53 protein-coding genes (2 of these 53 cut by a window edge) are annotated in these 56135 nt (G+C 74.2%); 27 read left to right on the top strand and 26 right to left on the bottom strand.

What is annotated here, in order from left to right; all coding sequences use genetic code 11:
- From RQM47_RS10095 to RQM47_RS10080, 4 genes are all read right to left on the bottom strand, one after another.
- Positions 1-540: the 5' portion of a TlpA disulfide reductase family protein gene (locus RQM47_RS10095; RefSeq protein WP_311664487.1), read on the bottom strand. The gene continues 27 nt to the left of window position 1, outside the view; the window shows 540 of its 567 coding nt (coding positions 1-540); the start codon lies at positions 538-540; the stop codon falls past the left edge of the window.
- A gap of 174 nt (positions 541-714) precedes the next feature.
- Entirely contained in the window at positions 715-2367 is a 1653-nt protein-coding gene (locus RQM47_RS10090; RefSeq protein ID WP_314008820.1) for a M14 family metallopeptidase, read from the bottom strand.
- 33 nt (positions 2368-2400) lie between these two features.
- Positions 2401-3918 (bottom strand): sodium-dependent transporter, encoded by a 1518-nt coding sequence (locus RQM47_RS10085; RefSeq protein WP_314008817.1) that lies wholly within the window; start codon positions 3916-3918, stop codon positions 2401-2403.
- Positions 3919-4034: 116 nt separating this feature from the next.
- Positions 4035-5096, bottom strand: a complete 1062-nt coding sequence (locus RQM47_RS10080; protein ID WP_314008815.1) for a ParA family protein — start codon at positions 5094-5096, stop codon at positions 4035-4037.
- Between the two features lie 454 nt (positions 5097-5550).
- Here RQM47_RS10080 and RQM47_RS10075 point away from each other — a divergent pair, with 454 nt between their 5' ends.
- The gene (locus RQM47_RS10075) at positions 5551-7149 is read left to right on the top strand and encodes an apolipoprotein N-acyltransferase (RefSeq protein WP_314008811.1); all 1599 of its coding nucleotides are present in this window, start codon (positions 5551-5553) and stop codon (positions 7147-7149) included.
- A gap of 101 nt (positions 7150-7250) precedes the next feature.
- Here RQM47_RS10075 and RQM47_RS10070 read toward each other — a convergent pair whose 3' ends face one another.
- On the bottom strand, positions 7251-7718 hold the full coding sequence (locus RQM47_RS10070) for a GNAT family N-acetyltransferase (RefSeq protein ID WP_311664476.1): 468 nt from the start codon (positions 7716-7718) through the stop codon (positions 7251-7253).
- Positions 7715-8791 carry an aspartate-semialdehyde dehydrogenase gene (gene asd / locus RQM47_RS10065; RefSeq protein WP_311664474.1) on the bottom strand — a complete coding sequence of 359 codons (1077 nt, stop codon included), beginning with the start codon at positions 8789-8791 and terminating at the stop codon, positions 7715-7717. The genes RQM47_RS10070 and asd overlap by 4 nt, the downstream gene beginning before the upstream one ends.
- A 522-nt stretch (positions 8792-9313) precedes the next feature.
- Here asd and folD point away from each other — a divergent pair.
- The 4 genes from folD to RQM47_RS10045 all read left to right on the top strand — a co-directional run bounded on the left by folD (position 9314) and on the right by RQM47_RS10045 (position 13936).
- Positions 9314-10192: a bifunctional methylenetetrahydrofolate dehydrogenase/methenyltetrahydrofolate cyclohydrolase FolD gene (folD, locus tag RQM47_RS10060; RefSeq protein ID WP_311664472.1), complete on the top strand. Its 879-nt coding sequence runs from the start codon at positions 9314-9316 to the stop codon at positions 10190-10192.
- A 4-nt stretch (positions 10193-10196) separates the two neighbouring features.
- Positions 10197-11351 carry a mechanosensitive ion channel family protein gene (locus tag RQM47_RS10055; RefSeq protein ID WP_311664470.1) on the top strand — a complete coding sequence of 385 codons (1155 nt, stop codon included), beginning with the start codon at positions 10197-10199 and terminating at the stop codon, positions 11349-11351.
- Between the two features lie 78 nt (positions 11352-11429).
- Positions 11430-12305 (top strand): SDR family oxidoreductase, encoded by an 876-nt coding sequence (locus RQM47_RS10050; protein WP_311664468.1) that lies wholly within the window; start codon positions 11430-11432, stop codon positions 12303-12305.
- 77 nt (positions 12306-12382) lie between these two features.
- On the top strand, positions 12383-13936 hold the full coding sequence (locus RQM47_RS10045; RefSeq protein ID WP_314008808.1) for a GMC family oxidoreductase: 1554 nt from the start codon (positions 12383-12385) through the stop codon (positions 13934-13936).
- A gap of 104 nt (positions 13937-14040) precedes the next feature.
- On the opposite strand, the gene RQM47_RS10040 is transcribed toward RQM47_RS10045, so the two are convergent.
- The 6 genes from RQM47_RS10040 to RQM47_RS10020 all read right to left on the bottom strand — a co-directional run bounded on the left by RQM47_RS10040 (position 14041) and on the right by RQM47_RS10020 (position 17614).
- The gene (locus tag RQM47_RS10040; RefSeq protein ID WP_314008805.1) at positions 14041-14394 is read right to left on the bottom strand and encodes a DUF5615 family PIN-like protein; all 354 of its coding nucleotides are present in this window, start codon (positions 14392-14394) and stop codon (positions 14041-14043) included.
- Complete coding sequence (locus RQM47_RS17440; RefSeq protein ID WP_409945774.1) at positions 14391-14618, bottom strand: DUF433 domain-containing protein; 228 nt, start codon at positions 14616-14618, stop codon at positions 14391-14393. Before RQM47_RS17440 ends, RQM47_RS10040 begins: the two co-directional genes overlap by 4 nt.
- Positions 14619-14841: 223 nt before the next feature.
- On the bottom strand, positions 14842-15627 hold the full coding sequence (locus tag RQM47_RS10035; RefSeq protein WP_314008803.1) for a TIR domain-containing protein: 786 nt from the start codon (positions 15625-15627) through the stop codon (positions 14842-14844).
- Between the two features lie 174 nt (positions 15628-15801).
- Positions 15802-16791, bottom strand: coding sequence for an MDR family oxidoreductase (locus RQM47_RS10030; protein WP_314008801.1), 990 nt, complete (start codon positions 16789-16791; stop codon positions 15802-15804).
- Between the two features lie 83 nt (positions 16792-16874).
- Complete coding sequence (locus RQM47_RS10025; RefSeq protein ID WP_314008798.1) at positions 16875-17024, bottom strand: DUF1328 family protein; 150 nt, start codon at positions 17022-17024, stop codon at positions 16875-16877.
- Positions 17025-17107: 83 nt separating this feature from the next.
- Positions 17108-17614: a hypothetical protein gene (locus tag RQM47_RS10020; protein ID WP_314008795.1), complete on the bottom strand. Its 507-nt coding sequence runs from the start codon at positions 17612-17614 to the stop codon at positions 17108-17110.
- Positions 17615-17687: 73 nt separating this feature from the next.
- Between RQM47_RS10020 and RQM47_RS10015 the strand changes: the two genes are divergently transcribed.
- From RQM47_RS10015 to RQM47_RS09980, 8 genes are all read left to right on the top strand, one after another.
- Positions 17688-18239: an inorganic diphosphatase gene (locus RQM47_RS10015; protein ID WP_314008792.1), complete on the top strand. Its 552-nt coding sequence runs from the start codon at positions 17688-17690 to the stop codon at positions 18237-18239.
- 64 nt (positions 18240-18303) lie between these two features.
- The gene (gene gcvT, locus RQM47_RS10010) at positions 18304-19431 is read left to right on the top strand and encodes a glycine cleavage system aminomethyltransferase GcvT (protein WP_314008789.1); all 1128 of its coding nucleotides are present in this window, start codon (positions 18304-18306) and stop codon (positions 19429-19431) included.
- On the top strand, positions 19428-20171 hold the full coding sequence (locus tag RQM47_RS10005) for a 2-phosphosulfolactate phosphatase (RefSeq protein WP_314008786.1): 744 nt from the start codon (positions 19428-19430) through the stop codon (positions 20169-20171). Before gcvT ends, RQM47_RS10005 begins: the two co-directional genes overlap by 4 nt.
- Before the next feature lie 695 nt (positions 20172-20866).
- On the top strand, positions 20867-23479 hold the full coding sequence (locus RQM47_RS10000) for an FtsK/SpoIIIE family DNA translocase (protein WP_314008784.1): 2613 nt from the start codon (positions 20867-20869) through the stop codon (positions 23477-23479).
- Positions 23480-24202: 723 nt separating this feature from the next.
- On the top strand, positions 24203-24868 hold the full coding sequence (gene hisH / locus RQM47_RS09995; protein ID WP_311664886.1) for an imidazole glycerol phosphate synthase subunit HisH: 666 nt from the start codon (positions 24203-24205) through the stop codon (positions 24866-24868).
- Positions 24869-24892: 24 nt separating this feature from the next.
- Positions 24893-25687, top strand: a complete 795-nt coding sequence (gene hisA / locus RQM47_RS09990; protein ID WP_311664888.1) for a 1-(5-phosphoribosyl)-5-[(5-phosphoribosylamino)methylideneamino]imidazole-4-carboxamide isomerase — start codon at positions 24893-24895, stop codon at positions 25685-25687.
- Positions 25688-25755: 68 nt separating this feature from the next.
- Complete coding sequence (hisF, locus tag RQM47_RS09985; RefSeq protein ID WP_311664890.1) at positions 25756-26577, top strand: imidazole glycerol phosphate synthase subunit HisF; 822 nt, start codon at positions 25756-25758, stop codon at positions 26575-26577.
- Positions 26574-26897: a hypothetical protein gene (locus tag RQM47_RS09980; protein WP_311664892.1), complete on the top strand. Its 324-nt coding sequence runs from the start codon at positions 26574-26576 to the stop codon at positions 26895-26897. The genes hisF and RQM47_RS09980 overlap by 4 nt, the downstream gene beginning before the upstream one ends.
- 24 nt (positions 26898-26921) lie before the next feature.
- On the opposite strand, the gene RQM47_RS09975 is transcribed toward RQM47_RS09980, so the two are convergent.
- Entirely contained in the window at positions 26922-27446 is a 525-nt protein-coding gene (locus RQM47_RS09975) for a putative molybdenum carrier protein (RefSeq protein ID WP_311664894.1), read from the bottom strand.
- A gap of 157 nt (positions 27447-27603) precedes the next feature.
- Here RQM47_RS09975 and RQM47_RS09970 point away from each other — a divergent pair, with 157 nt between their 5' ends.
- The 4 genes from RQM47_RS09970 (at position 27604) to RQM47_RS09955 (ending at position 30198) form a co-directional block, all read left to right on the top strand.
- Entirely contained in the window at positions 27604-28239 is a 636-nt protein-coding gene (locus RQM47_RS09970; protein ID WP_311664896.1) for an outer membrane lipoprotein carrier protein LolA, read from the top strand.
- Positions 28240-28385: 146 nt separating this feature from the next.
- Positions 28386-29414 (top strand): lysylphosphatidylglycerol synthase transmembrane domain-containing protein, encoded by a 1029-nt coding sequence (locus RQM47_RS09965; RefSeq protein WP_311664899.1) that lies wholly within the window; start codon positions 28386-28388, stop codon positions 29412-29414.
- Complete coding sequence (locus RQM47_RS09960) at positions 29411-29800, top strand: hypothetical protein (RefSeq protein ID WP_314008779.1); 390 nt, start codon at positions 29411-29413, stop codon at positions 29798-29800. Before RQM47_RS09965 ends, RQM47_RS09960 begins: the two co-directional genes overlap by 4 nt.
- A gap of 149 nt (positions 29801-29949) precedes the next feature.
- Complete coding sequence (locus RQM47_RS09955; protein ID WP_311664905.1) at positions 29950-30198, top strand: hypothetical protein; 249 nt, start codon at positions 29950-29952, stop codon at positions 30196-30198.
- Positions 30199-30512: 314 nt separating this feature from the next.
- Here the strand turns inward: RQM47_RS09955 and rlmB are convergent, their stop codons facing one another.
- The 8 genes from rlmB to RQM47_RS09915 form a co-directional block, all read right to left on the bottom strand.
- Positions 30513-31319, bottom strand: a complete 807-nt coding sequence (gene rlmB / locus RQM47_RS09950; RefSeq protein WP_311664907.1) for a 23S rRNA (guanosine(2251)-2'-O)-methyltransferase RlmB — start codon at positions 31317-31319, stop codon at positions 30513-30515.
- Positions 31320-31390: 71 nt separating this feature from the next.
- Positions 31391-32875 carry a pyridoxal phosphate-dependent decarboxylase family protein gene (locus RQM47_RS09945; RefSeq protein ID WP_314008776.1) on the bottom strand — a complete coding sequence of 495 codons (1485 nt, stop codon included), beginning with the start codon at positions 32873-32875 and terminating at the stop codon, positions 31391-31393.
- Complete coding sequence (locus RQM47_RS09940; RefSeq protein WP_311664911.1) at positions 32872-33837, bottom strand: prolipoprotein diacylglyceryl transferase; 966 nt, start codon at positions 33835-33837, stop codon at positions 32872-32874. Before RQM47_RS09940 ends, RQM47_RS09945 begins: the two co-directional genes overlap by 4 nt.
- 338 nt (positions 33838-34175) lie before the next feature.
- Positions 34176-35468 carry a histidine--tRNA ligase gene (hisS, locus tag RQM47_RS09935; RefSeq protein WP_311664913.1) on the bottom strand — a complete coding sequence of 431 codons (1293 nt, stop codon included), beginning with the start codon at positions 35466-35468 and terminating at the stop codon, positions 34176-34178.
- A 237-nt stretch (positions 35469-35705) separates the two neighbouring features.
- Positions 35706-36464 (bottom strand): thiamine phosphate synthase, encoded by a 759-nt coding sequence (locus tag RQM47_RS09930; RefSeq protein ID WP_314008773.1) that lies wholly within the window; start codon positions 36462-36464, stop codon positions 35706-35708.
- Positions 36465-37334, bottom strand: a complete 870-nt coding sequence (locus RQM47_RS09925; RefSeq protein ID WP_314008770.1) for a thiazole synthase — start codon at positions 37332-37334, stop codon at positions 36465-36467.
- 20 nt (positions 37335-37354) lie between these two features.
- On the bottom strand, positions 37355-37564 hold the full coding sequence (gene thiS, locus RQM47_RS09920; RefSeq protein ID WP_314008767.1) for a sulfur carrier protein ThiS: 210 nt from the start codon (positions 37562-37564) through the stop codon (positions 37355-37357).
- Between the two features lie 106 nt (positions 37565-37670).
- Positions 37671-38870 carry an FAD-dependent oxidoreductase gene (locus RQM47_RS09915; RefSeq protein WP_314008765.1) on the bottom strand — a complete coding sequence of 400 codons (1200 nt, stop codon included), beginning with the start codon at positions 38868-38870 and terminating at the stop codon, positions 37671-37673.
- Between the two features lie 209 nt (positions 38871-39079).
- Between RQM47_RS09915 and RQM47_RS09910 the strand changes: the two genes are divergently transcribed.
- Positions 39080-40267, top strand: a complete 1188-nt coding sequence (locus RQM47_RS09910; protein ID WP_311664923.1) for an FAD-binding oxidoreductase — start codon at positions 39080-39082, stop codon at positions 40265-40267.
- Positions 40268-40337: 70 nt separating this feature from the next.
- Entirely contained in the window at positions 40338-41414 is a 1077-nt protein-coding gene (locus tag RQM47_RS09905) for a class I fructose-bisphosphate aldolase (RefSeq protein WP_311664925.1), read from the top strand.
- Positions 41415-41593: 179 nt separating this feature from the next.
- Here RQM47_RS09905 and RQM47_RS09900 read toward each other — a convergent pair whose 3' ends face one another.
- Both RQM47_RS09900 and RQM47_RS09895 read right to left on the bottom strand, forming a co-directional pair.
- The gene (locus RQM47_RS09900) at positions 41594-42412 is read right to left on the bottom strand and encodes a class I SAM-dependent methyltransferase (protein ID WP_314008763.1); all 819 of its coding nucleotides are present in this window, start codon (positions 42410-42412) and stop codon (positions 41594-41596) included.
- A gap of 122 nt (positions 42413-42534) precedes the next feature.
- Positions 42535-43464 carry a TerC family protein gene (locus RQM47_RS09895; RefSeq protein ID WP_314008761.1) on the bottom strand — a complete coding sequence of 310 codons (930 nt, stop codon included), beginning with the start codon at positions 43462-43464 and terminating at the stop codon, positions 42535-42537.
- Positions 43465-43833: 369 nt separating this feature from the next.
- Between RQM47_RS09895 and RQM47_RS09890 the strand changes: the two genes are divergently transcribed.
- The gene (locus RQM47_RS09890) at positions 43834-45654 is read left to right on the top strand and encodes an ATP-binding protein (protein WP_314008759.1); all 1821 of its coding nucleotides are present in this window, start codon (positions 43834-43836) and stop codon (positions 45652-45654) included.
- Between the two features lie 12 nt (positions 45655-45666).
- Here RQM47_RS09890 and RQM47_RS09885 read toward each other — a convergent pair whose 3' ends face one another.
- Positions 45667-45861, bottom strand: coding sequence for a type II toxin-antitoxin system Phd/YefM family antitoxin (locus RQM47_RS09885; RefSeq protein ID WP_311664933.1), 195 nt, complete (start codon positions 45859-45861; stop codon positions 45667-45669).
- Between the two features lie 103 nt (positions 45862-45964).
- Here RQM47_RS09885 and RQM47_RS09880 point away from each other — a divergent pair, with 103 nt between their 5' ends.
- The 3 genes from RQM47_RS09880 to RQM47_RS09870 all read left to right on the top strand — a co-directional run bounded on the left by RQM47_RS09880 (position 45965) and on the right by RQM47_RS09870 (position 48746).
- The gene (locus RQM47_RS09880) at positions 45965-46258 is read left to right on the top strand and encodes a EutN/CcmL family microcompartment protein (protein ID WP_311664935.1); all 294 of its coding nucleotides are present in this window, start codon (positions 45965-45967) and stop codon (positions 46256-46258) included.
- A gap of 286 nt (positions 46259-46544) precedes the next feature.
- A complete protein-coding gene (gene lpdA / locus RQM47_RS09875) occupies positions 46545-47999 on the top strand; it encodes a dihydrolipoyl dehydrogenase (protein ID WP_314008757.1) in 1455 nt (484 codons plus the stop codon).
- Positions 48000-48227: 228 nt separating this feature from the next.
- Positions 48228-48746: a pyridoxamine 5'-phosphate oxidase family protein gene (locus RQM47_RS09870; RefSeq protein WP_314008755.1), complete on the top strand. Its 519-nt coding sequence runs from the start codon at positions 48228-48230 to the stop codon at positions 48744-48746.
- Positions 48747-48854: 108 nt separating this feature from the next.
- Here RQM47_RS09870 and metG read toward each other — a convergent pair whose 3' ends face one another.
- Positions 48855-51056 carry a methionine--tRNA ligase gene (gene metG, locus RQM47_RS09865; RefSeq protein WP_314008752.1) on the bottom strand — a complete coding sequence of 734 codons (2202 nt, stop codon included), beginning with the start codon at positions 51054-51056 and terminating at the stop codon, positions 48855-48857.
- Between the two features lie 495 nt (positions 51057-51551).
- Here metG and RQM47_RS09860 point away from each other — a divergent pair, with 495 nt between their 5' ends.
- Complete coding sequence (locus RQM47_RS09860; RefSeq protein WP_311664943.1) at positions 51552-52007, top strand: TerB family tellurite resistance protein; 456 nt, start codon at positions 51552-51554, stop codon at positions 52005-52007.
- A gap of 53 nt (positions 52008-52060) precedes the next feature.
- On the opposite strand, the gene RQM47_RS09855 is transcribed toward RQM47_RS09860, so the two are convergent.
- Positions 52061-52978, bottom strand: a complete 918-nt coding sequence (locus tag RQM47_RS09855; protein WP_311664945.1) for a YihY/virulence factor BrkB family protein — start codon at positions 52976-52978, stop codon at positions 52061-52063.
- Positions 52979-53069: 91 nt separating this feature from the next.
- Here RQM47_RS09855 and RQM47_RS09850 point away from each other — a divergent pair, with 91 nt between their 5' ends.
- From RQM47_RS09850 to RQM47_RS09840, 3 genes are all read left to right on the top strand, one after another.
- On the top strand, positions 53070-53396 hold the full coding sequence (locus RQM47_RS09850; protein WP_311664947.1) for a Smr/MutS family protein: 327 nt from the start codon (positions 53070-53072) through the stop codon (positions 53394-53396).
- A 184-nt stretch (positions 53397-53580) separates the two neighbouring features.
- Positions 53581-54321: a gamma-glutamyl-gamma-aminobutyrate hydrolase family protein gene (locus tag RQM47_RS09845; RefSeq protein WP_311664949.1), complete on the top strand. Its 741-nt coding sequence runs from the start codon at positions 53581-53583 to the stop codon at positions 54319-54321.
- An 84-nt stretch (positions 54322-54405) separates the two neighbouring features.
- Positions 54406-56135: the 5' portion of a hypothetical protein gene (locus RQM47_RS09840; protein WP_311664951.1), read on the top strand. It continues 217 nt past the right edge of the window; the window shows 1730 of its 1947 coding nt (coding positions 1-1730); the start codon lies at positions 54406-54408; the stop codon falls past the right edge of the window.

Here is a 56135-nt window from a genome sequence, read left to right as displayed (position 1 = left end):
GCGGATCGTCGCGACGGTCTCCTTGAGCTCGGGGTACCGCAGCAGGCCGACGTGCGTGTGCTGCACGATCCGGTCGGCGTCGAGGACCATCGTGATGGGGAGGGCCGCGCCGACGAACGGGTTGAGCTCGCTCGTCACGTCGCCCTGGCCGGTGTAGAGGTACGACGGGTCCTCGACCTCGTGCTCGGCGAGGAACGCGCGGACGGCGGCCAGCTCGCGGGGATCGTCGAGCGACACGAACCGGACGTCGACGCCCTGGCCGTCCATCTCCTCGTCGTAGCGTGTAAAGTCGGGGAACTCGACGCGGCACGGGCCGCACCACGTTGCCCAGAAGTTGAGGACGACCCAGTCGGCGTCGACGCCGTCGAGGTCGTCGACGAGCGCCTTGGCGCTCGCGATCTCGACGATGGGCTGGTCGTCGTCGACCGTCGCGGCGTCCGCCCCGCCCTCGCCGGCCGTGCCGGCGGAGGCGTCGGGCTGGCAGCCGGCGACGAGCGCGAGGGCCAGGAGGAGGGCGAGGGGCGGGGCGGCGGTCTTCATGGGCGGAATCGGGGGCGCTGCACGCTCAACGCGCGCGGGCGGGGCGGAGTGCCCCGGGCGGGGAGGGAGACGAAACGGAGGGGCAGGCGGGGCGCCGGACGAAGACCACCCCGCCCACGGACGTCGGGGGAAGGGCGGGGCGGCCGCGTCGGGCGGGGCGGCTCCTCTCCCCCGTCACTCCCCCACCCCGCCCGGCACACGCTGGATGGGGCCGGTCTGGCCCGGCCGCCACGCCACGGCGGGGACGACGCCCCAGGCCACGACGCCGTCGTCGGAGCGGGGATCGAGGAGGGCCACCACGAGGCGCCCGAGCGGCTGGTCGACGGGGACCACGAGCGACGGGGCCAGGCGCGGCGGGCTCCCGGTCTCGGCGGGGACGGGCTCCCACTGCCCCCACACCTCCTGCATCTGGACACCCTGCGACGGCCGCTCGGCCACGGCCACGCTGTCGACGCGGAACGCCTCGCGGGCGACGCCCCACACGTACTCCTCGCGGTACGCGATCCCGTGCGCGTCGAGCAGGCGGACGACGGCGTCCTTGTGCTCGCCGGTCACGACGTAGACGGCCGGCGCCGTCGTCGTCTCGGACGCGGCAAAGCGAACGAACGCCGGCATCGTCTCGGGGCGCCGCACGTCGCGGCGCCGGAGCATCGGCGCGCCCGTGACCGGGTGGGACACGGTGTCGGCCTCGCCGAGCAGGACCTCGACGGGCTCGGGGAGCGCCGCGAACGTCGCCCGAACGGCGACCTCCTCGCCCACGACGCGGTCGCGGTCGGCCTCGTCCGCGAGCGCGCGGATCCGGGACGCGTGGCGTGAAGCGTAGTCCAGAACCTCCTCGACAAACCGCTTCGACGCCGCCACGCGCTCGGCGAACGGGGCGTAGCTGTAGGCCTCGGCGAGGATCCCGAACCGGCCCCGCAGCCCGACGTAGTTCGTCGAGAACCGGGGCTGCGGGCTGAACGAGTACCACCCGCGCGGGGCCGTCGCCGCCTCCCCGAACGCGCCGGGCACGTTGCCGTAGTGGTACGTCGCGAGGTCGTAGCGCGCCCGGAGCGCGGCGGTCACGGCCGGGAGCCACCGCTCCCACAGCTCGCGGTCGACCGCGGGCGGGGTGGCGGGCGAGAGCGGCGGGGCGTACGTGAGGTCGTAGCCCATGAGCGTCCCGTTCGTCGTGTGGAGGTCGAGGACGACGTGGGGGTCGAGGTCGCGGATCAAGCCGACGAGCGCGCGCGCCTCGGGCGAGGCCAGCTTGGTAAAGTCGCGGTTGAGGTCGAGCCCCTGCGCGTTCGTCCGCTCGCCCATCCCGCCGACCGGCCCGAGCTGGAGCGGGCGGTTGTCGTGGGCGATCCGCTCGTTCCCGTCCGCGTTGTAGAGCGGGGCGACGGCGACCACGAGCGAGTCCGCCCAGTCGTCGTGGCGCCCGGCGGCGAGGTCGCGGAGGACGGCGAGGGCGGCCTCCTTCCCGGCCACCTCGCCGCCGTGGATGTCGGCGACCACGAGCACGCGGGTCTTCCCCGTGGCGCGCGCGGCGGCGGCCGAGGGCGCGCCCCAGACGGCGAGCGGGAGCGCCCGCCCCTCGACCGACGTCCCGAACGTCGAGAGCGCCACCCCGCCCCGGCGGTCTGCGCCCCGCGCGTCCAACTCGCCGAGGAAAGCGGCGACGTCGGCGTAGGTCGAGGTCTCGCGGTAGTCGGTTCGCTCGGCGCGCGTCGTGAGCGGGGCGGTGGCGTCGGCGGTCGCCGCCCCGCCCGCGGCGGCGCAGCCGGCGAGGGCCGCCCCGCCCACGAGGGCGGCGAGCACGAACAGGAGCGGGGCGGGATGGGTCATCCAGTAGGGGCGGCCGACGGTGCGTGCGGCACGTTACGCACCGGGCGGGGCGGGGCGGGGCGGCTCCAGGGCGCCGGTGCGCCGGGCCATCCAGCGGTTGAAGGTCAAGAAGACGGCCAGCGCGAGGCCCCATTGGAGCAGGCACGTCGCCGCGCTGAACGGCTCGGTCGGGTCCCACCAGCGCGCCGTAAAGTCGGCCGTCGTCGCCTGCCAGAGCCACCAGCCGAGGAGCACGGCAGCCTGAACCGGGATCGCCCACTTCAGCCACGCGCCCCAGACGCGCGGGAGCGGCCAGTCCGACGGCGTCGAGACCTCGGACATCAGCCGCCCCGCCCCGTAGCGCGTGACGGCAAAGGCCACGAAGGCGCCCGAGATCACGAGCGCCACGCCCCACACGAAGTCCTGGTTGGCGAACACGCCGCCCCAGACCGCGCTGGGCACGCCGACCGCGAACGCGGCCACGCCGACGGCCGGGACCGCGCGGCGCCGGGCGACCCCGAAGTCGACGACGACGCGCGACGTCAGCTCGACCATCGAGATGAGCGACGAGAGCGCCGCGAACGTGAGCGCGAGGAAGAAGGCGACGGCGAGCGGCTTCCCCAACGGCATGGCCGCGAACAGCTGCGGCATCCAGATGAACGTGATCCCCGTGCCCGCCGGCCCCGACGTCCGCATCACGTCCAGGACCTCGGCCGGCGCCCGCTGCGCGCCCAGGACCGCGAACACGATCCCGAACACCATCGTCGCCGAGAGCAGCGACACGAGGTTGTTGCCGACGCCCGTGAGCACGGCGTTCCGCACGATGCCGTCCTCGCGGCGCATGTAGGCCGCGTAGGTCAGGATGAGCCCCCACCCCGCCCCGGTGTCCCACGCGTTCTGCGTGAGCGCTTCGAGCCAGACAGCCGGGCTCGCGAGGACCGACCAGTCCGGCGTGAAGAGGTAGGCCACGCCCGCGCCCGCGCCCGGCAGCGTGACGGCCCGGACGACGGCCACGACGACGATGGCGAGCAGCGTGGGGACGAGCACGCGGTTGACCCGCTCGATCGACGACACGCCGCGGAGGCACACCACGGCCGCCGTCCCCATCATGACGGCGTGGAGCGCGACGGGGAAGCCCGACGCCTGGAACGCGTCCCACGACGCCTGCGCGCCGTCGAGCGTGAGCGGGAGGCCGGAGAGGAGCGCCCCGCCCGTGTAGTACAGGCACCACCCCGCCACCACGCTGTAGTAGCACATGATGGCCGCGGCGACGAAGGCCACGAACGCGCCCATCCACGCCAGGCGCGGCCCGGCGAGCGCCGCGACCGTGCCCACGACGCCCTTCCGCCCGCGCTGCCCGAGCGCGTACTCGGCGACGATGAGCGGGAGGCTCCACGCGACGAGGAACACGAGCCAGGCCACGAGGAACGCGCCCGCGCCCTCCTCCCCGCCCGTCTTGGCCGCGATGCGCGGGAACCGCCAGATGTTGCCGGTCCCGACGGCGATGCCGAGCACGCTCAGCAGGAGCGTCCACCGGGACGAGAAGCGGGCGTCGGCCGAACGGGTCGCCATGCGCTAGAACGAAGGTGCAGGTGGGTACAGGGTACTCGGTACGGGGTACGCGCGCGCCGAGGCCAGATCGGGCCGTACCTCGTACCCGGTACCACGTACCCACCCGAAGGGTGCTCTTACGGCGCCGCGTCCGAGCCCGACGCCACCCCGCCCGGGCGCTCCGCCCCGCCGCGCCCGCCGTCGTCGGGCGGGGCGGGCGCGGCGAGCGGGTCGCCGAGCGCTCGGTGGCCGTTCAGGGCGCCGTCGCCGCCCCGCTCCGCGGGCGGGGCGGGCGCGGGCGCGGGCGGGGCGGGCGCGGGCGCGGGCGGGGCGGGCGCAGCCGGAGCCTCTGGCGGGGCGGGCGCAGCCGGAGCCTCTGCCGGGGCGGGCGCGTCCTGGGCCGGCGGGGCGGCCGGCGCGCTGTCCGCGGGCGGGGCGGTGGCGGCGGCGTAGAGGTGCCGGGCGATCTCCTTGGCCGCGTTCCGGTAGTCGACGGCCCCGCGCGTCGTGACGCCGGCGTCGAAGACGGTCCGCCCGTCGCGGCTGGCCGCGGCCAGCGACGAGCTCGTGCGGATCGGCGTCTCGAGCACGGCCTCGCCGTACTTGCCCCGGAGGTACTCGGCGTACTTCGCGTGCCGGTTGAGGCGGCCGTCGACCTGGGTGAGCAGGAACCGGGGGACCGAGAGGCGCGGGTTCAGCTTGTCCTGGACGAGCCCGCACGTCTGCCACGTCTGCTCGGCGCCCACGACCGGCTGGTACTCGGGCGTCACCGGGATCACGACGAGGTCGGACGCCACGAGCGCGTTCATGGTGAACGGCGAGAGCGCCGCGGCCGTGTCGATGAGGACGATGTCGTAGTCGTGGGCCGTCTGGAGCGTCTCGCGCAGCCACAGGACGTCGGTCGGCCGGGTCATCCTGCGGAGCGCCTTCGTGAGCGCCATCGACGAGCCGATCAGGTCGAACCCGCTCACGGTCTGGACCGGGAACGAGGCGAGGTCGGCCGAGGCGTCGAGGAGCCCGAGCGCCGAGTGCTCCGGCGGCGGCTCGCTGGCCCCCAGCATCCGCGTGAGGAACCCCTGGGGGTCGAAGTCGATGACCAGGACGCGGCCGCCCGCGTGGCCGAACGCGGCGGCGAGGTGGATCGACGAGGTCGTCTTTCCAGTCCCTCCCTTGTGGTTGCAGACGGTGAGGACAGGCACGGGGTGAGCCGGGGGCCAGTGAGGCCCCGAACATACGGTCGGGGCCGGGCGGGGCGGCGTAGGGCAGAGCGGCACCGCCCCGCCCGCCGCCCCGCCCTCCTCTAGCGGCGGCCCTGCCCACTTCATCGTCCTCGCGGAGCAGACCCGGAGGGCGGGGTGGAGGTGTTGGCTCGGCCGCCCCGCCGTCGACCGCTGCTCCGACGTCCGTCCCCCTCCCCAGCTCTCGGTGAACGGCAGGGCTGGCGAGTCCTATGGCGGCTACACAAGTAGCAAGATTCAGAAACCGTTTGGCTGGAGTTCTCCCTCCCCCGCCGGGGGCGGGCCGGACCCAAAGGGCGGGGTGGGGGATGGGCGTTGGGGCGGGCGCCGAGGGCGGGGCGGGCGAAGTCTCCGCCCCCGCGTTAAGCCGCGGCGGGCACGCGCCGATACGCCGCGGGCCTTGCCCCCGCCGCCCATGGGACGTCGCCGTCCGCCCGCCCTGCCGCTGAACTCGCTCGGGTGGTCGCTCGCGGGCGCCCTCGCGCTCGCGCTCAGCCTGCCCCCGCTCGGGGTCTACCCGCTCGCGTGGGTCGGCCTCGTCCCGCTCCTCGTCCGGTGGAGCGCGCGGCGGCCGTCGTGGGCCTACGCCCGCGAGCTCTACGCCGTGCTCCTGGCCGCGAGCTGCTGCGTCGGGTTCTGGGTCCTGTTCAACCCCGACCCGGGCACGGCCGCCCTGGGCGGGGCGACGCTGTTCTTGGTCCCCGTCCCGCTCACGGCGGCGTTCGTGGCGTCGGGGGCCGTCCGCCACCGACACGGGCTCGGGGCCGGGCTCGTGGCGCTCGCGCTGTACGTGATCGCGGCCGAGTTCCTCCTGCTCCAGACGTCGGTCACGCTCCCGTGGCTGCTCCTCGGCCACACGCAGGTCGCGGGCCTCGAGTTTATCCAGATCGCGGACCTGGGCGGCGTCTCGCTGCTCAGCCTGTGGGTGCTCGCCCTCAACGGGGCCGCGTTCCTCGCGCTCCCCCGGGCGGGGCGGGCCGGCGAGCGTGGCGTCGCGGTCGCCGCCTTCGCCACGCTCGTCGCCGTGCCCGTGGTCTACGGCGCCGTGCGGACGGCGCAGTCGGACGTGCCCAAGGGGTACACGCGCGTCGGCGTCGTGCAGCCCGGGCTGTCGCCGCGGGCGTGGGCGGAGGCGCCGGCCGAGGACCGCGTCGAGCTCCTGGCCCGCGCCTCCGACGCCTTTCTCGCCCGGTGGCGGGCCGACGCCGCGGCCCCGGACAGCGCCGCCCCGCCCGATCCCGCCCCGCCCGACCCCGACGCGGTGCGTCCCGACGGGCTGCGCGCCAGCGGGTACGGCCTGCTCGTGTGGCCGCGGGCGTCGCTCCCGCGCCCAGGCTCGGCGGCCGAGGCGGCGGCCCTCTTCGAGACGCTCGACCGGTGGGCGGGGCGGCGGGACCTGTCGCTCCTGGCCGGCGCGCGGCTCCCGGCCGGCGACGACGGCGAGGCGGCGAGCGCAGCCGTCCTCGTCCGCCCCGGCGCCCCGGCGGCCACGTACCTCCAGATGCGGCGGGTCTCGTTCGCCGACGCGGCCGGCGTGACCGGCGACCGCCGCGCGCTCCTCGACACCGGCGGCGCCCGCGTCGCGGCGGCGGTCGGGTTCGAGTCCGTGTTCGGCGACCACGTCCGCCGGTTTACGCGCGACGGCGCCGACCTCGTCGTGGTCCTCGCGCGCCACGACCTCTGGGGCCGCTCGGCCGGGCTCGACCAGCACCTCCTGTTCACGCGGCTCCGGGCCGTCGAGTCGCGGCGGTCGGTCGTGCTCTCGACGGTCAGCGGGGGCTCGGCGGTGATCCAGCCGGGCGGGGCGGTGACCGAGGTGGCGGGGTGGATGGAGCCCGACGTGGCCTCGGTCGACGTGCCGCTGTTCCGGGGCCAGACGTTCTACGTCCGCCACGGGGACTGGCTCGGGCGCTGGGCGCTCGGGCTGGCGCTCGCGCTCTCGGTCGCCGCCGTGGCCGTCGGCCGGTACGCCCCCCGCCCCGCCCCGAAGCGCCGGAAGCTGGCGCCGGCGTAGAGGGGACTGGAGACTGAAAGATGCCCACCCCGCCCGCATATCGCTGGGCGACAACGGGTTGACAGGATCTCTTCCACCCCGCCCTTACCTCCTCTCTTCCTTTACTTGAGCGGCAGCGTCACCGTGACGGAAAAGTCCTCGGCGCCCTGGCGCGCCCAGAACGCCCGCCCCGCCCCGTTCGCGGCGAGCACGCCCGCCCGGAGCTCCGTCGCCCTGCGCTCCGTGCCCCAGGCGCGGGCGGCGCCGAGGAGCGCCGAGGCGAGGCCCCGGCCCCGCGACGCCGGGCGGACGTAGAGGTCGTCGACGTAGACGAGCGAGACCGGCGCGTACATCGGCGTCGTCTCGTAGAGGTGGGCCGTGAGGAGGCCGACCGGCGTGCCGCCGTCGAGTCCCAGCCAGACGGCGTCGCGCGGGCTCCGCAGCCAGTCGCGGACGTCGGTCGTCCACCGCTGGACGGCGTCGTCGGCGAGGCGGTAGCGGGCGTCCTGCGCCTCGTGCTCGCGGTGGAGAGCCGTCCACAGCGCGACCGCCACGTCGCGCTCGGCCGGGCGGGCGGGGCGGACCGTCACGCGACCGCCCCGGCCAGGCGGCCCTCGTGCGCGAGGAGCTCGGCGTTGAGGACCGCCCCGCCCGCGGCGCCGCGGACCGTGTTGTGGCTGAGGACCACGAACTTGACCCCGAGCACCGGGCAGTCCTGGACGCGCCCGACCGACACCGTCATGCCGCCGCCCAGGTTCACGTGCGTCCGCGGCTGCGGCGAGGCGTCGTCGTCGAACACGGCGAGCGGGCGGGGCGGGGCGGTCGGCAGCCCGAGCCCGGCGAGCGGGCCGCGCCACGACCGCAGCGCCTCGGCCACGTCGGCCGCGCCCGCGGGCTCGCGCAGGCGGACCGAGACCGCTTCGAGGTGGCCGTCGACGACCGGCACGCGGTGGCACTGGGCCGAGACCGTGATCTCGGCGTCGGCCACGCCCGCCGCGCCCAGCGTGCCCAGGATCTTGCGCGTCTCGACGGCCAGTTTCTCCTCCTCGCCCGCGATAAACGGGACCACGTTGCCCAGCGCGTCGAGCGCCGGCACGCCCGGGTACCCCGCCCCGCTCAGCGCCTGCATCGTCACGACGTGGACGGCGTCGACGCCGAACGCGTCGTGGAGCGGCTTGAGCGCGAGCGCCAGCCCGACCGTCGAGCAGTTCGGGTTGGTGACGACGAACCCACCGGCCGCCCCGCCCCAGTCCTGGCGGTCGACGAGCGCGAGGTGGTCCGGGTTGACCTCGGGGATGAGGAGCGGGACCGCCGGGTCGAGCCGCCAGTTGCGCGCGTTCGAGACGACGGCGTAGCCGCGCCGCGCCCAGTCGGCCTCGACGTCGCCGGCCACGCTCGCGTCGAGGCCCGAGAACACCACGTCGGCGTCGGGCGCCGCGTCGACGCCCTCGACCACGAGCCCGCCGATGCGCTCGTCGAGCGGCTCGGCCTGGAGCCACCGGGCCGCCTCGCGGTACGGCTTCCCCGCCGACCGCTCGCTGGCGACGAGCGAGACGACCTCGAACTGGGGGTGGCCGGCGAGGAGCCGGACGAACGTCTGCCCCACGGCGCCGGTGGCGCCGAGGATCGCGGCGCGGAGCGTGGGGGCGGGCGGGGTGGGCATGGGCGGGGCGGTCCTGGAGCGGGCGGAGCGGGCCGGCCAAGTTCGCACCCGGGCGGGCAGCGGGCAGCGGGCAGCGGGCAGCGGGCAGCGGGCAGCGGGCAGCGGGCAGCGGGCAGAAGATGCGCCACCCCGCCCGCAGAACGCGAGGGCGGGGCGGCCGTCGTAGCGGCGTTGCATGCAACGCCGTCGAGCCGCGGCGCCCAGGCGGGGTGGCGGCGCCCGTGGCCGCCCCGCCCGCAGGAACGCGCCGGCCCCGATCCGCAGGGACACCGCGCGTGGTGCCCGCACGGGGCCGCGGTCCACCGCCCCGCCCGCGCCGAGCGGGGCGGCCATCGCACGGGCCAAGGGCGGGGCGGCGCCTGCCAAGACCGCCCCGCCCCCGGCCCGCGGTGCCGGCGGCGCCTGGGCGGGGTGGCCTGCCGCCTCTTCTCCTCCCCTCCTCTTCTCCCCCCTCCGCTCCCGTCCCGGCTCGGTAGCTTGGCCGCCCCGCCCACCGGGCCGCCGGCCCCCACCCCGCCCCGCATGGCCGAGATCATCGACGGAACCGCAGTCGCCGCCGCCGTGCGCGCCGAGGTGGCCCAGGACGCCGCCGCGTTCCAGCGCGAGCACGGCCGCCGCCCCGCCCTCCGCGTGGTGCTCGTCGGCGAGCACGCGGCGAGCCAGTCGTACGTCCGCGCCAAGGCGCGGGCGGCCGGCGAGGCCGGGATCGACGCCGAGACGCTCGCGCGCCCGGCCGACCTGAGCGAGCGCGACCTGCTCGCCCTCATCGCCCGCCTCAACGCCGACGACGGCGTCGACGGCATCCTCGTCCAGCTCCCGCTGCCGGACCACGTCGACGAAGGCGCCGTGATCCGGGCCGTCGACCCGGCCAAAGACGTCGACGGGTTCCACCCCGAGAACGTGGGCCGGCTCGTGCTCGGCGAGCCCACGCTCGAGCCGTGCACGCCGGCCGGCATCGTCGAGCTCCTGCGGCGGACGGGCGTCGAGACGTCCGGCGCCCACGCCGTCGTGCTCGGGCGGAGCAACATCGTCGGGAAGCCGCTCGCGAGCCTCCTGCTGCGGCGCGGCCTCGACGCGACGGTCACCGTCTGCCACAGCCGGACCCGCGACCTCCCCGCCCTCGCGCGCCAGGCCGACGTGCTCGTCGCCGCGATCGGCCGCGCGGGGTTCGTGACGGCCGACATGGTGAAGCCCGGCGCGGCCGTCGTCGACGTCGGCATCAACCGGGTCGACGACGCCTCGCGCGAGCGGGGCTACCGGCTGGTCGGCGACGTCGACTTCGACGCGGTCGCCGACGTGGCCGGCGCCATCACGCCCGTCCCCGGCGGCGTCGGGCCGATGACGATCGCCATGCTCCTCGCCAACACGGTCGAGGCCGCGCGGCGCCGCGCGGCGGTCTAGCCGCGTGCAGGCCGCCCCGCCCCCCGCCGGCGCCGCGCCCGCCGACTCGGTCGCGGCCGACTCGGCCGCCGTCGACTCCGTGGCCGTCGACTCGGCCGTAACGCCCCTCGACTCGGTCCTCGTGGACCCGAGCGAGGGCGTCGGCGCGCTCGGCCGCAACGTGGGCCAGGCGACCGAGGCGCTCGCCGAAGGCGACGTGGGCGTGGCGCTGGACATCCTGCTCCAGGCCGTCCTCCGGTTCGCCATCGAGAACCTGCTCCCGGCCGTTCTCGTCGGGCTCGCGTTCTGGGTCGTGTACCGCGTGGTGCAGGGGCTGCTCCGCCGGGCGCTCCAGCGCGCGCGCCGGGTCGACGCCGGGGTCCAGCAGCTCATCCTCCGTTTTACGCGGTTCACGGTCCTGGCCATCGCGACGATCGCGGTCCTCGACGAGCTCGGCATCGCCATCGCCCCGTTTATCGCCGGGCTCGGCATCGCGGGGATCGCGCTCGGGTTCGCGGCCCAGGACACGGTCCAGAACCTGATCGCCGGCGTCACGATCCTCCTCGACCGCCCGTTCGCCGTCGGCGACAACATCGAGCTCCAGGACACCTTCGGGACCGTCGAGGAGATCACGCTGCGGACGACGCGCGTGCGGACGCTGAACAACGAGATGGCCATCCTCCCCAACGCGACCGTCATCTCGGCCAAGGTCATCAACCACTCGATGCTCCGGGCGCTCCGCGTCGTCGTCGCCTTCGGGATCGCGTACAAGGAGGACCCGGAGGAGGCCCGCCGCGTGGCGCTCGCGACGACGGCCGGCGACGGCCGGCTCCACCCGGACTACGACCCGAGCGTGGCCGTGACCGGGCTCGGCGCGTCGTCGGTCGACATGGCGCTCCGGCTCTACCTCCGCGACCCGCAGCTCGAGATCCCCGTCCGCTTCGAGTACACCGAGCGCGTGTTCCAGGCGCTGCGCGCGGCCGACATCGAGATCCCGTTCCCGCACCTCCAGCTCTTTATCGACGAGGCGAAGGCGTTCGAGGGCACGCCGCTCCTGGGGCCGGACGGGGCGGCCGTCCGGGGCGCCCAGAACGAGCCGCCCAGGGAGCCGCCGCCGGTGGAGCCGCCGGGCGGGGCGGACGACGAGCCGAGCGGGCGGGGCGGCTCAGGAGCGTCCTGAGCGTGGACGCTTCACGCTGGTTTTCAGGAACGACTGAAAATGAGGGCGGTTTGGTGGACTCCCCTACGCTGCTCCCCTATGTCTGACCTCTCCGGCCGCACGGCCCTCGTCACCGGCGCCTCCACCGGGATCGGCCGCGCGGTCGCCGTCGAGCTCGCCCGGCGCGGCGCGCGCGTGGCCGTCAACTACCCGTACGAGCGCGAGCGCGCCAACGCCGAGGAGACGGCCCGCCTCGCCGAGGCCGCCCGCGCGGACGCGCTCGCCGACCGCCCCGCCCCGCCCGACAGCCGGGCGGGTGGGGTGGCGACCGACGACGGCGCCGTGTGCACGCTCGTCCGCGCCGACGTGTCGCGCGAGGTCGAGGTCGAGGCCATGTTCGAGGTGATCGCCGAGGCGTGCGGGCCGGTCGACGTGCTGGTCAACAACGCGGGCATCCAGATCGAGGAGCCGGCCTCGCACGAGACGACGGCGGCCCACTTCGACCAGGTCCTCGCGGTCAACCTCCGCGGGGCGTTCCTGTGCTCGCGCGAGGCCATCCGCGGCTTCCTCGGCATCGAGCCGCGCGAGGGCGGGGCACGCGGCGTGATCGTGAACGTGTCGAGCGTGCACCAGAAGATCCCCCGCCCGCACTACCTCTCGTACGCGGTCTCGAAGTACGGCCTGCACGGGATGACGCAGACGCTGGCGCTGGAGTACGCCGACCGCGGCGTCCGCGTAAACGCCATCGCGCCGGGCGCGACGCTCACGCCCATCCAGAGCTGGCTGGACGACGAGGCGGCCACGGACGTCGTGCGCAGCCACATCCCCATGCGGCGGATCGGGGAGCCCGAGGAGATGGCCCGGATCGCCGCCTTCCTGGTCTCCGACGACGCCGCCTACGTTACCGGCCAGACCCTGTTCGCCGACGGCGGCCTCACCCTCTACGCCGACTTCCAGGAGCCGTGGAGCGGGTAACGCGGGTGACGAGCGAGGGGTGACGGGTGACGAGCCCTCCGCCCCGCCCGTCACCCTTTACTCATCACCCTTTGCTCGTGTACGACATCTGCATTATCGGCGCCGGCGTCGGGGGCGGGGCGGTGGCCCACGCCCTCGCCCCGACCGGCGCTCGTATCCTCCTCCTAAACCGCCAGGGCTCGCTGCCGCGCGAGGCCGGCAACTGGGACCCCGAGGTCATGTTCTCGGAGCAGCGGTACAAGTCGCCCGAGACGTGGACCGACGGCGACACGGGCGAGCCCTTCCGCCCGGGCATGTACTACTGGCTCGGCGGCAACACGAAGGTCTACGGGTCGGCCCTGCTGCGCCTGCACCCCCGCGACTTTGGGCCGCTCGACACCTACGACGGCCTCTCGCCGGCGTGGCCGATCGCGTACGACGACCTCGCCCCGTACTACGACCGCGCCGAGCGCGCCTACCACGTCCACGGCCGGCGCGGGGCGGACCCGACGGAGCCGCCGGCGAGCGGCCCGTTCCCCCACCCCGCCCTCGCTCACTCGGCGCGCGTGCAGGAGGTGGCCGAAGGCCTGCGGGCGCAGGGCGTCCAGGCGTTCGAGTTGCCGATGGGCGTCAAGTACAGCCACGAGGACCCGGGGGCGGGGGCGTTCGTGCTCCGCGAGGCGTTCGACCTCCTGGGGTGGCCGGCGTTCGACGGCTACCCCGACCTCCTCCACCTCAAGTGCGACGCCGAGACGGCGTCGGTCATCCCGGCCACGCAGTACGAGAACGTGGACCTGGTGACAGACGCGACCGTGACGCGCATCGGGACCGACGACGCGGGCCGCCGCGTGACGCACGTCGAGGCGACCGTGGGCGGGGTGGCGACGACGTTCCGCGCCGGCACGTTCGTGCTGTGCGCCGGGGCCGTCCAGTCGGCGGCGCTCCTGCTCCGCTCGGCGTCGGACGCGCACCCGGACGGGCTGGCGAACGGCTCGGGCGCCGTCGGCCGCCACTTTATGCGCCACACGACGTCCAAGTTTTACGCCTCGGCGAGCGCGGTGCCCAACCCCTCGAAGTTCCAGAAGACGCTGGCGATCAACGACTTCTACTTCGGCGTCGCGGGCGACCCGGAGTGGGAGCACACGCCGCTCGGGCACGCGCACCTCATGGGCAAGCACCTGGCGCGGCAGCTCCTGGACGACCTCGCCCCGGGCGCGATGTCGCACGAGGAGGCCGAGGCCTTTACGGCCCACTCGGTCGACTGGTGGATCCAGACCGAGGACCTCCCGCTGCCGGACAACCGCGTCACGCTGGGCGCCGACGGCGGCATCCGCGTCCACTACACGCCGACGAACCGCCCCGCCCAGGACAAGCTGATGGACGTGCTCCAGGAGAAGCTGGAGGCCATCGGGTTCGACCGCTTTCTGCGCGTGCCCATGCCGCTCTCGGTCGTGAACCACCAGTGCGGGACGTGCTGCATGGGCGACGACCCGGCCGCGAGCGTGGTCGACCGGGCGGGGCGGGCGCACGAGGTCGAGAACCTGTACCTGGCCGACGCCAGCGTCTTCCCGGCCTCGGGCGCCTCGAACCCGACGCTGACGATCGCGGCCAACGCCTACCGCGTGGCGGACGAGGTCGCGGGCCGGCTCTAGCGGGCGGGGCGGCTTCGCGGGGCACGGCCGATCACCCCGCCCTCGCCGCTACTCGGGGGCGGGGTGGCTGGGGCCCGGAGGACGGGGCGGCCAACACCGGGTTGCTAGCTGCGGACTCGGACCCGCTCCTCGCCTACGATCCAGAGCCGCCGGTCCAGCGGCTCGACGTTCAAGAGTGGGAGCATCCGTTCCAGCACGCCGAGCACGTGCGGCTTGTCCTGCCGCCGGAGCCGGAGGACGACGAGGCCCGGGTAATCGCTCGGTGGATACGAGCGGATATCGGCAAAGTCTGTGTCGAGCGTGACGAGCGCTCGGCTCTCCCGCTGGCACACGGCCGCCACATTCGGGTCTGGCTCCCCACCCATCTCCTGCTCCAGCACCGTCGCCGCATCATGTCCGGCACCACGGAAGACATCGGCCGCCTCGGCCGGGAGGTTCTCGTCGAGCTTGACCCTCACGCCGGAACAGAGACCACGCGCTCCCCAGCGAGGTCGGCCGCGTATGCGAGCGCAGCCCGGACCGCTTCAGCTGAGACCGTGGGGTAACTCCGGGTGATCTCGTCGGAAGAGAGTCCGGCAGCGAGGTTGTCGAGGACGACGGCGACGGGGACGCGGGTGCCCCGGACGCACGCACGCCCGTGACAAACCTGTGGATCGACCGTGATGTGCTCGCGCCAGTTCATGGGCTTGAGAAGCCACGGGGAGCCGGTTGTTCCGAGCGTGTGGCGGACGAGATCAGAGGCGAGCGGGCGGGGTGGCCACACGGGGCGGCCCCGTGGAGCGCGGCCCACCACCCCGCCTCTCTCCTCACGCCCACCCCGCCCCCACCGACCGGAATCGCCGACGACCCATTGACTTCTACCTAATACCAGCGGCGGGTTATGCCGTCCAGAGCAACGAGCTCTGCTACCCCCCTAGCTCGCTCTCAACAAGCACGGCAGCTGCGATCTTCTGCGCGATGTCAGAAATCGAATCTTGCTTGGTGGTGAAGCCTGCCAAATCAGGGAGGATGCCACTGTACTCTTCCACGTCTTCGAAAGTGACGTTGTGGAGAACCGGAATGAGAGTCGTTTTGCCGAGGAGAACGCCAAGCTCGCGTTCAGTCCAGAAACGCCCGGTCATGTATGCTGGGGTGAGTACGGCGATTCCAGAACGGGCCTTGCGAAGACCCTCGTCCATTTGGAGCGACTGACTACGGCCGGGGACGATAGCTACCGCGTCGAACCACACCGCTACACCGAGATTCTCCAGAGCGTCGCGTAGATCAGTAGCAACCTGAGACCCGTCAATGCGGGCATAACTGAGAAAGCTGTCATACTCGCGGGGGTCGAGGGCAGCAACCGCGCTGTTGACTCGATCTGCGAGGTTGCGTTCAGGCTGCGTGTATCTGACGCTGCTCGACGGTGAGCGAAGCTGGCGGTTGAGGTCCGCGATGACCTTCTTGTTGTGAGCGTCAGCCTTCTGGTTGTGGCTTCGGACTTTGCGGTTGTAGTCATCAACCGCCTTTTGATTCTGGGTCCTCACCTTCCGGTTGTAGTCGTCAACCGCCTTCTGGTTAGCACGATTAACCCGATCCACCTCCCGTCTGACCTCTCGGTTGTAGCGGTCAACCTCTCGCTTCATCTGCTGTTCAGCTTTCCTCTGCGCCTGTTGCAGTTGACGTTTGAACTGGTTTGCGTTGAACCCTGCCATAGACCTGACCGCGGATGAGTGGAACCAGCCTCAATGAAGTCAAGATGAACGCCATCAGTCTGTCACCCCTCTACGGGCAGAAGGCGGCATAAATAAGCTTTCAGTCGCCCCGCCCACGAGCGGCCCTCCCCGCCATTATACCCGTGGCCGCCCGCCGAGGGAGCCCCGCCCCGCTCACGCGCGCACGTCCACGACCACGCGCCCGACCGTGTCGCCGTCGACGATCCGCCCCGCCCACGCCGGCACGTCGCCGAGCGAGATCACCGTCCGCTCGACCGCGCCCAGCGCGCCCCGCCCGACGGCGTCGGCCAGCCGCGCCCAGGCCTCGTCGCGGAGCGAGGGCGGGGCGGTGTTCGAGTCGATCCCGGCCAGCGTCACGCCGCGCAGGATGAACGGGAAGACGGTCGTCTCGAGCGCCGCCCCGCCCGCGAGGCCGCACGCGGCGACGCACCCGTGGCGCTTGGTCGTGGCGAGCAGCGAGGCCAGCGTCGTGCCGCCGACCGAGTCGACGGCGCCGGCCCACATGCCCCGCCCCATCGGCGCCTCGGGCGGGGTGGCGAGCGCCTCGCGGCCGACGACGTCTGCGGCGCCGAGCGCGCGGAGGTAGTCGTGCGCGCTCTCGGTCCCGGTCACGGCCGAGACCGCGTAGCCGGCGTCGGCCAGGAGCGCCGTGGCCGTCGACCCGACGCCGCCCGAGGCGCCCGTGACGGCGACCGGCCCGTCGCCGGCGTCGACCCCGTGGTCCTCCAGCGCCAGCACCGAGAGCATGGCCGTGAGCCCGGCCGTCCCGATCCACATGGCGTCCTCGGCCGAGAGCCCGTCGGGCAGGCGGACGAGGTGGTCGGCGCTCGCGCGGGCGCGCTCGGCGTAGCCGCCCCAGCGGTCCTCGCCCGTGCCCCAGCCCGTGAGCACGACGCGGTCGCCGGGCGCCCAGTCGCTCCCGCCGCCGTCGACGACGGTCCCGGCGAGGTCGATGCCCGGGACGAACGGGAACGCGCCGCGGACGATCTTGCCCCGCCCGCTCACGGCCAGCCCGTCCTTGTAGTTCAGGCTCGAGTGCGTGACGTCGAGGAGCACCTCGCCCTCGGGGAGGTCGCCCTCGGGGACGTCCTCGAGGCGGGGGTCGATGCCGTCGTCGGTCTTGTGGAGGCGGAGCGCGCGCATGGGGGCTGCGGGGGCGGGGTGGGGAAACAGAAGGCGGCGCCCGAGCCGAGGCCGGGGCGCCGCCGGGGCGGGCCGTGCGGCCGCTATCGCAGGAAGAACCCGATGATGACGAGGACGACGGCGGCGATCAGCGCCCACTTGGCGAGGTCCGCGGAGAGGCCGGCCACGCCTCGGAACCCGAGGAGGGCGGCGACGAGCGCCACGACGGCGAGGACGATAAAGATCTCGAACATGAAGACGGGGGAGCGGGTGAAGGGAGGGGGTTCCACTCAGGAGAGTCCCCAAAGGTTGCCCCGCCCCGCCCTACGGCTCCGCCCTACGTCCCCGGCACCTCGACGTGGTACGCCCCGCCCGCGCCGCGGCGCACCGAGAACGAGATCGGCCGGTGCGCGCCGTCGTCGCGGCGGACGTCGCCGGTGACGGCCACCGCCCCGCCCGGCCCGCGCTCGGCGGCGCGGAGCGTGACGACGCGGATGGCGTCGAGCGGGACGCTCAGGCCCAGCGCCTCGGCGATCACGGCGCGCGCGGCCTCGTCGGGCGCGGCCCCGGCGGGCGGGGCGGGGCGGCCCGGCGCCACGCGCGCGCCGTAGGCGGCGGGGTCGAGCGCGGCGGCCACGGCCGCCCAGTCGTGGAGGCCGATGGCGGCGGCGAGGTCGGCGAGGAACGTGTCGAGCGCGGCGTCGCCGGTGGGGGCCGCCGGGCCGGCCACGGCGGGCGTCGGGGCGGCGGCGAGCGTGGGGAGATCGGACGACGTGGCCGCGCAGCCTCCGAGAAAACCGCCGGCGAGGGCGACGGCGACGGCGGCGGACGGGATCTTGGGCACGGGCTTGGTGGGTTGGGAGCCCGCCAACCTACCCCCCACCCGAGTGTCCCCCCGCCCCGCCCCCCGCGAATCCATGCACCCCTGGCACGACCTCCCCACCGGCGACCCCGCCGGGTGCTTCCAGACCGTCATCGAGGTCCCCAAGGGGGGCACGCTCAAGTACGAGCTCGACAAGGAGAGCGGGCTGCTCCGCCTCGACCGTGTCCTCTACAGCGCCGTGCTGTACCCGGCCAACTACGGGTTCCTGCCGCAGACGCTCGGCGACGACGGCGACCCGCTCGACGTGCTCGTGCTGATGAACGAGGGCGTGCAGCCGCTGTCCATCGTCCGCGCCCGCGCCATCGGCATGCTCCCGATGCGCGACGAGGGCCGGGGCGACGAGAAGATCATCGCCGTGTGCTGCGACGACCCCGACGTGGCGACGATCAACGACCTCGACCACCTCCGCCCGCACACGCTCCGCCAGACCGAGCGGTTCTTCCTCGACTACAAGACGCTCGAGAACAAGACGGTCGAGGTCCAGGGCTACCAGAACCGCGAGCGCGCCATCGAGGTGATCCGCGAGGCCGTCGCGCGCTACGCCGAGACGTACGCCACCGAGGAGACGGCGGTCGAGGCCGGCTAGGGCCGGGCGGCCGGGCGGGGCGAGGCTACTTTCCGGCCCCTCCCCCACCCCGCCCCGCGCGCCCGTGTCCGAGACCGACCTCCGCACCACCCCGCTCCACGACCGGCACCTCGCCGCGGGCGCCAAGATGGCCCCGTTCGCCGGGTTCGAGATGCCGATCCAGTACTCGGGCATCCTCGACGAGCACCGGGCGGTCCGCGAGGCGGCCGGGCTGTTCGACGTGAGCCACATGGGCGAGTTCAGGCTCCGCGGGCCGGACGCGCTCGCGCTCGCCCAGCGGCTCGTGACCAACGACGTCTCGACGCTCGACGACGGGAAGGCCCTCTACGCCGTCCTCTGCCACGACGCGGGCGGGGCGGTCGACGACCTCCTCGTCTACCGGGTGGCCGAGGACGACGTGATGCTCGTCGTCAACGCGTCGAACATCGAGAAGGACTGGGCGCACGTCACGGCGGTCGCCGAGCGGGCCGGGCTGGACGTCGAGGTCGAGGACGAGTCCGCCGACACGGCGCTCCTCGCGCTCCAGGGGCCGCGCGCGTTCGAGATTTTCGAGGCGGCGACGGGGATCGACATGTCCGACGTGGGCTCGTACCGCTTCGTCCGCCCCGCCCCCGGCGCCGTGTTCGGCGCCCAGCGCGCGCTCGTCTCGACGACCGGGTACACGGGCGAGCCCGGGCTCGAGATCTACCTCGAGAACGAGGCGGCCGGGCGGGCGTGGGACGCGCTCCTGGAGGCCGGCGCCGAGCGCGGGCTCGTCCCGGCCGGGCTCGGCGCCCGCGACACGCTCCGCCTGGAGGCCGGGTTCAGCCTCTACGGCCACGAGCTCACCGACGACACGACGCCCTACGAGGCGAACCTGGGCTGGGTCGTGAAGCCGGACGCCGGCGACTTCGTGGGCCGCGACGCGCTCGTCCAGCAAAAGGCGGACGGCGTGCCGCGCCGGATCGTCGGGCTGGTCGTCGAGGGCCGGGGCATCCCGCGCGAGGGCTACCCGATCGTGGACGAGGGCGGGGCCGAAGTCGGCGTGGTCACGAGCGGGAGCCAGTCGCCGGCGCTGGGGGCCGGCGTCGCCCTCGGGTTCGTCCCCAACGAGCCGGCGTACACGGCGCCCGGGACGCGGCTCGGGGTCTCCGTACGGGGCCGCGTGCTCCCGGCGACCGTCACCAAGCCCCCGTTCCACCGCGCCTCGTGAGCGCGCCCGACCTCGACGTCTTCCTCACGCCGGCCGGGCTGGCCGAGGACGCCCTCCACGGCCGCGCCGTCGTGGTCGTCGACGTGCTCCGGGCGTCGACGACGATTGTGGCCGCGCTCGAGAACGGGGCGCGCGCCGTGATCCCGGTCGCCGACAAGGGCGAGGCCGGACGCCTCGCGGCCTCGCTCGACGCCGACGTGTCGCTTCTGGGCGGCGAGCGGGGCGGCGAGCGGATCCCGGGCTACCAGGCCGGCAACTCGCCGCTCGAGTACACGCCCGAGGCCGTCGCCGGGCGGACCGTCGTGCTCACGACGACGAACGGGACGGCGGCCATGGCGCAGGCGCGGTCGGCGGCGGCGCTCGCCGTCGGCGCGTTCACGAACGCCGACGCCGCGGCCGGCTTCCTCCGCCGGGCGCTGGACGACGGCCGCCCCGCCGCCGTCCTGTGCGCGGGGTCCGAGGGCCGCGTCTCGCTCGAGGACACGCTCTGCGCCGGGCTCCTGGTCGCGCGCGTCGTGGGCGCCGAGGCGGCCGCCGGGCTCTCGGACAGCGTCCAGATCGCGTCGGCCCTGTACCGGGGGAGCGAGAGCCGCCTGGCCCGGACGATCCTCGGCGCCCGCCACACGCAGCGGCTCGTCGCGCTCGGCCACGCCGACGACGTCGCCTTCGCGGCCCGGATCGACGCGAGCGACGCGCTCCCCGTCTTCCGCGACCGCCGGTTCGTCCTGGAGGCACGGTAGACGGTGGGTCGGTGGATCAGTGGGTCGGTGGATCAGTGGGTCGGTGGATCAGTGGGTCGGTGGATCAGTGGGTCGGTGGAGGTGCCCGCCCCGCCCGTGGACGGCGAGGGGCGGGGCGGCGCGTTTATCCGGGCCGACCGCCCCGCCCGCCGCCCGGGTAGCGCCGTTGCATGCAACGGCGGGGCGGGGTCGGGCACGAGGGCGATCCGACGCACCACCCCGCCCACGCTGGGGGCGGGGCGGTCTGGCGATGCGGGGACCGGACCGAGGCCGCCCCGCCCGCACCGGGCGCGGCGCGTTGATCCGGGCCGACCGCGCGTTGGGTAGGGGCGAAGCATTCGCTGCCGTCCTACCGGGCTTCTGCCCTGGGCCACTCCTGCGGTTCCGGCAGGGCCGGCACTCCGGCCACCGGCGAATGCTTCGCCCCTACAGGCACCGCGGTTCGGGTCGGGCGCAACGGCGCGCGACGGCGGGGCGGGGCGGCCTCGGCGGGCGGGGCGGGGCGCCACCGGAAGGCAGACCACCCCGCCCGCTAGCGCCGCTCGCCGCTCGCCGCCTGTCGACCACGGACACGCTGATCCCGCACCGACCCACTGATCCACCGGCCCACTGATCCTGCACTGACCCACTGACTCACCGATCCACCTGCCTTCGGTGTACCTTCACCCCACGCCACCGTTCGTCCCCCCACTCCGGTGAGCAGCACACGCAGCTCGGCGCGGTCCAAGAAGGGCCGCTCCAAATCCAAGACATCCGCCGGCGGCTTTTCGCGCCAGCGCAAGCAGGAGGTGCTCGGCATCATCCTGATGGCGCTCGCCGTGCTCGTCTCGCTCGCCGTGGTCACGCACGCGCCGGCCGACGACGCGCTCCTCGCCGGCGCCGAGCGCGACGCGCTCTTCGACCCCGGCGACAACCGGGTCGACAACCTGCTCGGGCCGGTCGGCGCGCTGATCGCCAAGGCGCTCGTGGCCGAGTTCCTCGGCTTCCCGACGCTCCTCGTCGTGGCCTGCCTGTTCGCGTGGGGCTGGCTCCTGCTGCGCCAGAAGACGCCCGTCTTCCTCCCGCTCCTGACCGGGCTCGCGTTCGCGGGCGCCTTGTTCCTGGCCTGCTTTTTCGGCTGGCTCGACGGCCTCATCGACGCCGACCTCGCGCGCTGGAGCGGGGCGCTCGGGCTGGGCGTGGCGGGGTGGCTCGTGAGCCTGGGCGGCGTCGTGGGCGCCGGCATCGTGCTGGCCGTCGCCGTCGTCGTCACGGTCCTGCTGGTGTGGGACCGCGACATCCAGACGTCGCTGGACCGGGCCGAGGGCGCTGTGACGTCGCTGGGCGGGGCGGTGACCGAGCGCTGGGCGACGTACCGGACCGGGGCGACCGAGCGGAAGGTGCTCCGCGAGAAGGCGCGCAACGAGGCAACCGCCGAGCGCGACGCGCGGCGCGCGGAGAAGGAGAAGCAGAAGGCGGCGAAGCAGACCGAGAAGGCGTCCGCCCCGCCCGCGAAAAAGGCGGCGCCCCAGAAGGCGCCGGACGAGGCCCCCGCCCCGCTCCCCGCGAGCCCGCCGCCCGTCGAGGCCGCCCCGCCCCGCCCGGAGCCGCCCCGCCCCGAGCCGTCCGAGCCGCTCCCGGCCGCCCCGCCCGCCGTGGGCGACGGGCTCCCGGACGACCCGGTGCTCGACGAGATCGTGGCCGCCGAGCGCGCGGCGCCGGCCTTCCACGTGACCGCGCCGGTCGAGGAGGCCGCCGTCGACCTCGACGCCGTGCGCGCGCCGGTGCCCGACGAGGCCGACCTCCCGTACCAGATGCCGTCGGTCGAGCTCCTGGAGCAGTCCGAGGGCGACCCCGAGGTGGACCTCGACGAGATCGAGGAGAACAAGCAGCTGCTCCTCGACAAGCTCGAGACGTACAACATCCAGATCGACGCCATCGAGGCCGTCGTCGGCCCCACCGTCACGCGCTACGAGCTGACGCCGGCGGCCGGCGTCAAGATCAGCCGCATCACGGCGCTCGAAGACGACCTCGCGATGGCGCTCGCCGCGCCCGGCATCCGCATCATCGCGCCCATCCCGGGCAAGTCGTCGATCGGCGTCGAGATCCCGAACCGGACGCGCGAGATGGTCCGCCTCCGGCAGCTCCTCACGCGGAAGGAGTTCGTCGACGCCGCGCGCGGCGGCAAGATGGCGCTCCCGGTCCCCATCGGGAAGACGATCGAGGGCAAGGTGTTCGTCGAGGACCTCGCCAAGATGCCGCACCTGCTCGTCGCCGGGGCCACGGGCTCGGGCAAGTCGGTCGGCGTCAACGCGCTCATCGTGGGGCTCCTCTACGCCAAGCGCCCGGCCGACCTCAAGTTCGTGATGGTCGACCCCAAGAAGATCGAGCTCAACGGGTACGCCGAGCTCCTCCGGCACTTTTCGGCCATGCCCGAGGACGCCGAGGACCCGATCATCACCGACTTCGCGCAAGCCGCCGCCGCGCTCCGGTCGTGCGAGCGCGAGATGGAGATCCGCTACGACCTGCTCGCCGAGGCCGGCGTGCGCGGGATCGAGGAGTACAACAAGAAGCACGCGGCCGGCAAGCTGGCCGACCTCGGCCCGAAGCACAAGCGGCTCCCCTACGTCGTCGTGGTCGTCGACGAGCTGGCCGACCTCATGATGACGAGCGCCAAGGAAGTCGAGGCGCCGATTGCACGGCTCGCGCAGATGGCCCGGGCCGTCGGCATCCACCTCGTCCTCGCCACGCAGCGCCCGTCGGTCGACGTCATCACCGGACTGATCAAGGCCAACTTCCCGTCGCGGATGGCCTACCAGACGTCGTCGAAGATCGACAGCCGGACGATCATCGACGGGGGCGGGGCGCAGCAGCTGGTCGGCAACGGCGACCTGCTGTACATGAACGGGTCGCGCCTGACGCGCCTCCAGGGGCCGTTCGTATCGGTCGACGAGGTCGAGGCCGTGTCCGGGTTCATCTCGGGCCAGGAGGGCGCCGGCCCCTACCTCCTCCCGCCGATGGACCCGGCCGGCGACGCCCCCGACGGCGCGGCCGGCAACATCTCCGACGACGTGGATGACCTGTTCGAGGACGCCGCCAAGGTCATCGTGCGCAGCCAGCAGGGTTCGGTGTCGCTCTTGCAGCGGAAGCTGTCGGTCGGCTACACGCGCGCGGCGCGGCTCGTGGACCAGCTCGAAGACGCCGGCATCGTCGGCCCGTTCGAGGGCTCGAAGGCCCGCGAAGTGCTCGTCCCCGACGAGTTCCACCTCGACGCGCTCCTCAGCGGCGAGCCCGCCGAGGTGGCCGCCGAGGGCGAGGTAGCGGAGTAGCCGCGGGCAGCGGGCAGCGGGCAGCGGGCAGCGGGCAGCGGGCAGCGGGCAGCGGGCAGCGGGCAGCGGGCAAAAGATGCACCACCCCGCCCGCAGAACGCGAGGGCGGGGCAGACGCCGTAGCGGCGTTGCATGCAACGCCGTCGGGCAACGCCGTCGGACCGCGGCGCCCAGGCGGGGCGGGCGTAGCGGGCGGGCCATCACCTGACCCTAAACAGATCGCTGAGCTACCCAGCAGCCTCGCCGCTGCACGCGACGGCGCTACGGACGTCGGAGCGGCCCCACCCCGCCCGCGCAGGCGAGGGCGGGGCGGTCGCCTTGCCAAGCAGACACAGGGCGGGGCCGGACGTCCCACCACAGGCACCCGACCCCGCGAGCGCGCTGCGATTCCAGAGAAAGGGCTCTCCGAGGAGAGGCCAGTCCAGAGAGCCCCAGGCGCCGCCGACGAAGATAGGATCGGCCGGCTCCCCGAGAACCTTAACAGGAACATGCGCTACCGGACCGCCCGGACCGGGCGTATCCCCAGGCCGCGTAAGGCAGAGGCGACGGTCCCGCCCCGCGCGCGGGCGTCATCGAGTCCGCGGAGTCCGCCCCGCCCTCCGGGTCCGCCGCCCGGATCGGCGTGCGATTTCCCGTCGAGAATCGGGGAAGCGGGCGGGGTGGCGGACCCTTTACGCGCGTCCGCCCCGTTCTGGGCCGACCTTCCCGGGACGCCCCGCCCCCATGACGCGCATCATCGACTACGGCATCGGCAACCTCCGCTCGCTCGCCAAGGCGTTCGAGGCCGCCGGCGTGCCCGTCGAGCGGACCGACGACGCGGACGCGCTCCGCGATGCCGAGCGGCTCGTGCTCCCGGGCGTCGGCGCGTTCGGAGCATGCGCCGACGCGCTCGCCGCGCGTGGGCTCGACCGGCTCGTCCGCGAGCGGGCCGCGGCCGGCGTGCCCGTCCTGGGCGTGTGCGTCGGGATGCAGCTCCTGTTCGACGCTTCGGAAGAGCGGCCCCACGCCGACGGGACCGAGCACGCGGGGCTGGGCCTGCTCCCCGGCCGGGTCGTCCGCTTCGACGGGCGGGGCGGGGCGGACGGGCGGGGCGGCGGCCGGCGTCTGAAGGTGCCGCACATGGGCTGGAACCGGCTCCACCGGCAGGCCGCGCACCCGGTCCTCGGCCAGGGCACGCTCCCCCACGTCTACTTTGTTCACTCGTACCACGCCCGCCCCGCCCGCGCCTCCGACGTGCTGGCGACGGTCGACTACGGCGGCCCGGTGCCGGCCGTCGTCGGCCGCGGCAGCCTGGTCGGCGTCCAGTTCCACCCCGAGAAGAGCGCGGACGGCGGGCTCGCGCTGCTCCGCCGGTTCGCCGAGTGGGCGCCCGCGCCCGTCCCCGCCTAGCCACCCCGCCCGCCGGGCCTGTCCATGCTCTTGATTCCCGCGATTGACTTGCGAGGCGGCCGGTGCGTCCGGCTCCGGCAAGGCCGCTACGACGACGAGACCGTCTACTTCGACGACCCGGTCCGCATGGCGAAGCTGTGGCGGGTCATGAACGCCCGCGTGCTCCACCTCGTCGACCTAGACGCGGCGCGCGTCTCGGAGGGGCCGCCGGCCGAGGACAACCGCGACGTCATCGCGCGCGTGGCGGCGGGGCTCGACATCCCGGTCCAGGTCGGCGGCGGCGTCCGCACGCTCGACGACGTGCAGGCCATGCTCGACCTGGGCGTCTACCGCGTGGTCCTGGGCACGGCCGCCGTCCGCGAGCCGGACCTGGTGTCGGAGGCCGTGGCGCGCTTCGGCGACCGGCGCATCGTGGTCGGCATCGACGCCCGCGACGGCGAGGTGCGGACGGCGGGGTGGGAAGAGGGCTCGGGGCGGAGCGCGGTCGAGTTCGCCGTCGAGATGGAGCGCCGGGGCGTCCGCCGCGTGGTCTACACCGACATCGCCCGCGACGGGACGCTCGAAGGGCCGAACGTGGCCGCCTACCGCGAGATGGGCGCCGCGCTCCAGAAGGCGAAGATCACGGCCTCGGGCGGGGTGGGCGGCTACCGCGACCTGCTCGCGCTCCAGGCCCTCGACGGCGTCGGCGTGGACTCAGTGGTCGTCGGCCGCGCGCTCTACGAAAACCAGTTCCCCTGCCAGCAGTTCTGGTGCTGGCACCGCAAGGACGAGGTGGACCTGGAGCGGTTCTCGTCGGCCCGCCTCGCCCTCCGAGGCTAGGTACGGGGTACCGGGTACTGGGTACCCTCGCTCCGTACCTCGTACCCTGTACCTCGTACCCTGTAGCCGTGTTAGCCAAGCGCATCGTCCCCTGCCTCGACGTCCACGACGGGCGCGTGGTGAAGGGCGTCCAGTTCGTGGACCTTGTCGACGCGGGCGACCCCGTCGAGCAGGCCCGGTTCTACAACGCGTCGGGGGCCGACGAGCTTGTCTTCCTCGACATCACGGCGACCCACGAGGGCCGCGCGACCATGCGCGACGTGGTCCGCCGGACGGCCGACGAGGTGTTCATCCCGCTGACGGTCGGGGGCGGGGTGCGGACGGTCGACGACATGCGGGCCATGCTGGAGGCCGGGGCCGACAAGGTGTCGGTCAACTCGGCCGCCCTCGCGGACCCGGCCCTTCTCGCACGCGGGGCCGACGCTTTTGGCGCGCAGTGCGTCGTGCTCGCCATCGACGCCAAGCGGACCGGGCAGACCGAGAGCGGGTGGGAGGTGTTCACGCACGGCGGCCGCCGGGCGACGGGCCTGGACGCCCTCGCCTGGGCCGTCGCCGGCGCCGAGGGCGGGGCGGGCGAGCTCCTGGTGACGAGCATGGACCGCGACGGGACGCGCGCGGGCTACGACCTCGACCTGCTCCGCGCGCTCGACGACCGCGTCTCGGTCCCGGTCATCGCCTCGGGCGGGGCGGGCGGGCTCGACGACCTCCGCGCCGGGCTCGTGGACGGCCGCGCCGACGCCGTGCTCGCCGCCTCCATGTTCCACTTCCGCGAGACGACGGTCGCCGACGCCAAGGCGTACCTGGCCGCGGCCGGCGTGGAGGTCCGCCCGGCCGAAGACCGCCCCGCCCCGGCTGGCTCTGACCGCCCCGACCTCCCCGCCCTGGCATGAGCGCGAACGAGACGGGTCTGCGGATGCTCCGCACGGCGCTCGGCGTCGTGCTCGCGTTCATCGTGGCCGCCGGCGGGTGGCTCGCGTGGGCGGCGGCGACGAACCCGGACGTCCGCCTCAAGCAGCCGAAGTGGGTCGAGGGCGGGTTCGACCACTCGTTCTGGATCCCGGTCCTGGTCGTGACCGTGGGCGGGGCGGTCCTGGTCGGCGCCGTGCTGTGGACGGCGTACCGGCGCATGCGGGCGGGCGAGGATCTTTACGAAGGCCGCTTCGGGCGGGGCGTCCGCCGCCGCGGCGAGCGGGGGCTGGAGGAGGAGTAGCGGGCGGGGCGGCGTCGCAGCCCGTCATCGGGCAGGGCGGCCTTCGAGGAGCCGGCCGAGAGTGTCGCCCACGGCGCCGAGAGCCGCCGCGTAGACGCCCGGCGCCTCGCTCTCACGCGGGCCCGCCACGTTCAGCGTCCGCGCGCCGTGCGCGCGGACCCAGGCGACCACCCCGCCCGTGTCGAACCCGCCCGCGGTGCCGGGGCGGGGCGGGACGACGAGCACCGGGCGGCCCAGCGTGCGGGCAGCGCGGACCGTGAGCGCCGTCCCGCCCTCCACCCCGCCCCGCCCGCCGGGCGCGAGCACGAGCGTGGCGTCGCTGTCGCGGACGTTGAGGCGCGTCCGCTCGGCGGGGTCGGCCGTGGCCGTTTCGACGAGCGGGTAGCGGTTGGGGACCGGCCCGTCCTCGGCCCACCGCCCCGCCGGGCACCACCCGCCGACGGCGACGCCGAGCGCGAGGGCAGCGTCGAGGGCCGCGCGGTCGACGCCGGTCTGACCGCCGGAGACAACGCGAAAGACGGACAGCAGGCGGGCGGGGCGGTCGGTCACGGCAGCAGGCGGACAGGGCGGGGCGGGCCTGTGCAGACCACCCCGCCCGCGGGGGCACCGGGCGGGGCGGCGCTGTGGCCTCGGCACGCGGAGCGGCGGCACGTCGTTTGAACGATCCTCGCCGTCCCCCCGTTCGCCCGGCTCCACCGCCACCGCCATGCGCATCTCCACGCTTCCCCGCACGCTGGGGCTCGTCGCCCTACTCACCAGCGTCCTCTTTGGTGGACGCGCCGAGGCCCAGGCCTCGCCCGAGTCCGTCGCCCGCGAGCTCCAGACCCGCTACGGCCGGCTCGAGTCCATCCGCGCGCCGTTCGTCCAGACGGTCGGCCAGCAGAAGCTGCGTGGGACGCTCTCGGTCCGCGGCGACGCGTTCCGGCTTGACCTGGGCGACCAGGTGCTCGTCACCGACGGCCAGACGATGTGGTCGTACTCCGAGCCCGACGACCAGGTCGTGGTCCAGGCGTATGACCCCGCCCGCGTCGGCTTCTCGGTTGGCCAGTTGTTCACGGACTACCTCACCGTGTTCCGCGCGACCGGCGCCACGCGCGCCCGGATCGGCGGCGTACCGCACACGGTCCTCACGCTGCGCCCGCGCGAGTCGGGCTCGACCGTCCGCGACGTGACGCTCTACGTCCGCGACGTCGACGCCGTGCCCACGCGCGTCCGCGTGCACGACACGTCGGGGAGCACGCTCGCCTTCGACCTCCAGGACGTCGAGCGGAACGCGGACCTGCCGGCCTCGGCGTTCCGGTTCCAGGCCCCGCGCGGCACCGAGGTGGTCGACCTGCGGTGAGGGATAGGCGGTGAAGAGGAACTGCGGGGCGTGCCGAGCGGGCGGGGCGGCCTTATCCCTCCCGTCCCCGCTCCCACCCCGCGTGGATCGTTTGGTGCGGGGCCGCGTGTAGAGCGGCCCCGCACTCTTTTTGTGCCGCCCCGCCCGTGCCCCGCCTCCGGTCGCTCCTCCCCGCCCTCGCCAGCCTCGCGCTGGCGGCCGTGCTGCTGTGGCTGGCCCTCCGCGACGCCGACCTCGCCGGCGTCGGGCGCGCGCTCGCAGACGGAGCGTGGGGGTGGGTCATCCCGTTCGTGGCCGTCGGCGTGCTCTCGGTCGTCGTCCGCGCGTGGCGGTGGGGGCTGCTGATCGAGGCGCTCCCCTCGCGGCCCAGCGCGGACCTCCGGCTGACGACGGCGTCGGTCTTTATCGGCTACCTCGTCAACTACGCCGCGCCGCGCCTGGGCGAGGTGGCGCGGACGGCGAACGTGGCCCGGAACAGCGAGGCCACGTTCTCGGGCGTCTTGGGGACGGTCGTGGCCGAGCGGCTGCTCGACGTGGTCGCGCTCGCGCTCGCGCTGGGCGCCGTAGCGCTGACGTACGGCGGCCGCCTCGCGTCAGTCTGGGAGGCGTTCGCCGGCGGCGCCCGGGCGCTCGCCGGCTCGGTCCCGGTCGGGGCGGGGTGGGCCGGGCTCGCGTTCCTCGCAGTCGTCGTCGCCGGCGTCGTCGTGTGGCTCCGGCGGCGCTCCGGGGGCGGGGCGGGGCGCGTCCGGGCGCTGCTGGACTCGTTCCGCGACGGCCTCGTCTCGCTCGTGCGGACCGGCCGGCCGTGGGCGCTCCTGGGCTCGACGGTCCTCCTGTGGGCGTGCTACGTGCTCATGTCCGACCTCCCGCTCCGCATCCTCGGCCTCTCGGGCGCCTACGGCCTCGGGCTGGGCGACGCCGGCGCCATCATGGCCGTGGGCGGGGTGGGGATGGCCCTCCCCGCCCCGGGCGGGACGGGCTCGTTCCACTACGCGACCGTCCAGGCGCTCACGCTCCTGTTCGCCGTCGCGGCGACGCCGGCGGCCACGTACGCGATCCTGGTCCACGCGGCCGGCGTCGTGCTCTACTGCGCGTTCGGGGTGCTCGCGCTGGTGTGGCAGGGGACGAGCCTGCGCGACGTCCGGGCCGAGGCCCGGGAGGCGGCGGCGCCGTGAACCGAGCGGGGTGGATCGCAGCGGGCGTCTTGGTCGCCATCGTCGTCGGACTGGTCGCCCTGTGGGGCGTAGCCGACCGCGGGCCGTTTGCGGCGCTCGCGGCCGAGCGCGTCGCGGTGCACAACGCCGAGGCCGGGCGGCTCGACACGCTCCGCCTGCGCGGCCGCGTGGTCACGGCGTCGGTCGGCGGGACCGTGGTTCAGATCGACCCCGACGACCGCGTGTGGCTCGATCTGGGCGACGGCGCGTTCCCGCTCCGCGTGCCCGGCGGCGACTCGCTGGCCGTCCGCGACCGGCTCCTCGCCGTCGGCCGCGTGCGCGGGCGGGGCGGCCTCCGGTGGCTCGACGTCGAGGCGTGGACGCGCGTGACGGCGTCGGTCCGGTAGCGTTCCCGGTTCAGGACGGCGTGGAACCGTTCGGGGTCCGGTGGGGACCGTTCGGGCAGTCGAGTTTCGGAGCGGCGTGGGCCGTGGGTACCGTATGTCCAGCGGCCCCGCCGTCCCCCCACCACCGTCTAGCAGAGCCCCCGCGACCGATGGAGATCACGTACGACCAGAACCCGCTCGGCGGCCTCATCTCGCCCGACGTCTACCAGATCCTCGAGGAGCACAACCTCCTGAACGAGAAGGGCGTGCGCGACTACCAAATCCGCCAGCAGTTCCGGTCCATGCGGGCCGACGAGGTGCCGGCGTACGAGGCCATCGAGGAGCTCCGCGAGCAGCACCCGTACCTCCAGTTCGACACGATCCGCAAGATCGTCTACGGCCTCCGGCGCCGGTCCTAACCTAGCGCCGACTCTCGGCGCTCCGCGCCGACCCGCCCCGCCCCACCCTCGGGCGCCGGCGGACGACGAGTCTCCCCAGGGTTGGGTGAGAAGCGGGCGCTGCGGCGCCCGATCAGAGGGAACGGCGGGGTGGCCTTCGGGTCGCCCCGCCGTTTTTTGTGGGCGGGGCGGTGGCGGCTCTGTACCAGTTCTGGAGGTTTGCGCCTCACCCGAGCCGCCCGCCCGTCCCGTCCACCACCCCTAGCCCCTCCTGTCCAGGAGGGGAACTCCTCTGGAGGCGTCGGAGCATGGGGCCAAAAACTAGCGATCTGGTATTATCGCCCGCGCACCGCCGCGAACAGCGCCACGCCCGCCGCCACCGACACGTTGAGCGATTCGGCCGGCCCGCGCAGCGGGATCTCCACCAGCACGTCGCAGACGGCGCGCACGCCCGGCCGGAGCCCCTTCCCCTCGTTCCCGACGACGACAGCCACGGCCCGGTCCCAGTCGTAGTCCCAGACCGTCGTCCGCTCCGGCCCCGCCCCGCCCGACGGCGGTCCAGCTTCGGCCGCCCCGCCCCCTTCAAGGCCGACGACCCAGTAGCCGCGCTCCTTCAGCGCGTGGAGCGCTTCGGCGAGGTTGCCGGCCCGGGCGATCGGGATCTGGAGCGCCGCGCCCGCGCTCGCCTTCACGGCGACGGCCGAGAGCGGGGCGGCGCGGCGCTCGGGCACGACCACGCCCGACACGCCGGCGCCGAGCGCGCTGCGCAGGATGGCCCCGAAGTTGCGCGGGTCCTCGACCTCGTCCAGCGCCACGAGCACCGGCTTCTGCGCACGCACGTCGTCCAGCGTCGGGGCAATCGCCGACAGCATCTCGTCCAGGTCCGCGTAGGCGACCGGCGCCACGACGGCGACGACGCCCTGGTGGGCGGCCTGCGGCGCGAGGCGGTCCACCTTCGGCTGCGGCACGTACTGGACGGGGACGTTGGCCGCCCGCGCCGCGTTGCGGATCGCGTCGATGGCGCTCCCGTGCGTGCCTTTCTGGAGCAGCACCTTCTCGACGCGGCCATCGCCCCGCTCCAGGGCCTCGCGGACGGGGTTGCGGCCGGCGACAACGTCGGTGCGGGAGTCTTGGGAGGGCACGGGGAACGGGGAAAGGGGAACGGGCAGAAAAAGCTGAACCGCACGGGCGGGGTGGGGACGGGCGGGGCGGCCTAGCCCTCCACCCCGCCCGCGAGCCCCTCCAGCCGGTCCGCGATCCAGCCGACGGCCGCCTCGTGCTCGGGCTTCATGAGCACGCTCCGCAACACGCGCGCGTGGTCGGCAGCCTGCCCTGAGGTCCCCGAAGGGTCGCGGGCGAGGGCGGGGAGGTGCGCCGCGAGGCGGTCGGCGTCGAGGCGGTAGAGCGAGAGGAAGAGCGGGTCGTCGGGGTCGGCCATGCCGGCCTCGAAGACCGCCCCGCTCCGGGCGTCGGTTTCGGACACGGACGCGGCGCGCGGGGCGTAGACGACGATGTCGGTCTCGGGCGCGAGCACGAGGTCGTAGGTGTCGGACGCGTCGAGCCGCCCCGCCAGCGCACGCGCCGCGCGAAGGCCAGCGGCGACGATGGGGCCGATTCCGCGCTCCGCCTCCAGGGGCAGCACGCGGAGCGTGAGCCACAGCGCGCCAGCCGCCGCGCCCGGCCGCGAGCACTCGAGGCTGATCTCGCCCAGGTGGAGCGCGTCCGACGTGAAGTAGGTGTAGGGCGAGTCGTGGCGGTAGTGCCGCCCGACGGACGGGTCGCGGAAAAGGACCGCCCCGCACCCGTACGGCTGGAGCCCGTGCTTGTGCGGGTCGACCACGACGGAGTCGGCGTCGGCGATCGCGCGGAAGTGGCGGGCCGGGAAGCCGGCGAGCGCCGCCCCGCCCGCGCCCTCCGCCCCGCCCGATCCCGCCCCGCCCCGCCCGGCCGCCGAGGGCGGGGCGGCCAGCAGCCGGAAAAACCCGCCGTAGGCCGCGTCGACGTGGACGCGCGCGCCGTAGCGGCGGCACAGCGGGATCGCGTCCGCGATCGGGTCGACGGCGCCCAGGCCGGTCGTCGCCGCCGTCAGCACGACGGTCCCCACCCCGCCCCGTTTCAGCGTGTCTTCGAGCGCGTCCAGGTCGATGCGGCCGGCGTCGTCGGCGGCGACCGAGACCGCCTCGACGTCCAGGACGTGCGCCATACGCGCGTGCGTGTAGTGCGCCTCGGCCGAGTAGGCGACGGCCGCCCCGCCCGTCTCCTCGCGCGCCACGAAGAGCGCCTCCAGGTTGGCGACCGTGCCGCCGCCCGTGAGGTGGCCGAGCGCGTTAGAGGGGAAGCCGAACATCCGCGCGAGGTCCGCCACGACCTCCTTTTCCATGGCGCTCGTCGGCGGGCCGCCGTCGAGGGCGTGGTTGTTCGGGTTGATGCGCGCAGCGGCCGCGTAGGCCGCGAGGGCGACCGGGTGCGGCGGCTTCAGCATCTGCCCGGCGTAGCGCGCGTTCCCGAACGGGTACATCCCCGGCGCCTCGCCGCGCGGCGGGGCCGTCATCCGCCCGAGGTACTCCTCCAATGCCTCGCCCAGCGCGTCCTCGTCGACCTGGAGCGCGGGCGGGGTGGGCGCCTCGCCGAACGAGCGCTCCCAGCGGTCGATCTCGTCGTACGCCGTCTGGATCAGGGCGAGCGGGTCCGGGCTCATGCCGTCGCCGCCATCGCGGGCCGGGCCGTGGGCGGGGCGGTCACGCGCCGCGTCAGGAGCGCGAGCCCGACGAGCCCGGCGAGCATGAGGGCGACCGAGATGAGCTGCGACTGCGAGAGCCCGAACGCGACCTCGGGGTTGACGCGGATAAACTCGATCGCGAACCGCTCGGCGCCCGTAAACACGGCGTAGAGCGAGAACAGCCACCCCGCCCGGAACGGGTGCTTCCTGAGCAGCCACAGGACGCCGGCGAGCGCGGCGCATACGGCGAACTCGTAGAGCATGGTCGGGTAGACGCCGGTCGGGTTGGCGAGCGTGCAGACCTCGCCGCGGACCTGGGCATTGAACGTCACCGGGTCCATGCCGACGTAGGCGCGCGGGAACGTCTCGCTCCACAGGAAGCCCGGGATCCAGGACGGCTTGTTCGCCAGCGACGAGCACACGCCCCAGTCGCCGTCGCCCGAGAGGTAGCACCCGATCCGCCCGATCCCGTAGGCCAGGATGAGCCCGGGCGCCGTCGCGTCCATGAGCCGGCCCAGCTTGATCCCGCGCTTGTGGGCGTAGTAGAGGATCGCGGCGCCGGCGCAGATGAGGCCGCCGTAGAACGTGAGCCCGGACGCCGAGAACAGGAGCCGCGCCGGGTTGGCGACGAACTCGTCCCAGTAGTCGATGATGTGGAACAGCTTCGAGCCGATCACGCCGAACACGCCGGCCAGCGTCGCCATCGTCCACACGAGGGCCGACGGGCTTGCGAGCTCGACCCGGCTCCGCCCCTTCGCGTCCGTGACCGGCAGGCGGACCGGCCCGACCTCGCCGGCGGCGTACATCCGGTCCAGCTCGCGCTTCGCCAGCGCCGCCGCGGCCACGATCGCGAGCGCGACCAGGAGCCCGAACGAGTGGAGCGGGATCGGGAGCTCGAACCCGAACAGGTCGCGGGTGAGGTCGCTGATGCGGGGGTACATGGCGCGGGGGCAGGCCCGGGGGCGGGGCGGGCAAGGTAGAACGGGGCGGGGCGGCCGGGTGTTGGGGATCGGGGGAAGAGCCGCCGCCTCCCCACCCCGCCCGCGCTCGCCGGGCCGACCCACGCGCGGGGGCGGGGCGGTCGGGTGCGCCACCCCGCCCAGGTGGGTACAGGGTACCAGGTACGAGGTACGGTCTGATCTGGCTTCGGCGCGCGTACGTCGTACCGAGTACCCGGTACCTACCTCCACGCTGCTTTAGGGCGGGGCGGTCGGGCGGGGCGGGGCCGCCACGGCGAGGGCGGGGCGGGGCCGCCACGGCGAGGGCGGGGCGGCCGCCCCTACCCCGCCCCGCCCGCGAGCGTGACGGCGAGCGCAGCGATGGGCACCGCCCGCTGCGCGCCCGTCTCCAGGTCGCGCACCTGCGCCTCGCCCGCCGCCAGCTCGTCGTCGCCGACGATGACGGTGCGGGCGGCGCCCGAGCGGTCGGCCGCCCGCATCTGCGCCTTCATCGACCGGCCGCCCAACGCGAAGTCGACGCGCAGGCCGGCGGTGCGGAGCGTCTGCGCGATCCCGAACGTTGCCCGCTCGGCCGCCCCGCCCAGGGCGACCACGAACACGTCGGGCGGGGCGGTCTGGGGGAAGGCGTAGCCCTGGGCGTCGAGGGCCAGGAACAGGCGCTCGATGCCCGCCGCGAACCCGACGGCGGGCACGGGCTGCTTGCTCCCGACCGCCTCGGCCAGCCCGTCGTAGCGGCCGCCGGCGCCCAGCGCGCTCTGGGCGCCCAGCGCGTCGGACTCCAGCTCGAACACGGTCCGCGTGTAGTAGTCGAGGCCGCGGACGAGCCGCGGGTCCTCGACGTAGGGCACGCCCAGGCCGTCGAGGAGCGCCTTGACCTCGGCGTAGTGCTCGGCGGCCGCCCCGCCCACGAAGTCGGGGAGGCGCGGGGCGTCGGCCAGGAGCGCCTGCTCGGCGGGGTTCTTGGTGTCGAGGATGCGGAGCGGGTTGGTCTCCAGCCGCGCCCGGCTGGTTTCGGACAGGTCGGCGGCGTAGGGCTCGAAATAGTCGCGGAGCGCGTCGCGGTAGCGCGGGCGGTCGGCGGCGTCGCCCAGCGTGTTCAGGCGGAGCCGGGTGTCGCGGACGCCGAACGCGTCGTAGACGGCTCGGAGCGCGGCGACCGTCTCGGCGTCGGCGCGCGGGTCGTCCGACCCGATCAGCTCCGTCCCGAACTGGTGGAACTGGCGGAACCGCCCCTTCTGCGGGCGCTCGGCGCGGAAGCACGGGCCGACGTAGAACAGCCGCTGCGCGCCGCCCCGCTGCTCCAGGTGGTGCTCGAGGTAGGCCCGCATGACCGGGGCCGTCACCTCGGGCCGGAGCACGTAGGTCTCCTTCGTCCGCTCGACGACGAACATCTCTTTGGAGACGATGTCGGTCGTCGCCCCGACGCCGCGCGCGACGAGGTCGACGGGCTCTAGGACGGGCGTGCGGATCTCCTCGAACGCGAACCGCCCGAGCACGTCGCGCACCGTGGCCTCGACGTGGCGCCACGCGGCGCTCCCCGGCACGGTCATGCCGCCCGTGTCGTGGGCGTCGGGGAGGACGTCGAAGGTGCCGCGGATGGTTTGGAACGACATGGGGCGCACGGGCGGGGTGGCCTGGAAAGTGCCCCCGTCCCGCCCCGCCCCGCCGCGCGGACGGTGCGAAAATGGGGGGATGGGGGGATTGAGGGATGGGCAGAGGGACGGGACGGCCGGGGGCGGGACGGGCAGAGGTGGTCGGCTGGGGGCGGGGCGGCCGTTTGGTAGTAGGGACACGGCTTGCCGTGTCCGGCCGAGGGCGCCGCGGATGGCAGGACACGGCAAGCCGTGTCCCTACGGGTGCCCTACGGCCTCTAGAAATGCCCGCGTCGTCGCCTCGGCGTCCCACGCGAACAAGAGGCCCCCAGCGGCCGCCGCCCCGTGCGCCCCGACGATCCGGCAGATCCGCGCTCGGGGCGGGGTGACGCCGCCGAGCGCCAGGACGGGCACGCGCGCCTGCTCGGCCGCGAGGCGGACCAGGTCGATCCCGGCCGGCTCGGCGTCCGGGTGCGTCCGCGTTTGCCAGACGGGCGAGACCGTCACGTAGTCCGCCCCGCCCCCGCGGTCTGCGATCCGCCGGTTTGCGGTCTGTCGGTTTGCGACCCGCCCCGCCCGAGCGGCGTCGGCGGCCGAGTGGCACGAGAGGCCGACCGGACCGTCCAGGTCGACGGCGAGGGCGTCCGCGAGCGACGCCCCGCGGCGGCCGACGTGGAGGCCGGCCCCGAGCGTCTGCGCCACGTCGAGCCGCCCGTGGACCGAGACCGTGAGGGCGGGGCGGGCGCGCCGCAGCGCCGCCGCGAACGCCTCGGCCCGCTCCGCGAACACGTCGGGCGGGGCGGCGTGGTCGCGGAGCGACACCCACGGCACGCCGGCCTCGACGCACGCGAGCGCGCGGTCCCGGACGGCCTCGGCGTCCACCTCCGGCCGCCCCGCCGCGAATCCGTCGGCGATGAGGAGGAGACGGGGGACCGCCCCGCCCGCGCGCCCACGGCGCTCTTCTTCCCCACCCCGCCCCGGCGCCTCGGGCGGGGTGGCGTCGGTCGCGTCCGGCACCTACTCGTCGACCGCCGGCACGTCGATGCGGCCGGCGTCGGGCGTCGAGGCCTGCGCGTAGAGCCGGCGCGGGATCCGCCCCGCCCGGCGCGCGAGGCGGCCGGCGGCGACGGCGTGGCCCACGGCGGCGGCCATGAGGACGGGGTGCTCAGCGCCCGACACGGCCGTGTTGAGGAGGACGCCGTCGTAGCCCAGCTCCATCGCCCGCGCCGCGTCGGACGCCGTCCCCAGTCCAGCATCGACGACGAGCGGGACGTCGGGGAGCGTCTCGCGGATGATGCGGAGCACGTACGGGTTGACGAGCCCCATCCCGCTCCCGATGGGCGCGGCCAGCGGCATGACGGCCGCGCACCCGAGGTCGGCCAGGCGCCGCGCCGTCACGGGGTCGTCGCCGCAGTAGGCGAACACCTCGAACCCGTCAGCGACGAGGTCGGCGGCCGCCTTCAGCGTCTGGACGGCGTCGGGGTAGAGCGTCTCGTCGTCGCCGATGACCTCGAGCTTGACCCAGTCCGTTTCGAGCGCCTCGCGGGCGAGCTGCGCCGTCAGTACGGCCTCGCGGGCCGTGTAGCAGCCGGCCGTGTTGGGGAGCACGTGGAGCGCCCGCCCCGCCCGCTCTGCGTCGTCGCGGAGGGCGCGGAGCAGGCTCTCTTTCTCGCCCCCGAGGTCCGCCCGGCGGACCGACACCGTCGCGACCTCGGCGCCCGAGGCCTCGACCGAGTTCAGGAGCGACTGGAGGCTGGGGTAACGGCTGGTCCCGAGGAGCACGCGGCTCCTCAACTCCACCCCGCCCACGGTCCACGGGTCGTCCGCCCCGCCCGGATCTGTGGGGGCGGGGCGGGGCGGGGCGGCTACAAAATCTTCAGCGTTCATCGTTCAACATTCAGCGTTCCTTACCCGCCTTGGGCGGCCGTCACGATCTCGACGCTGTCGCCCTCGGCGACCGGCGTGTCGGCCCACTCGCTCCGGCGGACGACGCGGTCGCCGAGCGCGACGGCCATGCCCGTCTGCTCGGGGTCGCGGCCGACGTGTTCGAGGAGGGCGCGGACGGTGAGGCCGTCGGGGACCTCGCGGCGTTCGCCGTTGACGTGGAGCGTGGGCATGGGCGGGGTGGAAGGATGAGGAGGAATGCGGGATTGAGGGATGAGCGGGCGGGGCGGCGGAGGCACGTTTGCCCAATCCCTCCATGTCTCTTCCATCCCGCATCCCTCACCGAAACCGTCTCGGTGAGAACGGGGCCAGGAGCGGGCGGGTTTCGGCCTCCCCGCCCCACCCCGCCCCGCCCGCTTCGAGGAGCGCGTCGACCTCGGCCGCCACCTCGTCGGCGACGACGGGCGCGAGGAGGACGCCGTGCCGGTACTGGCCCGTCGCGTAGACGACGCCCGCGTGCTCGGAGCGGCCCAGGAGCGGGCCGTGGTCGCGGCTCGCCGGCCGGTGGCCGACCCACGTCTCGACGAGCTCCATCTCCTCGACGGCCGGCACGAGCGGCACGGCGCCTTCGAGCAGCCGGAACAGGCCGCCCGCTGTGACCGCCGCGTCCCACCCGCGCTCCTCCGACGTCCCCCCGACCACGAGCCGGCCGTCGGCCTTGGGCACGAGGTAGGCGTCCGGCCCGCGGACGACGTGGCGGAGCGTCAGCGCGTCGGTCATCCGGAGCGAGAGCGCCTGCCCCTTGACCGGGCGCACGGGCGGGGCGGGCGTGAGGCCGCCCACCGCCCCGCTCCACGCGCCGGCGGCGAGCACGACCACGCCGGCCTCGACGCGCTCCGCCCCGCCCGGCTCCGACTCGCCCGAGTCCGCCCCGCCCGGTTCGCGTGTGACGGAGAGGGCGGGGCGGTCGCCGGGGCGCGAACCGCCGGGCTCGACGGCCGTCACGTGGGCGCCCTCGTGGACCTCGACGCCCGCGCCTTCGGCCGCCACGCGAAGGGCGTCGACGAGCGCGCGGTTGTCGACCTGGTGGCCGTCGGGCGACCACACGGCGGCGGGGAGGCGCGGCGAGAGGAGCGGCTCGCGCTCGGCGGCCTCGTCGCCCGTCAGCCACTCGACGGCCGCGCCGTGCTCGGTCTGGAACCGGAACAGCCGGCGGAGCGCGCGGGCCGCGTCGCGGTCGTCGGCCACGACGAACGTGCCGTCGGTCCGGTACCCGACGCCGCGGCCGCTCGCCGCCTCGACCTCGGCGGCGAACGCGGGCCACCGCGCGAGGCTCTCGTGCCCCAGCGCGTACAGGTCGAGCTCCTCGAAGCCCGCCTCGGCGTCCGGCGCGAGCATCCCGGCCGCGGCCCACGACGCGCCCCGCCCCGCCCGCCCGCGCTCGAAGAGCGCCACGCGGCGGCCGCGCTGGGCGAGCCGCCACGCGACGCCCAGGCCGGCCACCCCGCCCCCGACGACCGCGACGTCTACGTTGTCCATGTGTGCTGCGCTGCGAGCGGCACCGTACGGGCGGCGCGGCGCGCCTGATCCGGGGAATGGGTACGAGGTACGAGGTACGGTCGTGCGGCGGGCGGGGCGGCGCTGCCGGGCGGGGTGGGAGACGGCCGGACGAATACCCGCCGCCGCCCGAGACCGCCCCGCCCGACGCGTACCCTGTACCGAGTACCCCGTACCCCACAATCCAACCGATGCCCCTCCCCGCCCGCACCGACGTCGTGGTCGCCGGCGCCGGCCTCGCCGGGGCGTGCGCGGCGCTCGTGCTCAGCCGGAGCCGCCGCGTCATGGTCGTCGGCGACGGGAGGCCCGGCGCGAGCGGGGCGGCGGCCGGGCTCGTCAACCCGTTCATGGGGCGGAAGGCGAAGCCGGCGTGGCGGATGGACGAGGCGCTCCGCGCCCTCGGCACGCTCCTGGACGACGCCGGCGCCGGCGCCCTCGTCTCGCGCACCGGCGTCGTGCGCCCGGCCGCCGCCCCGTCCCAGGCCGCGACGTTCCAGGAGCGGGCCGCCGAGCACGCGGGCGCGCTGGAGTGGCTGAGCCCGGCGGCCGCGGCCGAGCGGTTCCCGGCCGTCGCCGCCCCGCTCGGCGCGCTCGTCGTCGGGCGGGGCGGGCACGTCGAGGTCGGTGCGCTCGCCGCCGCGTTCGTGCGGGCGGCCGAGGCGCGGGGCGCCGCGCGCGCGCGCGCGCGGCTGCTCGGGTGGCGGAGCGAGCCGGGCGGACCCGACGCGGACGGGGTGGCTTCGCCGTCCCCTCCGGGGGTGGTCGTCCAGACGGACGCCGGCGACGTCCGGGCGCGGCACCTCGTCCTGTGCCTGGGCGACGGCGCGCGGCACCTCCCCGCCCTCGCGGCCCTGGGGCTCCACCGCGTCAAGGGCCAGACGGTCCGCCTGGAGCGCCCCGACGCGCTGCCGCCGGGCCACCCCGCCGTCGCGGGGCGCGGCTACGTGGTGCCGCAGGCCGACGCGGGCGGACCCGACGCGGGCGGACCCGACGCGGGCGGGGTGGTCGTGGGCGCCACGTTCGAGCACGCGTTCGAGAGCGACGCGCCGGACCCGGCGCTCGACGCCGGACTCGTCGCGCAGGCCGCCGCGCTCGTGCCCGCGCTGGGCGGGGCGGCCGTCCTGGGACGCCGGGCGGGCGTCCGCCTGACGGTGCCCGCGGCGGTGGCGCCGGGGCGGCTCCCGCTGGCGGGTCCGCTCACGGGCTGCGTGTGGGTATTTACCGGCCTCGGCGCGAAGGGGTTGATGACCGCCCCGCTCCTGGCGCTCGCGCTCCCGGACGCGCTCGACGGCCGCCCAGCTCGTGATCCCACGCTCTGGCGGCTCCCGCCGGCGGTCGCCGCGGCGCTCGGCCGAACCGGGCGGGGCGGCACCTCGTAGTCGGGGGAGAGCCGAGCGGGCGGGCCGGCTCCGCCCCCTATCTTTCCCCCTCCCCTCTCTGCCCCCGACGATGCCCGACACCCTGACCCAGATCGAAGAGTACCTCGGCTCCGAGGCCGACTCGCTCCTCGGCTTCGACGCGCCCAAGATCTCGAAGGACCAGCTCCACGTCCCCGGCCCCGACTGGGTGGACCGCGTCTTCCGCGCCTCGGACCGCCCGATCCCCGTGCTCCGCTCGCTCCAGCAGCTGTACGACGCCGGGCGCCTGGGCGGGACGGGCTACCTCTCGATCCTCCCCGTCGACCAGGGCATCGAGCACTCGGCCGGCGCGTCGTTCGCCAAGAACCCGGCCTACTTCGACCCCGAGAAGATCGTCGAGCTCGCCATCGAGGGCGGCTGCAACGCGGTCGCCTCGACGTACGGGGCGCTCGGGATGGTCGCGCGGAAGTACGCGCACAAGATCCCGTTCATCCTCAAGATCAACCACAACGAGCTGCTCACCTTCCCGAACACGTACGACCAGATCCTGTACGCCCGGGTCGAGGAGGCCCGCGACATGGGCTGCGTCGCGATCGGGGCCACGATCTACTTCGGCTCCGACGGCTCGGGCCGCCAGATCCAGGAGGTCTCGAAGGCCTTTGCGCGCGCCCACGAGCTGGGGCTCGCCACGGTCCTCTGGTGCTACCTCCGCAACAGCGGGTTCACCGTCGACGGCACGAACTACGAGGCGGCGGCCGACCTCACGGGCCAGGCCGACCACATCGGCGCGACGCTCGAGGCCGACATCCTCAAGCAGAAGCAGCCGACCACGAACGGCGGCTACAAGGCGCTGAACTCGGGCGACAGCTCCTACGGCAAGCTCGACGAGCGGATCTACACCGAGCTCGCGAGCGACCACCCCATCGACCTCACGCGCTACCAGGTGGCCAACGGGTTCATGGGCCGGGCCGGCACCATCAACTCGGGCGGCGGCTCGGGCAAAGACGACTTCGGCCAGGCTGTCCGCACGGCGGTCATCAACAAGCGCGCGGGCGGGATGGGCCTCATCTCGGGCCGCAAGGCGTTCCAGCGCCCGACGGCCGACGGCGTCAAGCTCCTCAACGCGATCCAGGACGTGTACCTCTCGGACGAGGTCACGGTCGCCTAGCGCCCACCCCGCCCCATCGACACGGGGACCCTGCCGCCGGGCGGGGTCCCCTTTCGTTTGCCGCCCCGCCCGATCCCGTCGCGGGCGGGGCGGCGGCTCGACCGCCCCGCCCGGGGCCACCGCCCTGCCGAAGCGGGCGGGGTGGCGCCTCCGCTGCCGCCCCGCCCTTCGGGTCCGATCTACTCCGCCGGGCGCTCGAACACCAGGATGTGCTGCTGCGGGAGCACGTCGCGGTTCTCGACGAACCGGAACCCGGCCGCCTCCACCTCGCGCCGGGCCTGCGCCTCGGTCATCTTGTGGAGCGGCTTGATGGGCACGTCGGGGTCCTCGGCCCGGTACTCGACGAGGACGAGCCGGCCGCCGGGGCGCGTGGCCTCGAAGATGCCGGCGAGCATCTCGCGCGGGTCCGAGAACTCGTGGTACGCGTCGACGACGAGCGTGAGGTCGGTCGACCGCGGGCGGAGGCCGGGCGAGGTCTCGGTGCCCAGGACCGGCGCCACGTTGCCGACGCCGTCCTCCCCGGCCCGCGCCTCGACGATCCGGAGCATCTCGGGCTGGATGTCGACGGCGTAGACGCGCCCCTCGGGGACGAGCGGGGCGAGCCGGAACGTGAAGTAGCCGGTCCCCGCGCCGAGGTCGGCCACGACGTCGTCGGGCGCGAGCCCCAGCGCCTGCACCAGGAGCGCCGGGCGCTCCTCGCGCTCGCGGTCGGGGCGCTCGAGCCAGGCCGCCCCACGGTGGCTCATCACGCGCGCGATCTCGCGGCCGAGGTAGTAGCGGCCGGTCCCGTCGGCCGAGCGCGGGCCGGCCTCGTAGGCGACGGCCTCGTCCTGGGAGAACGCCCGCGTCGCCGCGCGCGCGGCGGACCGCCCCTCGGGCTCCACGAGGCGAACGCCCTCGGCGGGCGGGGCGGCCGGCGACTGCGCGAGGCACCCGGGCACCGCGAGCACGGCAGCGAGGAGGACGAGGGCACGCCCCGGGAGCGGGATCAACGACATGGGCGGGCGGGGCGGCGGGGACGGTGAGGCCGCGCAGACGCGGCGTGGAGTCACAACGGCGCGCGGACCGCGCCCGTGCCCCGAGCGCCGCCCCGCCCGGTGGCTACACGCCCGCCCGGTGGCTACACGACCGGGTGGACCACGCGGGGCGGGGCGATCGGGAGCGGCCGGGCCACGTCGTCCGCCGTCGGGACGCCCGACGTGCCGGCCCGGGCGTACGGCTCCTGAAGCTCGACCGACGGGGTGTCCTTCCCCCGCTTCGAGCGGATGTTCAGGAACTCGACGATGAGCGAGAACGCCATCGCGCTGTAGATGTAGCCCTTCGAGATGTGCTGACCCATCCCCTCAGCGACCAGCGTGACGCCGATGAGGATGAGGAACGCGAGCGCGAGCATCTTCACCGTCGGGTGGCGGTGGACGAAGTTCGAGATCGGCCCGGCCCCCAGCATCATCACGCCGACGGCGATCACGACGGCGATGATCATGACGGCGATGTCGTCGGCCATGCCGACGGCCGTGATGACGGAGTCCAGCGAGAACACGAGGTCGAGCAGCGCGATCTGGATGAGCACGCTCCCCATCGTAGCCGCCTTCGGCTTCGCGGCCGCGTGCTCGCCGTCGCCTTCCAGCTTGTTGTGGATCTCGTGCGTCGCCTTGCCGACGAGGAAGACGCCGCCGAGGAGCAGGATGAGGTCGCGCCCCGTGATGGCCGTCGCGCTCGTCTCCGCGACGTCGCCGCCGCCGTGGCCCACGACGGCCTCGCCCGTCGCCTCGCCGACCGGCTGGAGGTCGGCGAGGAAGGGGAGCCAGTCGGCCACGTCGAACAGGACCGCCGTGAGCCCCATGACCCACGAGATCGAGAGGAGGAGCAGGATCCGCATACCCATCGCGAGCCCCAGCCCGATCGTGCGGCCCCTCGCCTGCTGCTCCTCGGGGAGCCGGCCGGTGAGGATCGAGATGAAGATGATGTTGTCGATCCCGAGGACGATCTCGAGCGCGGTCAGCGTCCCGAGGGCGGCCCACGCGGCGGGGTCGGAGATCCAGTCGAACATGAGGGGCGGGCGGGGCGGCCGAGGTGAGGGAGCAGCAAGCTAGCTCGGGGGGAGCAGAGAGAGCGGGTAGAGCAGGTAGAGCAGAGAGAGCGGGTAGAGCAGAGAGAGCAGGTAGAGCGGTGAGCATTTGCCCGCCCCGCCCGCGCAGCGCGAGGGGCAGGAGCCGCCGCGGAACTTTTCGGCCGCCGCCCCGCCCTTCGCTCTACCCGCTCTACCCGCTCTACCCGCTCTACCCGCTCTACCCGCTCTACCCGCTCTACCCGCTCTACCCGCTCTACCCGCTCTACCCGCTCTACCCGCTCTACCCGCTCTACCCGCTCCACCCCGCCCCGGTATCTTCCGCCCCACCCCGCCCAGCCGCCCCGCCCGATGGCCGAGACGCCCGCCCCGCCCGCCGACCCGCTCGCCCACTACCCGACGTGGGCGCGCGAGCTGGCCCGCCGCTACTTCACCAAGACGATCAACCAGTTCGTCGTGCACGGGAACGTCCGCGACCTTGTGCCCTCCGAGGACGGGCGGGGCGGGCGCGTGTACGTCCCGCTGCGGCAGTTCCTGGCCGACGACCTCTTCGCCGGCCGCGACATCGTCGTGTTCTACGACCGCTCCGACGGCATCCACTTCCAGGACGTCGACTCGCGCCGCGACTTTAACCGGGCGCTCTCCGGCTACGACACGATTTTCGGGACCGAGTACGCGAAAAAGCTCCCCAAGGACCCCGCTCGCGTCTTCGCGCTCCTCGACAACTACTTCCGCCTGCGCCTGGCGGACGGGAAGCGGATCGCCCTCGTCGTCGACTACGCCGAAACCATCATCCCGATGTCGGAGGCGGCCAGCTACTCGACCGAGGACCGCGGCGCGCTCGTGACGCTCCAGAAGTGGGCCAACGACCCGCTCCTGCTCCGGGCCGACTTTACGCTCGTCCTCGTCGCCGAGAACCTGGGCGACCTGTCGCGCCCGTTTATCCAGAGCCCGTACAACGCCGAGTTGGAGGTCGGGCTGCCGGCCTTCGACCAGCGCCAGGCGTTCGTGTCGTGGTTCCTCTCGGCCGACGGCGCCCGCGCCCGCTACGACGCGCTGAGCGACGTGCCCGACCTCGCGCTCGCCCAGAACACGGCCGGCCTGGGCTACGTCCAGCTCCGCTCGATCCTGGCCGACGTGCTGGAAAACGGGCGGCGGCTCACGTTCGAGACGCTGTCCGAGAAGAAGAAGGAGCTGATCGAGGCCGAGGCGTACGGGCTCCTCGAGTTCGTCGAGACCGACTACACGCTCGACATGGTCGCCGGCCACGCCGAGGCCAAGGACCACCTCCGCGCCGCGGCCGAGGCCATCAAGACCGGCCGCCCCGACGTCATGCCGATGGGCTACCTCGTGAGCGGGCCAGTCGGCACGGGCAAGACGTTCCTCGTGACCACCTTCGCGGGCGAGATCGGGATCCCGATGGTCAAGCTCAAGAATTTCCGCAGCCAGTGGCAGGGCGTGACCGAGGGGAACCTGGAGAAGATCCTCACGCTGCTCCGGGCCATGAACCCCGTCGCCGTCATGATCGACGAGGCCGACGCCGCGCTGGGCGACCGGAGCAGCCAGGGCGACTCGGGCGTGTCCAGCCGCGTGTTCGGCCAGATCGCGCAGGCCATGAGCGACACGCGCTACCGCGGCCGCATCATCTGGTTTCTGGTCACGGCCCGGCCCGACCTCATGCCGGTCGACCTCAAGCGCCAGGGCCGCGCCGAGGAGCACATCGGCCTGTTCTACCCGTCGACGCGGGAGGACCGCGAGGAACTGCTCCAAGTCATGATGCGGAAGACGGGCGTGGACCTGCCGCTGGACGACGTCCCCGAGGCGCTCCTCGACGGCGAGCGGACGTACTCGGGCGCCGACATGGAGGCGCTCCTCACGCGGGCCAAGTTCCGCGCGGCCACGCACGCGCTCGACGCCCCCCACCCCGCCCCCGGCGGCGACGGCGCGGCCGGGGTGGAGGACGCGGGCGGGGCGGTCACGGCCGACGTCCTGCAGGCGGTCGTCGACGACTTCGTGCCGCCGTCCTACCCGCTCCAGGTCGAGCTCCAGAACCTCGCGGCGGTCCTCGAATGCACGAGCCTCTCGATGCTCCCCGAGCGCTTCCGCGCGCTCGACCGCGAGGCGACGACACGCCGCGTCGCTGAGCTGAAGGGGCTTATCGGGGACCGCTGAGGGCGGGGCGGGCTACTTCGAGCTCTTCTCGAGCTGCTTGTACAGCTTGAGGTAGAGGTCGTACGAGAGGAGGACGGCCTCGGGCTCGTTGTTCTTCTGGATCATGATGCCCGTCTTGATCGTTTTGGCCTGGTCGATGAGCGCGGACGTTTTCGACCGGAGCTCAGTGACGGTGGCGATGGCTTCGATGCCTTGGGTGCTGTACATGGTCTGTGGGTGCCAGGGAGGGACGGAGAGAGACGCGACACGCCTGGAAGATGGTCCCCAACGTACACACCACAGAGAAGCCCTTACCTAACCCCCGATCTTTGTGTACCTAGGCCACGTCACGACCTCCGTCGTCGCAACGGAAAAGCACCCCCGCCTCCGTGCACACCGGCTCCTCGTCGTCGAGCCGGTCGGCCTCGACGGCCAGCCGCTGGGCGGCCCGGCCGACGTGGCCCTCGACCCCGGCCTCGACGCCGGCCCCGGCGACTTCGTGATCGTCGCCAAGGAGGGCGCCGTCGTCGCCGACCTCCTCGACCGCGACCTCGGCTCCGACGAGACGGGGACGCCCGCCAACGTGGTCATCGTCGCCATCGCCGACGACTGGACGCCGCGGTAGTCGGCGAGTGCCCGCCCCGCCCGTGTGGCGCGGGGGCGGGGTGGAGCATCGCCTGATCGCGCACCTCCACGCGCCTCGTGTGGCGTGGGCGGCGCGGTCTGACGACGCGGAGGGCAAGACACGGCCGCCCCGCCCTCGACGTAGGCGCGGCGGCCCCTTCCCCCGACACCGTCTACCGCCCCGCCCGACCTACTGACTCCCCCGCGCTTCCACACCTCTTCAAGCCGGCCCGGGGAGCCCGGGCGGGGCGGCGGGGTAGACTCCCCTTCCCCACACACCCAGCGACATGGCGAACGGCCCCTACGACGTCCTCATCATCGGCTCCGGCCCCGGCGGCTACGAGGCCGCCATCCGCGCCCACCAGCTCGGGCTCAAGACGGCCATCATCGAGAAGAACAAGCTGGGCGGGGTGTGCCTGAACATCGGGTGCATCCCGACCAAGGCGCTGCTCAAGAGCGCCGAGGTGGCCTCGCAGATGCGGCACCTGGGCGACTACGGCCTCTCGTTCGGCGGCGACGGCGCGGCGCCCGAGGTCGAGGTCGACTTCCCGGCGGTCGTCGAGCGCTCGCGGGGCGTGGCCAACAAGATGAACAAGGGCGTCCAGTTCCTCATGAAGAAGAACAAGGTCGACGTCTACATGGGCGCGGCCACGCTGCTCGGCGGCGGCCGCGTGCGCGTCGAGCCGTCGGAGACGATGGACGGCGAGACGGTCGGCGAGGAGACGGAGATCGAGGCCAAGCACATCATCGTCGCGACCGGCGCCCGCGCCCGCGAGATCCCGACGCTCCCCGTCGACGGGACCAAGATCATCGACTACCGGCAGGCCATGCTCCAGACCGAGCGGCCGGAGTCGCTGCTCATCGTCGGGGCCGGGGCCATCGGCGTCGAGTTCGCCTACGTGTACCACCACATGGGCACCGACGTCACGGTCGTCGAGCTCCAGGACCGGCTCGTGCCCGTCGAGGACGCCGACGTGTCGAAAGAGCTCGAGCGCGCCTACAAGAAGATGGGCGTGTCGGTCATGACGGGCGCCGAGGTCACGAACGTCGACACGTCCGGCGACGGGTGCGCGGTCACGGTCAAGACGGCCAAGGGCGAGGAGACGCTCCAGGTCGCCCAGGTGCTCTCGGCTGTCGGCGTGGTCGGCAACGTCGAGGGGTTCGGGCTGGACGACATCGGCGTCGAGCACGAGCGGGGCGCCATCACCGTGGACTCGATGTACCACACGAACGTCGACGGCGTCTACGCCATCGGCGACGTGGTCGGCGGCCCGTGGCTGGCGCACGTGGCGAGCCACGAGGGGATCGTCTGCGTCGAGAACATCGCCCACGAGATGGGCAAGGCCGAGCACGCCCCGCACGCGGTCGACTACCTCAACGTCCCCGGCTGCACGTACTGCCTGCCGCAGATCGCCTCGGTCGGCTACACCGAGGCCAAGGCGAAGGAGGCCGGGTTCGACGTGATCACGGGCAAGTTCCCGTTCACGGCGTCGGGCAAGGCGGCGGCCATCGGCGACCAGACCGGGTTCGTGAAGGTGGTCGTGGACAAAAAGTACGGCGAGGTCCTGGGCACCCACATCATCGGCCACGACGCGACCGAGATGATCGCCGAGATCGTCACGGCGCGCGCGCTCGAGACGACGGCCCACGAGATCATGGACGCCATGCACCCGCACCCGACGCTCTCGGAAGCCGTCATGGAGGCGTTCCGCGACGCCTACGGCCAAGCCATCAACGCGTAGCGACGGCGCGCCGCCCCGCCCGCTGGGGGCGGGGTGGTGCTGCGCCAGGAGCCGCCCCGCCCGAGAACCGCCCCCGGTGCCCGACGGCGCCGGGGGCGCTTTCGTTGCGGCCGCCCCGCCCCGCACGCAAGCGCAAGTCGGGCGGAGTGGAGCGGACCGCGGGCGGGGCGCTAGAACCCCACCCCGCCCCGCCCGTACTGAGCGGCCCCCTCTCTCCTCCCCCTCCCCATGGCCGCCCCCACGACTCCCCCCGCCGACCGCGCCGAGCAGATCGAGAAGCTCGCCGATCTGATCGGGGACATCCGCATCTGCATGTTCACCACCGTCGACACCGACGGCAAGCCGTGGGCGCGGCCGATGGCCGTGCAGGAGGTCCGGTTCGGCGGCGACCTCTGGTTCTTTACCCGCGACGACTCCGAGAAGGTCGAGCACGTCGAGCGCAACCGGAAGGTCGGCGTGGCCTTTGCCCACCCGGGCCGGCAGGACTACGTCACGATGGCCGGGACGGCGCTCGTCGTCAAGGACAAGCGGAAGGCCGAGGAGCTGTGGTCGAAGCCGCTCGAGGCGTGGTTCCCGAAGGGCCTCGACGACCCGCACCTCCGGCTCCTCAAGGTCGAGGTCGAGCGCGCCGAGTACTGGGACTCGCCGTCGAGCCCGGTCGTCTACGCGCTCGGGTTCCTCAAGGCCAAGATCACCGGCGAGCCGGCCCGCGACGTCGGCGAGAACGAGAAGGTCGACCTGGGATGACGAGCGGCGGGTGGGGGCCGAGAGCCCTCTCCCCGCCCCGCCCCACGCGGCGCAAAGGGGGCGGGGTGGCCGCCCCGCCCGCACGCCCCGCCGGAACGGGCGGGGTGGCTAGCGGACGACCGCGCCCGGCTCGCCGTCGGCCTCGACGGCCAGGAGCGCCCCGTCGCGGTTCTCGGCGAACAGGATCATCCCCTGGCTTTCGAGCCCGCGGATCGTCCGCGGCGCGAGGTTGGCGACGACGACGACCGTCCGCCCCACCAAGTCGTCGGGCGCAAAGTGCTCGCGGACGCCGGACAGGATCTGCCGCGTCTCGAACCCGAGGTCGACGTCGAAGCGGAGGAGCTTGTCGGCGTTCGGGTGGAGGTCGGCCGCTAGGATCCGCCCCGCCCGCAGGTCGAGCGGCGTAAACTGGTCGAAGGCGATGGGCGCGCTGAGCGGGGCGTACGGCTCGCCCGAGTCCGCAGCGGCCGGGTCGCCGGTCGCCGTCGCCTCGCGGTCGTCGAGGAGTTGGCGCTGCGCCTCGACCTCGTCGTCCTCGATCTTGCGGACGAGGATGCCGGGTGTGCCGAGCGGGTGGCCCGTTTGCAATAGCGGGCGTCCAGCGTCGGCCCAGCCGATCCCCGCCTCGCCCTCGCCGCCGGCCGCCCCGTTCGCCCCCGCCCCGCCCGCGGACGACCGGACGCCCTCCAGGTTCAGCATCTCGCGGAGCCGCCGCGCCGTCTCGGGCACGACGGGGTCGAGCAGGACGGACAGCCCGGCGCAGACCTGGAGCGCGACGTGGACCGTGTTCCGCATGGCCCGCTCGTCCGTCTTCCGCGTTTTCCACGGCTCGGTCTCCTGGAGGTATTGGTTGCCCGCGCGCGCGAGCGCGACCGTCCGCGCGACGGCGTCGCGGAGCCGGTACTGCTCGTAGAGCGCGCCGACTTCGGGCGGGGCGGCGGCGAGGGCGGCGAGAAGCTCGCGGTCGGCCTCGGACGGCTCCTCCAGCGGCGGCACCGCCCCGCCCGTAAAGCGGTCGGCGAACGTGAGCGCCCGGTTGCAGAAGTTGCCGACCACGTCGGCCAGCTCGCCGTTCACGCGGTTCTGGAAGTCGGACCACGTAAAGTCGGCGTCCTTCGTCTCGGGCAGGCCGACCGCCAGCGCGTAGCGGAGGGCGTCGGCGGGAAACGCCTGCAGCGCCTCCTCGGCCCAGACCGCCCAGCCGCGCGACGTCGAGAGCTTCTGGCCCTCCAGGTTCAGGAACTCATTGGCCGGCACGTTCTCCGGCAGCACGAACTGCCCCGCAGACGGCGAAGCCAACTGCGGCAGGTCCGGCTGCGCCGCATTGCCTGCGGCGTCCGCTGCGCGGTTCGTCGCCATCAGGATGGCGGGGAAGATGAGGCAGTGGAAGACGATGTTGTCCTTGCCGATAAAGTGGACCAGCTCGGGCGCCGTCCCGTCCTCGTGGACCTGCCAGTACCGCCTCCAGAGGTCGGCGTCGCCCTGCGCCGCCGCCCACTCTTTCGTGATCGAGAGGTAGCCGATGGGCGCGTCGAACCAGACGTAGAGGACCTTCCCGTCGGTGTCGCCCTCGACGTCGGACGGCACCGAAATGCCCCAATCCAGGTCGCGCGTCATGGCGCGCGGGCTCAGGCCGGCGTCGAGCCAGCTCCGCACCTGGCCCAGCACGTTCGGCTTCCACCCCGCCCTCGTCCCGATCCACTGGTCGAGGGCGGGTTGGAGATCGCCCAGCGGGAGGTACCAGTGCGTCGTCTCGCGCCGCTCCGGGGCAGCGCCGGAGAGCGTGCTCCGCGGCTCGACGAGGTCGTCGGGCGAGAGCGTGGACCCGCAGTTTTCGCACTGGTCGCCGTAGGCTTGGTCGTACCCGCAGACGGGGCACGTGCCCTTGACGAAGCGGTCGGCCAGGAAGACACCGGCTTCGGGGTCGTAGAGCTGCGTCGCCGTCTCGCGCACGAACCCGCCGGCCGCGTCGATGGCTCGGAACAGGTCCTGGCTCGTCTCCCGGTGCGTCTCGGACGTCGTGCGCCCGTAGGCGTCGAACGCGATACCGAAGCCGGCGAAGGCGCTCTCCAACTCGGCGTGGTAGCGGTCGACGATGGCCTGCGGCGTCGTCCCCTCCTGCCGCGCGCGGATGGCGATCGCCGCCCCGTGCTCGTCGGACCCGCACACCCAGACCACGTCGCGCCCGCGCAGCCGCTGGTAGCGGACGAACAGGTCGGCCGGGAGGTAGGCCCCGGCGAGGTGGCCGAGGTGGAGCGGCCCGTTCGCGTACGGGAGCGCCGAGGTGACGAGGAGCGGGCGGTCGGGCATGCGCGGGGTACGGGGTACGGGGTACGGGGTACGGGGTACGGGAAGATGGCGGGCGGGGCGGGGCGGCGCCACCGGGCGGGGCGGAAGACGGCCGGAATTGCGGCGGGCGGCGGAGACAACCGCCCCGCCCCCGCGCGCCATGGGCGGGGTGGGCACGGTAGCGTCGTTGCACGCAACGACACCGGGCAACGGCGCCCAGGCAGGGCGGGGCCGTTCAGGACCGCCCCGCCCGCAGGTGGCCTCGGGCGGGGTGGCGCCGCCGGCGGTGCCGAGCGGGGCGGGAGCGCTGCCCCGGGCCACCCCGCCCCACGCAGCTCAAACGTCTACAACGCGGGAGGCCGCCCGGCCCTGCGGCAGGTCGCGTGGCTGGTCGTCCCGGTCGGCCCAAGCGTCTCGCCGAAGGTTCGCGCCGGGTCCGCCCCGCCGCGGTCCGCTCGGGCGGGGCGGGGGCGTAGCTTGGCGCCGCCCTTCCCCGCCCCGCCCCTGACGGCCGCCATGACCACGCCCGACACGCTCGACCTCAGCTCACTCTCCGAAGACGACCGCCTCTCGTTCTACGGCGCCCTCTTTGCCATGTCCGCCGCCGACCGCGACATGGATGAGAGCGAGGACGACCGGATCTTCGAGTCGCTCGACCTGGGCGACCTTTCCGGCGACGCCCGCAAGCGCGTCTTCCGGCTCGCCATCCAGCCGCCGCCGCTCGAGCGGTGCCTGCTCCAGTTCAAGGACCACGACGTCGAGCTGCGCCGGGCGCTCATGCTCAACCTCCTCGACGTCGTCCTCGCCGACGGCGTGATCGAGCCCGGCGAGCACGTCGGGCTCCACGAGGCCCGTGAAGTGCTCGGCCTCGACCGCGACGACGTCGCGGGCCTCCACGACGTGGCGTTCGGCGTGCAGCAGGCGACCGACGCCGTCCGCCGTCCCATCCGCCCCGCCCCGCTCAGCGTCTGAGCCCGCGGGCGGGGCGGCCGCCCCGCCCTAGGCTGCGCGGTCGGGCGCAGAGCTCAGTACGGGGCCGGGTCGCGAGGCTGCGCGATCGGGTGGACGTCCTCGTCCTCGTGGTCGATCCCCCGGCCCAGCCGGTTTGCCCACTGCTGCGTGAACTCGGCACCGACGAGGACGATAAAGGACGAGTAGTAGATCCAGATGAGGATGAGCGCGAGCGAGCCCGCGGCCCCGAACGCCGAGCCCGGGTTGGCCGTGCCGAGGTAGATCCCGATGAGGGACTTGCCGATCGTGAACAGGATCGAGGTCGCAAGGCCGCCGACGGCCGCGTCGCGCCACGCGACCTCGGCGTCGGGGAGCACCCGGAACAGGAAGGTGAACAAGGCCGCGATGACCAGGAGCCCGACGACGACGTTGGCCACCTGGACCAGCGTGCTCGCCACGGCGCCGCCGCCGACGGCGGCCTCGGCGGCCCCCCCGATCGCCGTGAGCGCGGCGCTCACGACGAGCGAGACGAGGAGGAAGAACCCGATCGTCAGCACCATCCCGAACGAGAGCAGCCGCTTGAGGACGACGCCCACGACGCCGCTGTCGTCGTCGTCCTCGACCTCCCACGCCCGGTTCAGCGCCCGCTGGAGCTGGGCGAACGCGCCCGTCGCCCCGAACAGGAGCGCCGCGAGCCCGGCCACCTTGGAGCCGATCCCGGTCCCCAGGTCGCTCGCGTCGGCGATCATGGTGCGGATGGCGTCGCCCGCCGACGGGCCGATCAGGTCGCCCATCTGGCTCACGACGACCTCCTCGACCTGGGCCGGCCCGACCACGGCCCCGACGACGCCGACGATGATGACGAGGAGCGACGGGAGCGAGAACACGGTGTAGTACGCGATCGCGGCGCTCAGGCTCGGGACGTCGTCGTCCATCACGTCTTTGCCGGTGGCCGTGAGGAGGTTCTTGGTGGTGGTCCAGGCGGAGGGCATAGGTCGGGGGTGTGAGTCGGTCCGTTCACGCGCGGGGCGGGGCGGGGTTGCCGCGGCCGCGTACCTTTGGGGCCTCCTCACGCCCCGCCCCGTGCTCCGCCCCCGGCTCGACGACGACGGCCGCACCGTCACCCTCGACCTCCACGGCGCCCGCGTCGACGAGGCGCTCGGGCTCGCCCACGCCGCCGTGGTCGAGGCCGCCCGGCGCGGGCGCTCGACCGTCCGCGTCGTCCACGGCGCGTCGACGAGCGGGGCGGGGCGGCGGACCATCAAGACGGCGCTCCACGCGGAGCTCGACGCCGGCGCCTTCGCCCCGCCCGTGACGTCGTCGTTCCGGCAGGAGGGCGCGGTGCTCCTCGGGCTCGCGCCGGACGCCGCCCCGCTCCCCGGCCGCCTCACGCTCCGCGACCTGCGCTGAGGGGCGGCCGGCAGTCCGGCGTGAGGCCACCGCCCCGCCCTCGCCGTACGCCCTCGCCGCACGTAGGGGCGGGGCGGTGGCCGCGCGTCCGTCTCTGGAGTCACGGGAGCCACCCCCGCCCCGCCCTCGTCCGCATCACGGGCGCAGACGCGTCCGCCGCTGACTCCACCTGCTACCTGAACACGTGCTATCTGCCACTCAGACGCCGCCCCGCCCGCGCATCGGGATCACGACGTCGCTCAACCCGACCGAGAGCGGCGCCCTCGAACAGCGGCTCGACCTCGCCTACGTCCGCGCCGTCGAGCGAGCGGGCGGGCTGCCGCTGTTGGTCCCAATGCTCGAAACGGACGAGGCCGCCGACGCCTTTGCCGCGCTCCTCGACGGCCTCGTCGTCACCGGCGGCCCGGCCGTCACCGACGGGCTCGTGGGCGCGCTCCCCGACGACATCGACGAGACCCACCCCGCCCGCACGGCGTCCGACGTCCGCCTGCTCCGGGCCTTTCTCGACGCCCGCCGCCCAGCGCTCGGGGTCTGCTACGGGATGCAGCTCGCGAGCGCGCTCCGCGGCGGCACGATCTACGCCGACGTCCAGCGCGACGCCGACGCCGACATCCACAGCAGCGGGCGGGGCGGGACCACGCATCCGGTCGCCGTCGAGCCGGGCACGCGGCTGCACGCGCTCGTCGGAGGCGCGGTGGACGTCAACACGCGGCACGTCCAGGCGGTCGCCGAGCCTGGCGCCGGCCTCGTCGTTTCGGCGCGGGCGCCGGACGGGACGGTCGAGGCCATCGAGACGGCCGACGGCACGTTCGTGGGGCTCCAGTTCCACCCCGAAGCTATGAGTCCGCCGCTGGACGCGGTGTTCGAGGACTTGGTCGCGCGTGCCCGGGCGGGGCGGGAGAACAGGGCCGGAATCGGTCTCTGAAGGAACTGTGAGGGGCGGGCGCGGTTTTTGAATAGAGGGCCGTTAGCTAACGGCCCCCGCTCGAGACCCCGCCCCGCCCGCCCCATGTCTACGCCCTCAGACCCCCGCTTCCGCCCGCTCCCGGACGACGCCGACGTGGCGCCCGTCGACGCCGTCGGCGAGCCGCTGGACCCGGCCGACGACACCTCGCCGCAGGGCGCCCGCGGGCGCCGCGCGTTCCGAGAGAGTCTTCGTACGCCGCTCGTCGCGCTGGGCGCGTTCGCGGCCCTCGGGCTCGGCGTCTTCGTCGCCACCGGCGGCGACGTGGGCGCGGCGGCTCCGACGAGCGCCCCGCCTCAGGGGGCGGCCGAGGCCGCAGTCGTCCCGCTCGACCCCAACGACCCGTTCACGTTCAGCGGGCTCGACATCCACCCCGACCGGCTGTTTGCCCAGTACTTCGCCGGCGCGTTCGCCGGCGCGGCCGTGGGCGCCGACGTATCGACCAGCCACCTGGCCGACTTCCGCTGGCGGCTCGACATGTACCAGAAGGCGTACGGGGTCGACGACAACTTTACGGTCCGCGTCCTCGACAACCGGACGGGCGAGACACTCGAGGTGGCCCAGCTCCGCGGCGACCGCGACCGCTTCCGCGGGTCCGGCCAGGCGGATTGGGACCAAGTCAACCGCGCGCGGCGGACGCTGACGACCGATCTCCGCAAAAAGTGGACGGACTACGGCGTCCCGCGTTCGGCCCTGGTGATCCGGTGGGGCTACGCCGACCAGACGCGGGAGGCCCGTGAGCGCGACGCGCCCTACCTCGCCTACGAGGTCAACCTCGCGCGGCGGCTCGGGCTCAGCCTGCTCCCGACCGAGATCGGGACGGTCGAGACGTTCAACCAGGACCAGCTCATCTCGTCGGCCGGGGCGCAGAGCCGGTTCCAGCTCATGCCCGACATCATGGGCATGTTTGGCGTCGAGCAGTACGCGCTGCCCGTGGCCTCGGGCGGGGCGGTCCAAGTCCGCGAGCAGCGGCACCCGCTCCTGGCCATGGAGCCCTCGCTCATGCTCGTCCGCGCCTACGCCAACGCCGTGGGCCACGAGCTTCCAGGCGTCTCGGCGTACCACACCGGCCCGGGCAACATCTTCAAGCTCTACCGCGAGTACCTGAAAGCCAACCCCGGCCAGGTCCGCGGCGCCCACGTCTCGGACGCCTACATGTGGGGCGTGACCGACGGGTTCGAGCAGGTCGACGAGGTGTCGTCGTTCGGGCCGCACTCGCGGGCCTACGTGCTCAAGGCGTACGGCTCGCTCCGCGCGACCGAGGGCGACCTCGTCCAGCCCGAGCAGTCGTTCCGCGGCGAGCTCGTCCGGCTCCGCCCCGGCGCCATGGCCCGTCTCTCGCAGGTGCTCGACGCGCTCGCCCCGCACGAGCGGCGGCTGACGTGGGGGCCGGTCGAGGGCGCGACGATGTACGCGAAGTTCCGGGCGCTCAACCCGCACATCGCCCTCCCCGCCCCGCGCGGCGACGGCGTCCCAGCGGCCGGCGACCTCCGCCTGTCGTCGAGCGCCGACGGCGAGCCCGTCCGCTTTTTCCTCCCGATCGGGTCGGCGTCGGTGCTCCGCCGCGTTGGTCTCGACGTGGTCGGCGACGTGCAGGCGTTCGACGAGACCACGTTCCTGATCGACCCGTCCGAGGTCACGTCGGTCGACCGGGCTTACACCCAGCTCGTCCGTGAGGCCGGCGACTTCGGGTTCACGTCGTCGATCCAGCGGCGGATGGACCGGATCCACGACCAGCTCCAGGCGCTCGCCGAGCAGAACCCCGACTCGCGCTA

Source organism: Rubrivirga sp. S365, from assembly GCF_032248475.1.
Taxonomy (GTDB): domain Bacteria; phylum Bacteroidota; class Rhodothermia; order Rhodothermales; family Rubricoccaceae; genus Rubrivirga; species Rubrivirga litoralis.
Note: the sequence above shows the minus strand (reverse complement) of the source record. Positions and strands in the feature narration are given on the sequence as shown.

Bases quoted from the DNA above. Each gene is read 5' to 3' on its own strand.
- RQM47_RS10090 (WP_314008820.1), bottom strand. From the start codon at position 2,367: ATGACCCATCCCGCCCCGCTCCTGTTCGTGCTCGCCGCCCTCGTGGGC.
- RQM47_RS10085 (WP_314008817.1), bottom strand. From the start codon at position 3,918: ATGGCGACCCGTTCGGCCGACGCCCGCTTCTCGTCCCGGTGGACGCTC.
- RQM47_RS10075 (WP_314008811.1), top strand. From the start codon at position 5,551: ATGGGACGTCGCCGTCCGCCCGCCCTGCCGCTGAACTCGCTCGGGTGG.
- asd (WP_311664474.1), bottom strand. From the start codon at position 8,791: ATGCCCACCCCGCCCGCCCCCACGCTCCGCGCCGCGATCCTCGGCGCC.
- folD (WP_311664472.1), top strand. From the start codon at position 9,314: ATGGCCGAGATCATCGACGGAACCGCAGTCGCCGCCGCCGTGCGCGCC.
- RQM47_RS10050 (WP_311664468.1), top strand. From the start codon at position 11,430: ATGTCTGACCTCTCCGGCCGCACGGCCCTCGTCACCGGCGCCTCCACC.
- RQM47_RS17440 (WP_409945774.1), bottom strand. From the start codon at position 14,618: ATGAACTGGCGCGAGCACATCACGGTCGATCCACAGGTTTGTCACGGG.
- RQM47_RS10035 (WP_314008803.1), bottom strand. From the start codon at position 15,627: ATGGCAGGGTTCAACGCAAACCAGTTCAAACGTCAACTGCAACAGGCG.
- RQM47_RS10030 (WP_314008801.1), bottom strand. From the start codon at position 16,791: ATGCGCGCGCTCCGCCTCCACAAGACCGACGACGGCATCGACCCCCGC.
- RQM47_RS10025 (WP_314008798.1), bottom strand. From the start codon at position 17,024: ATGTTCGAGATCTTTATCGTCCTCGCCGTCGTGGCGCTCGTCGCCGCC.
- RQM47_RS10015 (WP_314008792.1), top strand. From the start codon at position 17,688: ATGCACCCCTGGCACGACCTCCCCACCGGCGACCCCGCCGGGTGCTTC.
- hisH (WP_311664886.1), top strand. From the start codon at position 24,203: ATGACGCGCATCATCGACTACGGCATCGGCAACCTCCGCTCGCTCGCC.
- hisA (WP_311664888.1), top strand. From the start codon at position 24,893: ATGCTCTTGATTCCCGCGATTGACTTGCGAGGCGGCCGGTGCGTCCGG.
- RQM47_RS09980 (WP_311664892.1), top strand. From the start codon at position 26,574: ATGAGCGCGAACGAGACGGGTCTGCGGATGCTCCGCACGGCGCTCGGC.
- RQM47_RS09970 (WP_311664896.1), top strand. From the start codon at position 27,604: ATGCGCATCTCCACGCTTCCCCGCACGCTGGGGCTCGTCGCCCTACTC.
- RQM47_RS09955 (WP_311664905.1), top strand. From the start codon at position 29,950: ATGGAGATCACGTACGACCAGAACCCGCTCGGCGGCCTCATCTCGCCC.
- RQM47_RS09945 (WP_314008776.1), bottom strand. From the start codon at position 32,875: ATGAGCCCGGACCCGCTCGCCCTGATCCAGACGGCGTACGACGAGATC.
- RQM47_RS09940 (WP_311664911.1), bottom strand. From the start codon at position 33,837: ATGTACCCCCGCATCAGCGACCTCACCCGCGACCTGTTCGGGTTCGAG.
- hisS (WP_311664913.1), bottom strand. From the start codon at position 35,468: ATGTCGTTCCAAACCATCCGCGGCACCTTCGACGTCCTCCCCGACGCC.
- RQM47_RS09925 (WP_314008770.1), bottom strand. From the start codon at position 37,334: ATGAACGCTGAAGATTTTGTAGCCGCCCCGCCCCGCCCCGCCCCCACA.
- thiS (WP_314008767.1), bottom strand. From the start codon at position 37,564: ATGCCCACGCTCCACGTCAACGGCGAACGCCGCGAGGTCCCCGACGGC.
- RQM47_RS09915 (WP_314008765.1), bottom strand. From the start codon at position 38,870: ATGGACAACGTAGACGTCGCGGTCGTCGGGGGCGGGGTGGCCGGCCTG.
- RQM47_RS09910 (WP_311664923.1), top strand. From the start codon at position 39,080: ATGCCCCTCCCCGCCCGCACCGACGTCGTGGTCGCCGGCGCCGGCCTC.
- RQM47_RS09905 (WP_311664925.1), top strand. From the start codon at position 40,338: ATGCCCGACACCCTGACCCAGATCGAAGAGTACCTCGGCTCCGAGGCC.
- RQM47_RS09900 (WP_314008763.1), bottom strand. From the start codon at position 42,412: ATGTCGTTGATCCCGCTCCCGGGGCGTGCCCTCGTCCTCCTCGCTGCC.
- RQM47_RS09895 (WP_314008761.1), bottom strand. From the start codon at position 43,464: ATGTTCGACTGGATCTCCGACCCCGCCGCGTGGGCCGCCCTCGGGACG.
- RQM47_RS09890 (WP_314008759.1), top strand. From the start codon at position 43,834: ATGGCCGAGACGCCCGCCCCGCCCGCCGACCCGCTCGCCCACTACCCG.
- RQM47_RS09885 (WP_311664933.1), bottom strand. From the start codon at position 45,861: ATGTACAGCACCCAAGGCATCGAAGCCATCGCCACCGTCACTGAGCTC.
- lpdA (WP_314008757.1), top strand. From the start codon at position 46,545: ATGGCGAACGGCCCCTACGACGTCCTCATCATCGGCTCCGGCCCCGGC.
- RQM47_RS09870 (WP_314008755.1), top strand. From the start codon at position 48,228: ATGGCCGCCCCCACGACTCCCCCCGCCGACCGCGCCGAGCAGATCGAG.
- metG (WP_314008752.1), bottom strand. From the start codon at position 51,056: ATGCCCGACCGCCCGCTCCTCGTCACCTCGGCGCTCCCGTACGCGAAC.
- RQM47_RS09860 (WP_311664943.1), top strand. From the start codon at position 51,552: ATGACCACGCCCGACACGCTCGACCTCAGCTCACTCTCCGAAGACGAC.
- RQM47_RS09855 (WP_311664945.1), bottom strand. From the start codon at position 52,978: ATGCCCTCCGCCTGGACCACCACCAAGAACCTCCTCACGGCCACCGGC.